This is a genomic window from Limnohabitans sp. MORI2 (assembly GCF_027925025.1).
Taxonomy (GTDB): Bacteria; Pseudomonadota; Gammaproteobacteria; order Burkholderiales; family Burkholderiaceae_C; genus Limnohabitans.
In genome coordinates this window covers 2,497,332-2,552,773 of the sequence record NZ_AP027058.1, presented here as the reverse complement: position 1 = coordinate 2,552,773, position 55,442 = coordinate 2,497,332, and the positions used below count along the sequence as shown (strand labels likewise).

The following is a 55,442-nucleotide window of genomic DNA, read 5'->3' as shown; positions in this document are numbered from 1 at the left end:
ACGTCCACATGGGTGTGGTGTACGTACACCACGAAACCAATCATGGTCACCCAGAAGAAGAAAGGCACCACAAAACCCATCAACAAGATGTAGCCAATGGTTTGGTCGGTTGCAATCGCAGCCCACACCATGACAGCCACCCAAGCGGCACCAAAAGCGGTGATGAGCAAGCAGTCTTTGGTGAAGATGGGGCGGCGTGTAGGCATGTTCTTCTCGTTGGGGAACACCATCTTGTTCCACCAGATTTCGATCATGTAGTACAGGCCAGGCGCCCAGCCGCTGCGGTACACGCGGTCTTTGAGTTGTTCCCACTTGCTCAGGGCGGCAAACTCTTCGGGGGTGTAAGGGGCCCACACGAAGTCGAAGTTTTTGAGGTTGGTGTAACCGTGGTGCACCACGTTGTGGCCGATGTCCCACAAGCTGTAGGCGGTTAACGAAGGCAAGAACGCAATGCGGCCCAACCACTTGTTGAGGGTGCGGTGGGGTGTGAGGCTTTGGTGGCAAGCATCGTGGCCGATGATGAACAAACGGCCAATCACGAAACCTGCTGCGCAGCCGCTCAAGAGCTTGGCCCACCAAGATTCAAACAAAACAGTACCGGCCATGAGAGCGCCCCACAGCACGAGGTCAACGACGAGCATCACGATGGCGCGCAGGGTGGTGCGCTCAGCCAAAGGGATTAGCCACTCGCGCATGACTTTGCGGTGAGGCATCGGTTCGCCGGGAAGAATGGGTTGGATATGTGTGGTCATAGGAAGTGAATCTTAGGTAGCCGGTGCAGATGTGCACTGATTTGCATCAATTACTCCCATGATTATCGCCGCAGAAGCCTAAATAATGGGTGTTTACCCGTTGTTAAGCAAAGGCTATGGCGCGTAAAGGAGACATAAAGGGTGCGTTTGCAAGGGTTTGTGTGCTGAAAACCAACGCGAATGTGGCTTTCAAACATGTAAGAATCAAGCAAACTAAAACCAACAGGAGACACGCACATGGCCCGTCACGCCACCAAAATTGTTGCCACTTTAGGCCCCGCCTCTAGCGACCCCGCTCTGTTAGAGGCGATGATTCGCGCTGGCGTGAACGTGGTGCGCCTGAACTTCAGCCACGGCAAAGCCCAAGACCACATTGACCGCGCCCGTTTGGTGCGCGAAGCCGCCGCCCGCGCGGGCCGCGAAGTGGCCATCATGGCCGACTTGCAGGGGCCCAAAATTCGCGTGGGTAAGTTTGTGGATGGCAAGGTCATGCTCGAGAACGGCGCCAAGTTTGTGCTCGACGCCTCTCGCACCGAACCCGGCGATTTGCAAGGCGTGGGCTTGGACTACAAAGAGCTGCCTCGCGATGTGAAGCCCGGCGACTTGTTGTTGCTCAACGACGGTTTGATTGTGTTGACGGTCGATGCAGTGCGTGGTGAGCAAGTCCACACCACCGTCAAGATTGGTGGCGAGTTGTCCAACAACAAAGGCATCAACAAACAAGGCGGTGGCTTGACCGCACCAGCCCTGACTGGCAAGGACATGGAAGACATCAAAACCGCGATGAGCTTCCAAGCCGACTACCTCGCCGTGAGCTTCCCCAAAAACGCGACGGACATGGAAATGGCGCGCCAACTCGCCAACGTGGCCGGTGCTGAGTACAAACACAAGCCGGGCCTGATTGCCAAGATTGAACGTGCCGAGGCGATTCCGCTGCTGGACGAAATTCTGAAGGCCAGCGACGGCATCATGGTGGCGCGTGGTGACTTGGCCGTGGAGGTGGGTCACGCGGCAGTGCCGGCTCTGCAAAAACGCATGATCAAACTCGCCCGCGAGCACGACAAAGTGGTGATCACCGCCACGCAAATGATGGAGAGCATGATCACCAACCCTGTGCCCACCCGCGCGGAAGTGAGTGACGTGGCCAACGCCGTGATTGACGGTACCGATGCTGTGATGCTCAGCGCCGAAACGGCCGCAGGCAAATACCCGCTCGAAACCGTGCAAGAAATGTCCAAAATTTGCGCCGCTGCCGAGGCCGCCGAAGACGTGGAGTTGGACGCGGACTTTCAAGGCCAAACCTTCACCCGCATTGACCAAACCATTGCGATGGGTGCTCTGTTTACCGCTCACCACTTGGGTTGCAAAGCCATCGTGGCTTTGACCGAATCGGGTTCGACCGCTTTGTGGATGAGCCGCCATCGCATTCACATCCCCATCTACGCGGTGACCACCAAAGTGGCGTCGCAACGGCGCATGGCTTTGTTCCGCAATGTGCGCCCCTTGTTGATGGACACCAGCGCCGACCGCGACACCGCGTTGGCGCAAGCCGAAGCGCATCTGAAGCTGCGTGAAATCGTGGACACGGGCGACGTGTACGCCATCACCTGCGGCGACCCGATGGGCACGCCCGGCGGTACCAACATGCTGCGTATTTGCGAAGTGCGCTGACACCCAAAATCATCGAGATGCAAAGCTGGCGGGCCTTCGCGCCTGTCAGCTGGGTGCGATGCTGCGGCCTTTAAAATTGCTAGCAGTTAGATCAGTTTTTAATTTTTGAGGATTCCCCCATGGCACTCGTATCGATGCGCGAACTTTTGGACCACGCTGCAGAGCACGGTTACGGCATTCCAGCTTTCAACGTCAACAACTTGGAGCAAGTGCAAGCCGTCATGGCCGCTGCTGACGCCGTGGGCGCACCGGTGATCTTGCAAGCCAGTGCTGGCGCACGCAAATACGCGGGCGAGCCCTTCATCAAGCATTTGATTCAAGCAGCCACCGAAGCCTACCCACACATTCCTTTGGTCATGCACCAAGACCACGGCACATCGCCTAAGGTTTGCCAAGGCGCGATTGACCTTGGCTTTGGCTCCGTCATGATGGACGGCTCGTTGATGGAAGACGGCAAAACGCCATCGAGCTTTGAGTACAACGTGCAAGTCACCCAACAAGTGGTGGCGATGGCGCACAAAGTGGGCGTGTCGGTCGAGGGCGAATTGGGTTGCTTGGGCAACTTGGAAACTGGCGAAGCCGGTGAAGAAGACGGCATCGGTGCAGAAGGCAAGCTCGACCACAGCCAAATGCTGACCGACCCAGAAGAAGCTGCACAGTTTGTGAAGGCCACGCAGCTCGATGCCTTGGCGATTGCCATCGGTACCAGCCACGGTGCATACAAGTTCACCCGCGAGCCCACCGGCGACATCTTGGCCATCAGCCGCGTCAAAGAAATTCACGCACGCATTCCCAACACCCACTTGGTCATGCACGGCTCTAGCAGCGTGCCGCAAGACCTGCTGGCCCTCATCAACCAATACGGCGGCAAGATGAAACAGACCTACGGCGTGCCTGTGTCTGAAATTCAAGAAGCCATCAAACACGGCGTGCGCAAGGTCAACATCGACACCGACATCCGCTTGGCCATGACGGCTGCGGCGCGCAAGTTCATGTTTGAGAACCCAGAAAAATTCGACGCCCGCGAATGGCTCAAGCCAGCCCGCGAAGCCGCGATGAACATTTGCAAGCAACGCTATTTGGAATTCGGTTGTGAAGGCCAAGGTGCAAAGGTCAAGGGCGATAGCCTCTCTGTGGTGGCAGCCAAGTACGCCAAGGGCGAACTCGCTCAGTTGGTGAAGTAATCCATGTCAGCACTGCACACCTCTGCGCTTACTTCTTTGCCTTTGCTCGCACGCGGCAAAGTGCGTGACAACTACGCGGTGGGCGACGACCGCATCTTGATGGTCGCGTCTGATCGCATCAGCGCGTTTGACGTCATCATGGGCGAGGCCATTCCCGGCAAGGGCGAATTGCTGACCAAGATGGCCTTGTTTTGGTTTGGCAAGCTCGGTCACATTTGCCCCAACCACCTCACAGGCGAAGCGCCCGAGAGCGTGGTGAGCGCAGACGAAGTGGCGCAGGTCAAAGGCCGCTCCATGCTGGTCAAACGCTTGAAGCCCATCCCTGTGGAAGCGGTGGTGCGTGGTTATTTGGCAGGCAGCGGCTGGGCCGAATACCAAGAAAACCAAGCGGTGTGCGGCGTCAAGTTGCCCAAAGGCTTGAAGAATGCCAGCAAGTTGCCAGAGCCCATCTTCACACCCGCTGCCAAAGCGGCCGTGGGTGATCACGACGAGAACATCACCTACGAACAAGTGGTCGAGATGATTGGTGGCGGCTTGGCCGAGAAAATCAAAACCGTCAGCATCGCCTTGTACGAAACCGCGCGTGACGTGGCGGCGGCCAAAGGCATCATCATTGCCGACACGAAGTTTGAGTTTGGTTTGGATGCCAACAACAACCTCGTGTTGATGGACGAGGTGCTCACACCCGATTCATCGCGCTACTGGCCCGCTGACAGTTACCAAGAAGGCGTGAACCCACCGAGTTACGACAAGCAGTTCTTGCGCGATTGGCTAGAAACCGCGCAAGTGCAAGGCAAGCCTTGGAGCAAATCGCCTCCCGCGCCGCATTTGCCGCAAGAGGTGATCGCCCAAACCGCCGCCAAGTACCAAGAGGCCTGGGAGCGGTTGAAGGATTAAGCCCCTTTTGCCGCGATCAGTTCAGCGCCATGCTGAGCTTGCGGCGGTAGCGAGAAATCATCTCCAACACGGGGTCTTCTTGGACCGCAGCTTTGCCCGTTAACTCGATGCCGCCTGCGGTTTTACCGACGGCGGCATTTTCTGTTTTGGGCTTGGGTGGCGTGAGCAATTCGAGGATGGCCACATAGGTTTTACGGGCCACTTCGTTGTTCCACGTTTTGTCGCGCATGATGATTTCAAGCAGTTCTTCCATCGCGTTTTCAAACAGCTCGGCGGCAATCAACACGCGGGCTTTGGCCAAGCGGGTGTCGAAGTCGCGTTTGTTTTGGGCGATGGCGGCATCGAATTGTTCAAACGTCCATTCGGCGCGTGGGTCGGTCGACACAAACTGCAAAGCCTGCAGCCAGTAGTTGAGCGCATCAAAGCGCAGTTGCAACGGAATTTCGCTGAGCTTCGGGTGCAGCGTGGCTTCGGCTTCTTCGAGTTCGCCCACCGAGATGAGCAACTTGACCAAGTTGTAACGGGTCTCATCGTCAGTCGTGTTGAGGCTCAAGGCCTCTTGCAGTTTGGCAATGGCGGCATGTGCGTCGCCTGCGTGGATGAGCTGCTCGGCTTCTTGCGCATCGGCTTGCGCGGCCAAGTCGCTGTCAGATGGCAAATGCTTGTCCAAGAATTCGCGCACTTTGCCCTCGGGCAAGGCGCCCATGAAGCCGTCCACAGGGCGGCCACCCATGAGCAAGATGCAAGTGGGCAGGCTCTTCACGCCAAACGCGCCAGCCAGTTGTTGCTCGGTGTCCGCGTTGATTTTGACCAGCGTGAAACGCCCTTGGTAGTCGGCTTCGAGTTTTTCCAGCACAGGGCCGAGCGATTTGCAGGGGCCGCACCAATCGGCCCAGAAGTCCACCAACACGGGGGTGGTTTGAGAGGCCGCGATCACATCGGTCTCGAAATTTGCCATCGTCACATCAATCATGGGGGTCCCGTCTTAAAATTCGTTTTTGCTCACACACAGCCACATCATGACCCAGTGCCAAGTCGGTGTCGTCATGGGTTCCAACTCTGATTGGGACACCATGCAACATGCAGCCCAGATTCTCCAAGAATTTGGCGTCTCTTTTGAAACCCGCGTCGTTTCTGCCCACCGCATGCCCGACGACATGTTTGCCTACGCTGAAGCTGCCCAAGGCCGTGGCCTGCGCGCCATCATCGCGGGTGCGGGCGGTGCAGCGCACTTGCCCGGCATGATCGCCGCCAAAACCATCGTGCCCGTGTTGGGCGTGCCCGTGGCCAGCAAACATTTGCAAGGCGTGGACTCGTTGCACAGCATTGTGCAAATGCCCAAAGGCATTCCCGTGGCCACCTTTGCCATTGGCAATGCAGGTGCGGCCAACGCAGCGTTGTTTGCGGTGGCCTTGCTGGCATCGACGGATGCCGCGCTGGCCGACAAACTGCAAGCCTTCCGCGCGGCCCAAACCGAAGTGGCCCGCAACATGGCCCTGCCACCCGTATGAGCGCCACGCTGAAACCTTTGCCACCCGGCTCAACTTTGGGCGTTTTGGGCGGTGGACAGTTGGGCCGCATGTGGGCGCACGAGGCGCAGCGCATGGGCTACAACACGGCGGTGCTCGACCCCGATGCACACAGCCCCGCAGGGCTGGTGAGCCATCACCACATTCACACCGATTACTTGGACGCAGCTGGTTTGAAGCAACTCGCGACCACTTGCCAAGCGGTGACCACCGAGTTTGAGAACGTGCCCGCTGACGCGCTGGCGCAACTTGCTGCTAGTTTGCCCGTGTCGCCCGCTGCATCCGCTGTGGCCGTGGCGCAAGACCGTGCGCGTGAGAAGGCGCACTTTGTGGCCTGCGGTGTGCCTGTAGCTCCGCATGCAGTGATCGACACAGCCGAGCAACTCGCGGCGCTGCTGACCGACACAGCCAAAGCAGACAACTTATTGCCCGGCATTTTGAAAACCTCGCGCATGGGCTACGACGGCAAAGGCCAGCTGCGCGTGACCACGCGTGACGAGCTCAACGCTGGTTGGGCCAAGCTCGGCCAAGTGCCTTGCGTGCTCGAAAAAATGCTGCCCTTGGCCAGCGAGTGTTCCGTCATCATCGCCCGTGGTCGCGATGGTGCGATGGTCAACTTGCCCGTGCAACGCAACCTGCACCGCGATGGCATCTTGGCCGTGACCGAAGTGTTTGCGGGCAACGTGCCCGAGGCGCTGGCGATCCAAGCCATCACCGCCGCCAAAGCGGTGGCGCAAGAGCTGAACTACGTGGGCGTGTTGTGCGTCGAATTTTTTGTGTTGGCCGATGGCCATTTGGTGGTCAACGAAATCGCCCCCCGCCCGCACAACAGCGGCCACTACAGCCAAGACGCTTGCGATGTGTCGCAGTTTGAACTGCAAGTGCGCACCATGGCCGACCTGCCCTTGACGCAACCGCGCCAACACAGCCCAGCCATCATGCTTAACCTGCTGGGCGACTTGTGGTTCACCCATGGCGACACACAAACCGAACCCGCATGGGCACAAGTGCTGGCGCTGCCCGGCACGCACCTGCATTTGTACGGCAAGCGTGAAGCGCGCAAGGCTCGCAAGATGGGTCATCTCAACATCACTGCCGCCACGCCCGAGGCTGCGCGTGCTGTGGCTTTGCAGGCGGCGGCCATTTTGGGTATCGCCGCGTTTTAAATGATCCTCGACGGCCAACTCCCTAGCTCTATCACCGCCGCTGCACAAGCCTTGCAGCGCGGTGAGTTGTTGGGCTTGCCCACCGAGACGGTCTACGGCCTAGCCGCTGACGCAGGCAACGACCAAGCCGTGGCCAAAATTTTTGAAGCCAAAGGCCGTCCTGCCAACCACCCACTCATCGTGCACGTGGCCAGCGCGCAAGAGGTGACGCGTTTCGCATCCAGCATCCCTGACTTTGCGCAGCGCTTAATGGATGCGTTTTGGCCCGGCCCCTTGACGCTCATCTTGCCCCGTCGCCCCGAAGTGGCCGCTGCTGCTGCGGGTGGTCAAAACTCAGTAGGCGTGCGCTGCCCATCGCACGCCACAGCCCGTGCCGTGCTGCAAGCCGCTCAAGCCTTGGGCGTGTATGGTGTGGCCGCGCCCAGCGCCAATCTGTTTGGCCGCGTCAGCCCCACCACCGCCGCGCATGTGGCGGGTGAATTTGGCGAGGGCTTGCTCATCATCGATGGCGGCGCGTGCGAGGTAGGCATCGAGTCCACCATCGTCGACTGCACGCGCGGTGTCCCTGTGTTGCTGCGTCCCGGTGTGCTCACGCCCCAGCAGCTCAGTGCTGCTTGTGGTGTTGCGGTTGTCACCCCCCACGCACCCGATGCGGATGCACCACGTGCCTCAGGCACACTTGAATCGCATTACGCACCCACAGCCAAAGTGCAACTCATGACCGCAACGGACCTGCAAAAAGCAGTGGATGCGTATGCACATGCGCAGACCCAGGGTGCAGTTGCCATCTGGTCTGGCAGTGCTGTGCGCATACCACCCGGCAGCGCCGGTCTGTTCAAATGCCAAGCGATGCCGGCATCGGCTCAAGACTGTGCACACCAACTGTTTGCCCAATTGCGAAGCTTTGATGCCCAAGGCGTCGCGCACATCTGGGTTGAAATTCCGCCCTTGACCCCGCCATGGGATGGGGTGCGAGACCGCCTCACGCGGGCAGCCGCGCCAACTCGTTAAACTAATGCAGTACTCAAAAGAGAGCCTGTGATGAACCCAATTTTTAGTCGAACCCTCAAAGCCTTTTGCTCCGTGTTGGCGGCCGCCCTGTTGTCAGCCTGCGGGGCCAGCCATACGGTCGATCCTTTTGTGCCGACACGCATCATTGGCCTTGGCGACGCGTACAACGACACCACAAGCAGCATCTACACCGTGCGAGGAACGGGCACGGTGGAATCCGTGGTGGCGCAAGTGGCAGTTTGGTTTGGCACAGCCTCTAGCAATGTCAGCAGCTATGCGGCCAGTGGCAGCAACATCAGTTCCTTGACGGCACAAATCAGCGCCGCCAAAAGCGCGGTGGGTGGTAGTTTTGCCGCGACAGACTTGATCGTGGTCACTGCAGGCACAGAAGACATCAAGGCCGCTTATGGCGCTGCCAACCCCACAGTTGCGGCTGAAGCTGCTGCAGATGCTTTCACGTTGCAAATCGAGCAGCTGATTGCGGATGGCGCAAAACACATCCTGATCATGCAGCCGCTGGAGTTCTCGTTGACACCGTATGCCGCGAGCTTGCGTGGTACCTATGCGCTGGATCTCACCACCTCACCCACAGCCAAATTCAACGCCAAAGTGGCTGGTGATTTGCAGAGGTATGTGAGCCGAGCTGGCTATAGCTACAACCCTGTTATTTTTGGTGGCGCTGGGCTGTCATCCACATTCAATGACTATGTGTCTCGCGGTGTGGTTGGCGTGTTTGCCAACTCTACTGCACCCATTTGTGGCTCGGCTTCCACTCTCACGGGTTGCGGCCCTCAGTCCAGCGACAGCAACTACTTGTTTGCCGATGGCGTGAACTTAACGCCCGCCGGCAACCGTTGGGTGGCGAGCTATATGTTCAATGCCACACGCCAAGGCTGGCGTTAATCCATGGCTGATGCCTTGCGCCCAAAGCGCAAGCGCATCACCAAAATGCTGGCCGCCAACACCAGCGTGATCACGTTGGCAATCACCACGGGCCAAGCTTCGATCAGCAAGCCGTAGGCCAACCACAGCGCAATGCCGAGGGTGAACGCGCTGTACATCCCCAATGAAATACCGCTCACGTCGCGTGTTTTGAACGTGAGCCATGCTTGTGGCACAAAGCTCGCGGTGGTGAGGCTGGCGGCGGCGTAGCCGATCCATTCGGTGTAGTTCATTCTTGTCTTTCAAAATCAGGGCTGCTTGCCGGCCCAGTCAATCATGGCGTCTAGTGCAGGGCGTGCGGCGTTGGCATTGGCGTGGTGCAGAACAGCGACTACCACCAAGCGTTTGCCGCTGGCCGTGTCTACATAGCCTGCTACACCCGCCACATCACGCAAGCTGCCGGTTTTCAAGTGGGCGCTGGCTTGTGCTTTGCTGCGTTTCATCGTGCCGTCTAAGCCCGTGACTGGCAGCGAGCTCATCAGTTCAGACATGGTGGGTGAGGCCCACGCCACCTGTAGTAAACGTGCCAAGGCTTGAGCACTGATGCGTTCTTCGCGGCTCAGGCCCGAGCCGTTGTCAAACGTGGGCACATCGCCACCCACGCGCTCGTGCCACCAACGTTGCATCAGTTCACGCGACGCGTCAAAGCTGCCCACGCCGCGCTGCTGTTGACTGAGTGTGAGAAACACATGCTGTGCCATCACGTTGTTGCTGTATTTGTTGATGTCGCGAATGGTCTCGGCCAAGCTGGCGGATTCCATTTGGAACGCGGGCTGCAAGTTGGCAGGCACGTTGCCATCGCGCACTTGGCCGCTCAGTTGGCCACCCACCTGCTGCCACATGCCTGCGATGGCGCGCTGCGCAAATTGTTGAGGTGCGGCGTAGGCGATGGGCCACATTTTTTCGCCGCACACCGCGGGGAAGTTGCCAGCAAAGCGGATGCGTGTGGGGTCGCTCCAATCGGCACGCAAAGCGCTGCGGTAGTCGCTGCAATCGCCATTGCTCAGTGGCACTGTGGCAGGGAATTGCACACCTGCCAAGGGCGGTTCAATCTGCACACGCGCCACATTGGCAGAGCGGTCGGGCACGAACTGAATGAGTAGCGATTTGAAGTTGAGCAGCAGCGCATCAGGTGCGGCGTTGTAGGGGCGCAGGGGCTCGCCATCAAAGCTGGCGGCATCACGCGCAGGCACATCAAACGCACTGCGGTCGAGCACGATGTCGCCTTGAATTTTTTGAATGCCCAAGCCTTGAATACGTCGCATCAACAGCCACAAGCGTTCCACCACAAAGCGCGGGTCGCCGCTGCCTTTGATGTAAACATTGCCTTGCAACACGCCGTCACGCACGGGGCCGTCCACGTACACTGGTGTGCGCCACACAAACGCGGGGCCAAGCGTATCGAGTGCCGCCGTGGTGGTGGCCAGCTTCATCAAGGACGCTGGGTTCACGCGCACTTGCGCTTGGTGGCTCAGGCGCGGCGTGCTGGTGGCTTGGGTGTCGACCACCATCACATGGAAGTTGTCGCTTGGCACTTTGGCGCGTTGCAGCGCGGCCATGACCTCGGGTGGCAATTGGCCGATGTCCCCTGCTGTGTGTTTGGGGGGCTCGCTGCGAATAGCTTTTGAGTGAGGTGCTGCGTGGGCTGTGAGCGCAGCGGTGCACATCACAACAGCCGCGAACGTACATACCAACGGTGCGCCCACATAACGCCACCGTGCAGGGCTGATGCGGGGTGTGAGTGAATGCAAAGAGGGCATGTGCAAGCAGGTCATGGCCAAATTATCACGGCTGGGATAATCAGCCCCATGCACACCAACCAGTGGCTGGCGTTAGAGACCAGCACCGACACCCTTTCGCTTGCCGTGTCACGCGGTACACAGATGTGGACGCACACCAGCGCAGGCGGTGCGCTCACGTCGACGCACATGATTCCGCAAACTTTGGCCTTGTTGAAAGAAGCGGGCTTGGCCTTAACGGATTTGCAATCCGTGGTGTTTGGCCGTGGCCCTGGCGCGTTCACGGGCTTGCGCACGGCGTGCTCGGTGGCGCAAGGTTTGGCCTTTGGCGCTGACTTGCCCGTGTTGCCGATTGATACTTTGTTGGCCGTGGCGGAAGAGGCGCGTGTGTCAGCCGAAACTGCGGGTGAAGCACCCGTGACTCGCGTGTTGGCCGTGATGGATGCGCGCATGGAGCAGGTGTATGTGGCGGCTTATGAATTCATGCCACAAGCATCCACACCGCCTGCAGACGCGCTGAATGATTCATCTAAACAGACGTCCAGCCAGCTGAGCGGCGCGTGGCGATGCGTTCAAGCCCCTGAGCTGCACGCCCCAGAGTCTTTGACTTGGCCCGCCGATTGGTCGCAAGACAGCTTCATCGCCGCAGGCAACGCATGGCCTGTGTACGCAGGCCGTTGGCCCGCTGCGCTCACGGCGACGCAGCGTATGGCCTTGCCCACTGCTGCTGCGCTGCTGCGCCTTGCGCCTGCTGCATGGGCCGCGGGTCAAGCCGTGCCACCAGAAGAAGCGCTGCCGCTGTACATCCGCGACAAAGTAGCGCAGACCACCGACGAGCGCATGCAAATCAAGGCAGCACAAATTGCGCAAGCAGCGGCAACAACACGTTAATTTTTCGTACATCGTTCGATGACCGCTGTTTCAAAACCTGAAGTTCGCTTAGAGCCGCTCACCGAAGCGCGTCTCGACGAGGTGATGCGCATCGAAAACAGCGCCTATGCCCATCCGTGGACTCGGGGTAATTTTTCGGATTGCATCAAGTCGGGTTACCAGTTGCTGGCGCTCGTGGGCGGCGACACCTTGATTGGCTACTTTGTGGCGATGGAGGGCGTGGAAGAAGCGCACTTGCTCAACATCACCGTTGCGCCCGAGTTTCAAGGCCAAGGCTACGGCGTGCTCATGCTCGACGCGCTCGCGCTTTGGGCACGCGGGCGCAACGCCCAATGCCTGTGGCTAGAAGTGCGCGTGAGCAATGCCCGCGCCATGCAGGTGTACGAGCGCTATGGCTATCGCCGCGTGGGCGAGCGCAAAAACTATTACCCCGCCGACCACGGCCAGCGCGAGCATGCGGTGGTCATGTCGATGACGTTGTAAGCTACACCCCCTATGGACACCTTGCACTTGGACAAACGCCAACGCGCGATGCTCGCCGAAATGGGCGTGCGCGTGTGGTCGCCCATGTCCGAGGCGGCGGTGATGGTTGCGCCTGCGGTGGAAACTTTGGCGGCTGACACGTCGGCATCTGTGCCCGCCGAGGCCGTGATGCAAGCCCATGCAGAAGAAGCGCAAAGCTTTGCTGCTGCCAGCGAGCTGACGACACAAGCCATCGCGAATGCAGCGGGCTATGACACCGCAGCGCGACACATGCCTGCGCCGGCGGCAAAGGCAGAGCCTGCACCCATCGTCATTCAACGCCCCGAAGGCATTGACCAAATGGATTGGTCAGCCTTGCACAACACAGTGTCGACGTGCCAAGCCTGCACCCTGTGCGGCTCGCGCCAAAACACGGTGTTTGGTGTGGGTGCCCCTGCTGCCGAGGGTCAAGCCCCTCAAGTGGATTGGCTCATCGTGGGCGAAGCCCCGGGTGAAAACGAAGACCTGCAAGGCGAGCCTTTCGTGGGCCAAGCGGGCAAGCTGCTCGACAACATGCTGGGTGCGATGAAACTGTCACGCACCGGCGAACGCACGGCAGAGGGCGGTGGCGTGTACATCGCCAACGTGCTCAAGTGCCGCCCCCCTGGCAACCGCAACCCCAAGCCCGAAGAAGTGGCGCAGTGCTTGCCCTACCTCGAGCGCCAAGTGGCCTTGCTCAAACCCAAAATGATTTTGGCCATGGGCCGCTTCGCTGTGCAGGCCTTGCTGCGTGATGCGCAACCCGACGTCGACACCACGCCGCTGGGCAAACTACGTGGCCGCGTGTACCAATATCAAAACGTGCCGGTGGTGGTGACGTATCACCCCGCGTACGTGTTGCGCAACTTGCCAGAGAAGGCCAAGGTGTGGGCGGACCTGTGTTTGGCGATGGCGCACCTTCGCGGGTCTGAATAAGTTTCTTTCGCTGGTTAAGACGACTTTGCCGGCCAAAGCACAGAAGCAATCGCCACCACCATCAGCACAACGGCGGTCCAGTCTTGCCAGTGCAGTACTTCACCTAGCCACCATGCACCGCTGAACACGCCCAACACCGGAATGAACATCACGCTCAAGGTGGAGGCCACAGGTGGTAAGCCACGCGCCAAGGTGAGCCACGCTGCCTGAGCAAACGCAAACACGCCCAAGGCGTTGTAAAGAATCGACCATTGCGTGCTTGGCGCAGGCACTTGCCAGCGGTCTTGCTCAAACACACAGGCCATCACCGTCAGTAGTACCGTGGTCATGGCAGTCATCCAAAACGCAATGGTCAGCGTGGGCACGGGCATCGGTGTGTGGCGCAGGCGCTGCGTGCCATAGGCCCATGTGGACGCAGCCACCAACACCATCAGCACACCCACAGGCTGGCCCGACAAGTGGCTTAGTTCATTCCACAGCAGCAGCAACACGCCAATACCTGCAGCTGCGACACCCAACCATTGCCGCGCACGCAAAGGCGCGTTGAACCAAATCACGCCCCAAATGGCCGAGAAGATGGGCATGGTGTAGCCCAAGATGGCCGCGCGTCCGCTCGACAGCATGGGCAACGCCAAGATCACCAGCACATGCCACACAAACATATTGAACAAAGCCAGCGTGAACAACTCGCGCCAGTGCTCGCGCGGAATGCGAAACGGAATTTTCATCAGCACCAACGCCAAGCCCAGCACAGGCAAGCCGATCAACATCGACAAACTGCGAAACGTGAGCGGTGGAAAACCTGTGACGCCAAACTTCATGATGGGCCAGTTCAAGCCCCACACCAAAGTGAGGGTGATGAGCGTCCAAAGCTGGCGGCGGGTGAGATGAGGCAGGGCTGACATGGCGTGCATGGTAAGCCTTCTAAAATCACCGCATGACCTTCCTTGACATGCTCAGCGCCGCAGAGCGCCAAAACAACTCCATGCTCTGCGTGGGCCTCGATCCCGAACCCACCAAGTTTCCCGATCACATCAAGGGCGATTCGAACAAGATTTACGACTTTTGCGCCGCCATCGTGGACGCCACGGCTGATTTGGTCAACAGCTTCAAACCGCAAATTGCCTACTTCGCCGCGCACCGCGCTGAAGGTCAGTTGGAGCGTTTGATGGAACACATGCGCCGCGTCGCGCCCCATGTGCCGATCATCTTGGATGCCAAACGTGGCGACATTGGCAGCACCGCCGAGCAATACGCCATTGAAGCCTTCGAGCGCTACGGTGCAGACGCGGTCACCCTCTCGCCCTTCATGGGCTGGGACTCGGTGCAGCCCTACTTGAAGTACCACGGCAAAGGCGCGTTCTTGCTGTGCCGCACGTCCAACCCCGGCGGGGACGACTTGCAAAACCAACACCTCGCCTCGGTTGACGGGCAGCCCCGTGTGTACGAGCACATTGCCAAATTGGCCCAAGGCCCGTGGAACCTTAACGGCCAATTGGGTTTGGTGGTGGGCGCAACCTACCCCAAAGAAATTGAGCGTGTGCGTGAACTTGCACCCACAGTGCCTTTGCTGATCCCAGGTGTGGGTGCACAAGGTGGTGATGCGGTGGCTACCGTCAAAGCTGGTTTGCGTGTGAGCGGCGACACGACCACCGGCCCCATCATCGTCAACTCATCGCGTGCGGTGCTCTATGCGTCCAAGGGCGCAGACTTCGCGCAAGCCGCTCGCCAAGTGGCCGAACAAACGCGCGCGACTTTGGAAGCGGCCAAGGCGGCCTAAGCTTTCCTTGTGCAGGTCGCTCACGCAGCCGCGTGAGGTGGCTTGCTCCACAACGCCAACCCCCGCTGCGCCTTGCTCAGGTCCGAGGGCGTGAGCGCTATCACCCCATTGGGCGTGTGGCGCAGCGCATCGGCCAAGGCGTTCAGCGCGGTGTCGGGGCCGCTGAGCAGCTCTAGCTCCAACTCCAAAATCGCTTCGCTCAAGTCCGTGCCCGGCACGGTGATGTGGCCTTGGTCGAGCGCCACTTCAATGCTCGCGCCTGCGTGGCTCACCACCCAGCTGTGGCGTTCAAAGTCGGTGCGAAACAACGGCTGCAACTCGGCGCGCAGCGCCATCAGCTGGGCGGCCAAGGCGCTGTCGGTCACCAGTGCCGCAAAGTCCAACGCGCCGGGCGTGGTGGGGCCTTCCCACTCTTGGCGGCGCGACACGCCGTGCGCGCTTTGTCCCGCCGTCTTGACCGTGAGCAACCACTGATCTCCCGCCAACCGCTCGCGCACCGCCATGCGCGCCGCTTTGAGCGCGAGGCTGGGCGTGTCGAAATACGTGTTGCGCAGCCACTGCACTTTAGGCGGCGTGGCCAGCAGCGGGTGCGCCAGCAGAGCGGGCACATCGTGGGCGAGCAGGGTGAGCTTGAGTTCGGTTTCGGTGGACATGGCTGGTTAAGTTATGACCTCAGCAAACGCTTCAAATACTTCCCCGTAAAGCTATCCGGATTAGCCGCCAACTCCTCCGGCGTGCCCACGCCCACCACCGTGCCGCCACCGCTACCGCCTTCGGGGCCCATGTCAATCAGCCAGTCTGCGGTTTTGATGACGTCTAGGTTGTGCTCGATGATGACGATGGTGTTGCCCGCGTCGCGCAGGTGTTGCAGCACTTTCAGCAGCAGAGCAATGTCGGCAAAGTGCAGGCCCGTGGTGGGCTCGTCCAAGATGTAAAGGGTGCGGCCGGTGTCGCGCTTGCTCAGCTCTAGCGCCAGCTTGACGCGCTGCGCCTCGCCGCCCGACAGCGTGGTGGCGGCTTGGCCGAGTTGAATGTAGGAGAGGCCCACATCCATCAAGGTTTGCAGCTTGCGCGCAATGTTGGGCACAGCGTTGAAGAACAGCAAAGCGTCTTCCACCGTGAGGTCCAAGATCTGCGCGATGTTTTTGCCTTTGTACAAAACCTCTAGCGTTTCGCGGTTGTAGCGCAGACCGTGGCACACGTCGCAGGGCACGTACACGTCAGGCAAGAAGTGCATTTCCACTTTCACCATGCCGTCGCCTTGGCAGGCTTCGCAGCGGCCACCGCCACTGCCCGCAGGCACGTTGAAGCTAAAGCGCCCTGGGCCGTAACCGCGTTCGCGGGCGGTGGGCACTTCGGCCATCAGCTCGCGAATGGGGGTGAACAGGCCCGTGTACGTGGCGGGGTTGCTGCGCGGTGTGCGGCCAATGGGCGACTGGTCGACGTTGATGACTTTGTCAAAGTAGTCGAGGCCGGTGATCTCGTCGTGCGCGGCAGGCTCGTCATGCGCGCGGTGAATGGTGTGCGCCGCCGCGGTGTACAGCGTGTCGTTGACGAGCGTGGATTTGCCCGAGCCCGACACACCGGTGACGCAGGTGAGCAAGCCCACGGGGAAATCAGCCGTGACGTTTTTGAGGTTGTTGCCCCGCGCCCCGCTGATGCGGATGACTTGGTGTGCAGGCGCTGTTTTGTCGAGCTTGCGTTGCAGGGCGAGTTCGTCAGGCGGCACAGGCAAAAACGGCTGGCGCGTTTTGGGCACGTCAATGCGCAGCACTTGAGCCAAGTATTTGCCTGTGGGCGAATTGGGGTTGGCTTCCACCTCGGCGGGGGTGCCTTGGGCCATCACGCGGCCGCCGTGCACGCCCGCGCCGGGGCCCATGTCTACGCAGTAGTCGGCGGCGCGAATCATGTCTTCGTCATGCTCCACCACGATGACGCTGTTGCCAATGTCACGCAGGTGTTTGAGGGTGTCGATGAGTCGGTCGTTGTCGCGCTGGTGCAGGCCAATGCTGGGTTCGTCCAACACATACATCACGCCGGTGAGGCCAGAGCCAATTTGACTGGCTAAGCGAATGCGTTGCGCTTCGCCGCCGCTCAGCGTGTCGGCGCTGCGGTCGAGGCTGAGGTAGTTCAAGCCCACGTCGTTGAGGAACTTCAAGCGTGAGGCAATTTCGCGCACCACTTTGTCGGCAATCTCGGCTTTTGCGCCGTGCAGCTGCAGCGTGTTGAAGTAGCCAAAGCATTCGCCCAGCGTGGTGTGGCTGATGTCGTAAATGCCGCGCATTTGGTCGCCTTCGCCCACGCGCACATGGCGTGCTTCGCGGCGCAGGCGCGTGCCTTCGCACGACGTGCAAGCGCGCACCCCGCGATAGCGCGAGAGGTCTTCGCGCACCACGGGGGAGTCGGTCTCGCGGTAGCGGCGCTCCATGTTGACCAAGATGCCCTCGAAAGGATGCTTCTTGGCCATCTTCTTGCCGCCATCTGCGCCGTAGTTGAATTTGATTTCTTCGTCGCCCGAGCCATACAGCAGCACTTGGCGTACCTCGGGGCTGAGGTCTTCAAACGGTTGGTCGAGGTCAAACTTGTAGTGCTTGGCCAAGCTCTCAATCAGGCTGAAGTAGTGGCCGTTGCGGCGGTCCCAGCCTTTGATGGCTCCGCTGCCCAGGCTCAGTGACGGAAACGCCACCACACGCGTGGGGTCGAAAAAGTCTTGATGGCCCAAGCCGTCGCACGCAGGGCAAGCGCCCACGGGCGAGTTGAACGAGAACAGGCGCGGCTCCAACTCGCTGATGGTGTAGCTGCACTGCGGACAGGCAAATTTGGCGTTGAAGGCGTGCTCTACGCCCGTGTCCATCTCCAGCGCAATGGCGCGGCCTTCGGCCAGGCGCAGCGCGGCTTCAAAGCTCTCGGCCAAGCGCTGGCGCAGGCCGGGTGTGGGCGGGGTGACGGCCACGTCGCCCACGCTAGGCGCGACTGGCGCTACGGGGGCGGTAGGCGCTTCGTGGCGCACTTTGATGCGGTCCACCACCACGTCAATGTCGTGCTTCTCGGTTTTCTTCAGCTCGGGCAGGTCGTCGTATTCGTACACCTGGCCACCAATGCGAAAGCGCACATAGCCTTGCGCTTGCAGCTGGTTAAACACCTCGCTGTATTCGCCCTTGCGGTCGCGCGCGATGGGCGCGAGCAGCATGAGCTTGGTGTCTTCGGGCAGGGCCATGACGGCGTCCACCATCTGCGTCACGCTTTGCGATTGCAGCGGTAGGTTGTGGTCGGGGCAATAGGGCGTGCCAGCGCGGGCAAACAGCAGGCGCAGGTAGTCGTGAATTTCGGTCACCGTGCCCACGGTGGAGCGCGGGTTGTGGCTGGTGGCTTTTTGCTCAATGCTGATGGCGGGCGACAGGCCTTCAATCAGGTCCACATCGGGCTTGTCCAAGCGGCCCAAAAACTGGCGGGCATAGGCCGAAAGACTTTCCACATAGCGGCGCTGGCCTTCGGCATACAGCGTGTCAAACGCGAGGCTCGATTTGCCCGAGCCCGACAAACCTGTGATGACCACCAGCTGGTTGCGCGGAATGTCGAGGTCGATGTTTTTCAGGTTGTGCGTGCGCGCCCCGCGAACGCTGATGTGTCGCAAAGCAGAAGGGTGGTGGCCTAAATAAGCGCCGTCGTTGGGGGATGTCACGGTTTTGGGTCCATCAAAGGGCAACCCGCCATGATAGTGGGCGGCAAGCGCGGACGCGAATGCGGGGCTAGATGTTTTGCGGCGAGGTGGGACACAAGCAAGCGTTCGCTAGTGGATGGAGAATGATTTTGTAATAAAAAGTAATGACATATCGAGTAGAGTGAGCCGGATGCTGTGAACAAAACAAAGAGCCCTTCATATGATTACCCTGCACACCTTCGGCCCCGCATTCGGCCAACCCGATCCCAGCCCTTTCGTGATGAAGGCGATGGCATTGCTCAAGCTGTCTGGCTTGCCTTACACCACAGACGTGTTTGCGGGCGGCCCCAACCTTGGCCCCAAAGGCAAGCGCCCGTTCATCGTGGATGACGGGGTGACGGTGGCTGACTCGACATTGATTCGCTTGCATCTGGAGCAAAAGTACGGGCTTGATTTAGACGCGCATTTGACCCCGCAGCAAAAGGGTGTGACGTGGGCGGTGGAGAAGATGTGCGAAGAGCACCTGTATTTCGCTGTGGTGTATTTCCGTTGGATGGTGGACGAGAACTTCAACAAAGGCCCAGCGACTTTCTTTAACAAAGTGCCTGCGCTGATTCGCCCCTTGGTTCGCACGGCCATGAGAAACAAAACTCGCAAGATGCTGCACGCCCAAGGCATGGGGCGACACAACGAGGCTGAAATTGCGCAGTTGGCTTGCCGCGACATTGACGCGCTGGCTCAAGTGCTGGGCGATGCCGATTGGTTGGGTGGCGCATCGCCTTGTGCGGCAGATGCCAGTGCGGGCGCTTTTGTGCTCGCATGTCTGTGCGAGCACTTTGACACGCCACTGTTGAGACAGGCTAAGTTGCACAAAAATCTTGTGTCGTATGCCCAGCGTGTCCAAAGCCGTTTCTTCGCGTAACGAAAAAAGAAATTTGATTTATCAAAAATTGTACATACAATGTAAATATGATTAAGTTCGAGTGGGACGCTGCCAAAGCGACTGCGAATCAAAAGAAGCACCAAGTTTCTTTCGATGAAGCGAAATCAGTTTTTTATGACGAATTTGCGGTGCAGTTTTTTGACGAAGAGCACTCCTCGGATGAGGCACGTTTTTTGATGCTGGGCATGAGCTCAGGCGCTAGATTGCTGCTCGTTTGTCATTGTGAGCGCCAAGGGGGTGAGGTGGTCCGCATCATCTCGGCGCGCCAAGCAACCAAACGCGAGCGTGTGTTTTACCAAGGTGGCTGACATGAAAGCTGAATACGATCTCTCCAAACTGAAGGCTCGCAAAAATCCATATGCGTCCAAGCTGAAAAAGCCCGTGACCATGCGACTTTCAGAGGATGTAGTGGATTACTTTAAAAGCATGGCCGAGGAGTCAAATATTCCTTACCAAAGCTTGATCAATTTGTACCTTCGTGATTGTTTGGCCAATCACCGCAAGTTAGAAATCAAATGGCCCCAAGCCGTTTAACGGCTGAGTAGACGACTGCTCCTTGTCTCGGGTGGCGGTTCAGAATGCGGGACAATCGCAGGCTGTGACGATGAATCTGACCCCCGACCCAACCCTAGACGACAGCCCCACGATGACGGCCACCGAGCGCCGTGCGAGTGGCACGCTCGCGTCCATCTTTGCCCTGCGCATGTTGGGTTTGTTTTTGGTGTTGCCCGTGTTTGCGCTGGAAGCGCGCAAGTACCCCGGTGGCGACGACCCCGCACTCATTGGCATGGCCATGGGCATTTATGGCCTGACGCAAGGCATTTTGCAAATTCCGTTTGGTGTGGCGTCTGACCGCTTGGGGCGCAAACGGGTGATTATTTTTGGTTTGCTGGTGTTTGCTTTGGGCAGCTTGATTGCTGGCAGTGCCGACACCTTGACGGGCTTGTTGGTTGGCCGTTCTGTGCAGGGTGCGGGCGCTGTGTCTGCGGCGGTCACGGCGTTGTTGGCTGACCTCACACGCGACAACGTGCGCACCAAGGCCATGGCGCTTGTGGGTGCCAGCATTGGCCTGATGTTTGCGCTGTCGTTGGTGGTGTCGCCGGTGATTGCAGCGCACATCGGGTTGTCTGGCTTATTCGTGCTGACGGCCGTGCTGGCGCTGCTTGGCACCGCCGTGGTGGTGTGGGGCGTACCGGCTGAGCCTGTAACGCACAAAGATGCCGCCCGTGGTGGCCTGCGCCAAGTGATGTTCAACACTGCGCTGCTGCGCCTGAACATTGGTGTGTTTGTGTTGCACGCGGTGCAGCTGGCCATGTGGGTGGCGATTCCTGCTTTCTTGGTGCAAGCCGGGTTGGCTAAAAACGACCACTGGCAAATTTATTTACCTGCCGTGTTGGGCTCATTTCTCTTGATGGGCGGCGTGTTTGCGTTAGAGCGCCGTGGCTTTTTGCGTGCTGTGTTTTTAAGCGCCATCGCTTTGATTGCTCTGGTGCAAGTGGCGCTGTTGTGGGTGTCGTCTGGCGCACCCAGCGTGACTTGCTTGGCGTGGTTGTTGTTTGCGTTTTTTTGCGGCTTCAACGTGCTTGAAGCCACGCAGCCCAGCTTGGTGTCGCGCATTGCGCCCGCCTCGTCGCGTGGCGCGGCGATGGGGGTGTACAACACGCTGCAATCGTTGGGCTTTTTTGCGGGTGGCGTGATGGGCGGGCAACTCGTCAAAAGCTACGGGACACAAGGCCTGTTTTTAACTTGCGCGGCACTCATGGTGCTGTGGCTGGTGGTAGCTTGGCCTATGGTGGCCCCCAAGCGTGTGGCCCATTCTGCAAAGACCCCATAATTAGCCCCTATCTGGAGGAATATACATATGGCATCCGTTAACAAAGTCATCCTCGTCGGCAACTGCGGCCGCGACCCCGAAGTGCGCTACCTGCCCAGCGGCCAAGCCGTGGCCAACGTGAGCGTGGCCACATCAAGCCGCCGCAAAGACAAAAACAGCGGCGAGATGATTGAAGACACACAGTGGCACCGCGTCACGTTCTATGACCGCTTGGCCGAAATCGCTGGCGAATACGTCAAAAAAGGCCGTCCCATTTACGTGGAAGGCCGCCTGAAATACGGCGTGTACACCGACAAAACCACAGGCGTGGAAAAAAACACCGTGGACATCATTGCCACTGAATTGCAACTCTTGGGCGGCCGTGAAGGCATGGGCGGCCCCAGCGGTGGTGGTGACGAAGGCGGCTACAGCCGCCCAGCAGCACCTCGTGCTGCTGCAGCGCCAGCAGCGCAACGCCCCGCAGCGCCTGCGCCAGCCAAAGGCGGCTTTGATGACATGGATGATGACATCCCCTTCTGACACGCAGCTAAGTTAAATTCATCAGTAAAGCCATGTCAGCGATGAGCTGACATGGCTTTTTTAGTGCAGCATTAACAATACTTAATTAAAAATAGTTACATATATTTACAATCTAAAGCTTTAAAAATAAGCCTTGAAGGATTGGTACATGTGGCTGGCTCAGATAAGAACACCTCTGAACTGGGGCTGTCACATTTGGCTTTGGTGTTTCATCACTGCTGCCTCTGTCTCCGCGCAAACGGCCCCTAAGGCAGAAGCTGCACCAGCTGTTAAAGCCGAAGCTAAAAAAGTGGTGAAAGAAAAAGCTGCTGTGGTGAAGACGGATGCCACTAAGAAAGCGGAAGCCAAAGTGCCAGCTGCTGCAGCTGTCATCAAGTAAAGCCAACGCGGCATCAAGGTCGCGGGCAACTCAGGCAGGGGTTGCGCTCAGCGCTGCAGCGCTGGCAATGACCCCGCCGCCCATACATACCTCTCCGTCATACAACACAGCCGATTGGCCGGGTGTGACGGCCCACTGAGGATCATCAAAGGCGAGCACCAGCTCGCCTTTGTCGTTGTAGCTCAGCTCGCAAGGCGCATCTGTTTGGCGATATCGGGTTTTGGCAGCGTAGCGGCCCGGCGCTGGCTGATGCGGTGCGCACCAGCTCAGGTCGTCGGCATGCAACGAGCTGTAAAGCAACCAAGGGTGATCGTGGCCTTGCACCACGTACAAGGTGTTGGTGGCCAAGTCTTTGCGGGCTACAAACCAAGGCTGGTGTTCACCGCCACCACGCTGAGCGCCTTTTTCTTTGAGGCCGCCAATACCCAAGCCCTGGCGTTGGCCGAGTGTGTAAAAACTCAAGCCCACATGCGTGCCAATCTTGCGACCGCGTTCGTCTTTGATAGGGCCGGGTTCGTTGGCAATGTAGCGGTTTAAAAACTCACGGAACGGACGCTCGCCAATGAAGCAGATGCCAGTGGAATCTTTTTTCTTGGCGTTGGGCAAACCAATGTCATCCGCGATGCGGCGCACTTCTGTTTTGTGTAACTCGCCGACGGGGAACAAAGTTTTAGACAGTTGCGCTTGGTTCAAGCGGTGCAAAAAGTAGCTTTGGTCTTTGCTGGGGTCCAAACCTTTGAGCAGCTGAAACTCACCATTCACTTCGCGCACGCGGCAGTAGTGGCCAGTGGCAATTTTTTCAGCGCCTAAGCGCATGGCGTGGTCTAAGAACGCTTTGAATTTGATTTCGGCGTTACACAAAATGTCGGGGTTAGGTGTGCGCCCGCCTTGGTACTCGCGCAAGAACTCGGCAAACACGCGGTCTTTGTATTCAGCGGCAAAGTTGACGTGTTCAATCTCAATGCCAATCACGTCGGCCACGGCAGCGGCGTCCACGAAGTCGATGTTGGACGAGCAGTATTCGCTGTCGTCATCGTCTTCCCAGTTTTTCATGAAGATGCCGACGACGTCGTAGCCTTGCTGCTTCAACAGGTAGGCGCTGACGGCAGAGTCCACGCCGCCGCTCAAGCCCACCACCACACGTTTGTTATTTGCCATGCGGCAATTATCCCTGTGCGGGATTCAACACACTGGGGTCGGTGTAGATCATGCTGAGTGGAAAGCGCTGGCCTGCCAAGTGGTCTTCCATGCAGCGCAACACCAACGGGCTTCGCAGGCGGTGCACATTGGCGCGAATTTCGTCGGGTGTCATCCACAGCGTTCGCACGATGCCTTTGTCAAGCTGTGCGCCTGGCACTTGCTCGCCCAGTTCGCCGCAAAACGCGAGGCGGAAGTAGGTCACGTCTTCTGCGGCACGGCCTTCACGTGCGGGGCGCTGCAACCGGGAAATGTAGATACCCACAAGCTCTGTGGGTTTAAAGGTGTGTGTGGTTTCTTCCAGTGCTTCGCGCGCACAGCCGTCTTCGGGGGACTCGCCTGGGTCTAGGTGGCCAGCAGGGTTGTTCAGGCGCAAGCCTTCAGGCGTGTGCTCTTCAATCAAGAGGTAACGACCCTCGCGTTCAATGATGGCGGCGACGGTGACACTGGGCTTCCAACGTTTGTTCATTTGCGCATTATCTTTCGGGTTAATCCGTCCCAGAATTTCTGTCAAAGTCGTGTAACCTTGCGCCACTCTGACAAGAACAAAGACATCCAAAGAGGGGCGACTATGAATTCCGCACAAAAACCATGGCTCAGCGCATACCCAGAGGGCGTGCCAGCAGAAATTGACACCAAGGCTTACAGCTCATTGGTGGACTTGATGCAGGAAAGTTTTCGTCAATACGGGCAACGCACAGCGTTCAGCTTTTTGGGCAAAGATCTGAGCTATGCCGAGCTCGATCGCTTGAGCCAAGTGTTTGCCGCGTATTTGCAAAGCTTGGGTTTGGTGTTTGGCGATCGTGTGGCCATCATGCTGCCGAATGTGTTGCAGTACCCCATTGCTGTCGCCGCTGTGTTGCGTGCAGGTTTCGTGGTGGTCAATATCAATCCGCTTTACACCTCTCGCGAACTTGAGGCGCAGCTCAAAGACTCTGACGCCAAGGCCATCGTTGTGCTTGAGAATTTTGGCGCCACGCTGCAAGAGTGCTTGGCGCGAACCCATGTCAGGCATGTGGTGCTGTGTGCCATGGGCGATCGGTTGGGGTGGCTCAAAGGCATGTTGGTCAACCATGTGGTGCGCAATGTCAAGAAAATGGTGCCCAATTTCCAATTGCCGACAGCCGTGAGGTTCAATGAGGCGTTGGCTTTGGGCGAGCGATGTGCGTTGACGCTGCCTGAAATTCATAGCGACGATCTGGCCGTGCTGCAGTACACAGGCGGAACCACTGGGGTGGCCAAAGGTGCAGAGCTGTTGCATCGCAACTTGATTGCCAATATGTTGCAAGCGTCTGAATGGTGCGGCCCTGCGCTCAAACGGATTCCTGCAGATGAAATTCCTACGTTCATTTGTGCCTTGCCGCTGTATCACATCTTCGCGTTCAACGTGAATTTACTGTCGTGCATGCGCATGGGTGGATGCTCGGTGCTTATTCCCAATCCGCGCGATTTGCCAGCCGTGCTCAAGGAGCTGACCAAGCACCGTTTTCATATCTTCCCAGCGGTCAATACCTTGTTCAATGCGTTGGCCAATCACCCAGATTTCAACAAAGTCGATTGGTCTCACTTGCAAGTGTCTTTGGGTGGCGGTATGGCCGTGCAAGGGCCGGTGGCAAAGTTGTGGCTTGAGAAAACAGGCTGCCCTATCTGCGAAGCTTATGGTTTGTCTGAAACCAGTCCTGCCGCTAGCAGCAACCCCGTGACGAGCAAGGTGTTCAACGGCGCAATTGGTGTGCCGTTGCCCAGCACAGACATGAAGATCATTGACGACGAGGGCAACGAAGTGCCGGTGGGCACGCCCGGTGAAATCGCCATTCGTGGCCCCCAAGTAATGGCTGGTTATTGGCAGCGTCCCGACGAAACCGCACGCGTGATGACGGCGGATGGTTTCTTCAAATCAGGCGATGTGGGCGTGATGGACGAACGCGGCTTCTTCCGCATCGTGGATCGCAAGAAAGACATGATTTTGGTTAGCGGCTTCAACGTCTACCCCAACGAGGTGGAAGAGGTGGTGGCTGGTATGCCTGGCGTGATGGAGTGCGCTGTCATTGGCATTCCAGATGAGCACTCCGGCGAAGCCGTCAAGTTGGTGGTGGTCAAAAAAGACCCTGCCCTGACAGAAGAACAAGTGATGGAACATTGCCGTCACAACCTGACCGGTTACAAGCGCCCCCGTGTGGTGGAGTTCCGTACAGAGTTGCCCAAGACTCCCGTGGGCAAAGTGCTGCGCCGCGAATTGCGCGACAAACCCGCAGCATGAGTCGCATCGCGCTGGTCAGCGCCATGCACGAAGAGCTGGCCGCCGTGTTGGCGCGCATGCCCGACGAGCAAAAGGTGGTGGTTGCCGGCCGCGAGTTTTGGGTGGGCCACTGGCATGGCCACGAGGTGGTGGCTGTGCTCAGCCGCATCGGCAAAGTGGCCGCAGCCACCACGGCCACGGTGCTGATTGAACGTTTTGGTGTGAACCGCATGGTGTTCACCGGCGTGGCGGGCGGCTTGGCCGCGCAAGCGCACGTGGGCGATGTGGTGTTGGCCACCGAGCTGATTCAACACGATATGGATGCCTCGCCTTTGTTCCCTCGCCACGAGGTGCCTCTGACTGGCATGACACGTTACCCCACCGACCCTACGCTCACAGCCGCTTTGCGCAGCGCAGTGCCCCAGGCTTTGCAAGATGTGGTGGCGCATTTGCCGCGCAGCGAATGGTTGGGGCTTGATTTAGACAAGGCCCGTGTGCATGAGGGCTTGGTCATCAGCGGCGACCGCTTTGTGGCGACCACGGCTGAGAGTACGGCGTTACAACGTGAGTTGCCCGATGCCTTGGCCGTGGAAATGGAATGCGCCGCGATGGCGCAGGTGTGCCACGATTATGGCGTGCCGCTGGCGGCGGTGCGCACCATTTCCGACCGCGCGGACGATGCCGCGCATGTGGACTTTCCCAAGTTCATTCAAACCATCGCCAGCCGTTACAGCGTGGCCGTGTTGGACCGGCTGCTGGCCCAACTTCCTGTTTGATTGCCAGTTTGAATTACTTGAGCCAGCCGCGTTTGCGGAAGTACCACATGGGCACCAAGGCGCTGGCAATCATCAGCCCCAGAGCCATTGGGTAACCCCACGTCTTGTCGAGCTCGGGCATGTGTTGGAAGTTCATACCGTAGATGCTGGCAATCAAGGTAGGCGGCAGCAAGGCGACGCTGGCCACCGAGAAGATCTTGATGATCTTGTTTTGGTTGATGTTGATGAAACCGACGGTCGCGTCCATCAAGAAGTTGATCTTGTCAAACAAGAAAGCCGTGTGGTTGTCGAGCGACTCAATATCACGCAAGATTTGACGGGCTTCTTCAAACTGGTCGGCGTTGAGCATGCGCGAGCGCATCATGAAGCTCACCGCGCGGCGGGTGTCCATCACGTTGCGGCGAATGCGGCCGTTCAAGTCTTCTTGGCGGGCGATGGCGCCCAGCACTTCACCGGCCAATTCGTCGGTCACGTCTTCAGAGAGCACCAACTTGCCAGCTTTTTCCAGCTGGTCGTAAATGTCTTCTAGGGTGTCGGCTGAATATTCGGCGTCGGCGTCAAACAGCTTGAGCAACACGTCTTTGGCGTCTTCAATCAGGCCAGGCGCACGTCGGGCGCGCATGCGCAGCAAGCGAAATACGGGCACGTCTTCATCGTGAATAGAGAACAGCACGCCTTGGCTTTTGAGGGCCGAGTTGTTTTGGTTCAAGATGAATGCGACGCGTTCGGTGCGGGGCTGGTCTTCGTGCGCGATCAAAAAGTCGCTGCGGATGTGCAGCTCGCCGTTGTCTTCTTCGTAAAAACGGGCGGATTCTTCGATGTCCTCGTCCATCGCGTCTTCGGGGATGGAGAGGCCGTAGTACTGCTTGATCCAGCGTTTTTCCTCAAGCGTTGGCGCTTCGAGGTCAACCCAGATGGGGCGGAATTTGGAGAGTTCTTCCAGCGACTCGATCTCTTCTTGGAAGAGACGACCGTTGGCCAGCGTGAAGATATTGAGCATGGCAGTCCTTGCGCGTGGGGCACAGAAATTCGAAGGGTGAAAAATGCAGCTTTCGAATTCGCGCAGCGCTTAAAGGGCCTGATGCGATCCGAAAGCTACCGACTAGGGTAGGTTTCCAAGGAGATAGCTCCGCTGTTGATGTGGATCAGATTATCGCACCGTAGCGGTGCCCTCTAGGGGTTTTCCGTAGTGGGTTTTTGATCGGTTTTTGAGTTCTACCCATTGCCTTTTCCCAAGGCTAGGGGCATAGTGAAAGCGCTAACTCACCAATGGAGGTTTTTATGAACTTGACGATCAGTGGTCACCATCTTGAAGTAACTCCCGCCTTGCGCACCTATGTGGAAGGCAAGTTAGACCGCATAACCCGACATTTCGATCAAGTGGTGGACGTGAAGGTGCTGCTTAGCATTGAGAACCAAACCGAGAAAGAGCGTCGTCAAAAGGCCGAATGCAATATCCACGTCAAAGGCAACGACATGTTTGCCGAAAGCGCGCATGAAGACATGTACGCCGCCGTGGACGAGCTGATGGACAAACTGGACCGACAGGTGGTCAAACACAAAGACCGTTTACAAAACCACCACCATGCCAGTCCGAAGCGCCTGATGTAAGCAGGTACAAACTTCTCAAAACCGCCGGAATCCGGCGGTTTTGTCGTTTTGGGGCTTGTTATTTTGTAGGTGCATAATCTGCGCTCAATCATGAACCGCCTAGCTTCCATTCTTCCTGCAGCACAAGTTCTTGTGCATGTTGAGGTCACCAGTAAAAAGCGCGCCTTTGAAGAGGCGGGCTTGCTATTTGAAGGCCTCCATGGCCTCAACCGCGCCTTGGTGGCCGAGAGCTTGTTTGCGCGAGAGCGCTTGGGCTCGACGGGCCTGGGGCATGGCGTGGCGATTCCACATGGCCGCATCAAGGGCTTGAAGTCTCCCATGGCCGCTGTGTTCCAGTTGGAGCAAGCCATTGGCTTTGACGCGCCCGATGAAAAACCAGTGAATCTGTTGATCTTTTTGTTGGTGCCTGAGGCGTCAACACAGAAGCATCTGGAAATCTTGTCTGAAATCGCCGAGCTGCTGAGCGACACGGGCTTGCGCGAAAAAATCAAAACCTGCGATGACGCGGCGGAACTCCACCGCATCATCTCCACCTGGAACGCGGTGCAGTCGTGAGGCCATCGGTCATCAGCGCGGATGTGCTGTTTGAAGCCTTCCGCGGTCGTTTGCGTTGGGAATGGATTGCCGGGTTAGGCGCGTCAGAGCGTCACTTTGACGAAGTTGCTGTACGAAGCGCCCGTTCAGGCGCTGATTTGGTGGGCTATCTCAACTACATCCATCCTTACCGTGTGCAGGTGATGGGTGAGCGTGAGGCCAATTACGTTAGCAAAGCCTCTCCTGAAGACAGCGCACGTCGTATTGCCCGGATCGTGACGCTTGAGCCGCCGATGTTGGTGTTGGCCGATGGGCAGCAGCCTTCAGAAGCGTTGGTGGCCATGTGCGAACGTGCACAAATTCCATTGTTTGCCACACATGAGTCGGCGGCGTTTGTCATCGATTTGTTGCGTGCCTATTTGTCCAAACACTTTGCCGATCGCACCACCATGCACGGTGTGTTCATGGATATTTTGGGCTTGGGCGTGATGATCACGGGCGAGTCTGGTTTGGGCAAGAGCGAGCTGGGCTTGGAGTTGATTTCTCGCGGCAACGGCTTGGTGGCTGACGATGCGGTGGATTTGTACCGCATCAACCAAACGACCGTAGAGGGCCGTTGCCCAGAGCTGCTTCAAAACTTGCTCGAAGTGCGTGGCATTGGCTTGTTGGACATTCGGGCCATTTTTGGCGAGACAGCTGTGCGCCGCAAAATGCGCCTCAAGCTCATCGTCCATTTGGTGCGCAAAGAGACCCTAGAGCGCGATTACGAGCGCTTGCCGCATGAGCCTTTGACCCAAGATGTGTTGGGTGTGCCGGTTCGCAAAGTGGTGATTCAAGTGGTGGCCGGTCGAAACATTGCGGTGTTGGTGGAGGCTGCGGTGCGCAACTCCATCTTGCAGTTGCGAGGTGTGGACACTTACCAAGAATTCATCGCCCGTCACCAACGCGCAATGCAACAAGGCTAAGCCTTATGACTACAGCGGCGCAGCCCCGCCGCTACAATGAACGCATCCTAGCCACAGCGCCTTTTTCGGCCTTTCACACCATGTTTGAATCTTGTCGAAATGCTTCGAAATTTTTGGGGCACCCACGTCGCATGGTCGCCTTGTCGTCCTTGCTGGTTTGCTTGGGGCTTGTCGCATGTTCGACCGAAGTGATTTACAAGCCAGAGGTTGTGCAGGGTAACTTTGTGTCACGCGAACAAGTGCAAGCTTTGCGTGCCGGCATGCCGCGCCAGGCTGTGCGCGATGTCTTGGGGACTCCCTTGGTTACCAGCTTGTTCCATGCCGATCGCTGGGACTACGCTTTCACCATTCGCCGTCAGGGTGCTGAGCCACAGCAGCGTCGTTTCAGTGTGTTTTTCAAGGGTGATCATTTAGACCGTGTGGAGGGTGATCCATTGCCAACTGAGGCAGAGTTTGCGGCACGGCTCGACACACGTCGCGCGCCCGTTAAGTTGCCCGAACTCAAAGCCAGTGAGGCTGATTTAGCCAAATTCCCGGCTAAAGCCACACCGAGTGCACCTCAGCCCGCAGCGCCTGCTGCCCCCGTTTCTTATCCGTCGCTCGAAGCGACCCGTTGAAGACTGAAAGAGCCTACCCATCATGGCCCCAACTCCTGAAATTTTGAAAATCGCCATCGCTGGCGCAAGTGGTCGCATGGGCCACATGTTGATTGAGGCGGTGCGCAACGATCCCACCTGTCAATTGGCGGGCGCTTTGGATGTGCCTTCAAGCCCCGGTATTGGCAATGACGCCACCGGATTTTTGGGTCAAGCCAGTGGCGTCAACATTGAGGCGGATGTGCGCAAGGGTTTGCAAAACAGCCAAGTACTGATTGATTTCACACGCCCTGAAGGTACGCTGGCGCATTTGAAAATTTGCCGCGAATTGGGCGTGAAGTTGGTGATTGGCACAACAGGTTTTACAGACGAACAAAAAGCAGAAATCGCCGACGCTGCCAAAGACATCGCCATCGTCATGGCCCCCAACATGAGCGTGGGTGTGAATGTGACTTTGAAGTTGTTGCAAATGGCTGCCCAAGCCATGCCCACAGGCTACGACATTGAAATCATCGAAGCCCACCACCGCCACAAGGTAGATGCCCCATCAGGCACTGCTTTGAAAATGGGCGAGGTGATTGCCGACGCCATTGGCCGCGACCTCAAAGATTGCGCCGTTTATGAGCGTTATGGTCACACCGGTGAACGCGACCCTTCGACCATCGGCTTTTCCACCATTCGTGGCGGTGACATCGTGGGTGATCACACCGTGTTGTTCGCCGGGATTGGTGAGCGCATTGAAATCACGCACAAATCATCCAGCCGCGCCACGTATGCGCAAGGCAGTTTGCGTGCGGCCAGTTTCTTGGCGAACAAGAAGACCGGTCTGTTTGACATGTTTGATGTATTGAATCTGCGTTAATCGGCATGGACTTTTTTTCTGCAGCCCTGCAAGGTGATGCGCTCAGTGCGACGTTGGCGTTGGCTTTGTTGGTCATGTCGGTGGCCAGCTGGACGGTTATTTTTTACAAAGCATGGCTGCTGCATCGCGTGAGCGCGGATGTTGTTCAGGCGAAAGCTGCTTTTTGGCAGGCGCGTGATGTGCAACAAGGGCTTCAAGCATTGGCATCTGTCGAGCGCATCGCCGTCTTGTTGCCTTTGGCGCAAGCCAATCAGCAACTCATGCCAGGCACCCTAGGCGCACAAGGCGATGTGTCGGCCCAACGCACCCGCGTGTTGCGCGATGCCTTGCATGGCGTGTTGCACCGTTTGCAGTCAGGGCAAGTGCTGTTGGCCACCGTTGGTTCTACTTCTCCGTTTGTGGGTTTGCTCGGCACGGTGTGGGGGATTTATCACGCACTGACAGGCATCGCCACGGCGGGTCAGCTCACCATCGAACGCGTGGCTGGTCCTGTGGGCGAAGCCTTGGTCATGACCGCCGCAGGTTTGGCTGTGGCTTTACCCGCTGTGCTTGCCTTTAATGTGATGGGTCGTGTCATCAACCGCTTGGAGCAAGAGCTAGAAGGCTTTGCCCACGATTTGCGAGCGCTCTGATGGCCTTTGGACGTTTTGAGCGCACGCCTGGGCAAACGCCCATGAGCGATATCAACGTCACCCCTTTGGTCGATGTGATGATGGTCTTGCTGGTCATCTTCATCATCACCGCGCCACTCATGGTCAGCGCCTTGAAGCTGGATTTGCCTAAGACTGAGGGCGCACAGGCCAGCAGTGCGCCGCCGCGATTCATCAAGCTCAGCATCGATGCCAAAGCCAAGGTGTATTTGGACGACACGGCGGTGACGCTGGACGAGCTCAAGCGCAACCTCAACGCCCAAGCCTCCAAGGCTTTGGCCATGGACCACGGCGAATTGCCTGAAGTTCAGCTGCGTGCCGACGAGCGCGTGCCCTACGGCAAAGTGGTCGAAGTCATGGGCTTGGCGCAACAAGCTGGCATGAGCCGCATTGGCTTTGTGATCGAGCGGAAGCAGCCCTCGGCCCAGCCCTGATTTGCCCCCGAACCAAGCCTAAAATCTAGGCTTGATGCGCCTTGGCTGTTTAAGGCGCCGCTCCCCGCACAAGACGGGGTTCTCTGACTGATTCCATGCAAGACAAATACAACCACACCGAGGTCGAACGCGCCGTTCAAGCCGCTTGGGCCCAAGCCGACGCTTACCGCGTGACCGAAGACGCGTCCAAGAAAAAGTTTTACGCCTGCTCCATGCTGCCTTACCCCAGCGGCAAGCTGCACATGGGCCATGTGCGCAACTACACCATCAACGACATGCTCACGCGCAACCTGCGCATGAAGGGCTACAACGTGTTGATGCCTATGGGCTGGGACGCCTTTGGCTTGCCCGCCGAAAACGCCGCCCTCAAAAACGGCGTGCCACCTGCCAAGTGGACCTACGAAAACATCGCCTACATGAAGAAGCAAATGCAGGCGATGGGTTTGGCCATCGACTGGTCACGCGAAGTGGCTACCTGCGATGCGACGTATTACAAGTGGAACCAGTGGCTCTTCTTGAAGATGCTCGAAAAAGGCATCGCCTATCGCAAGACCCAAGTGGTGAACTGGGACCCGGTCGACCAAACTGTATTGGCCAACGAGCAAGTGATTGACGGCCGTGGCTGGCGTACCGGCGCGTTGGTGGAAAAGCGCGAGATTCCTGGCTACTACCTCGACATCACACGCTACGCACAAGAGTTGCTTGACCACGTACAAATGGGCAACGACAAAGCCACCTTGAACGGCTGGCCCGACAAAGTGCGCTTGATGCAAGAGAACTGGATTGGCAAGAGCGAGGGTGTGCGCTTTGCGTTCACGCACGACATTGCGGGCGCAGACGGTGCGCTCATTGGTGACGGCAAGATGTATGTGTTCACCACACGTGCTGACACCATCATGGGTGTCACTTTTTGTGCGGTGGCTGCCGAGCATCCACTCGCGTTGCACGCCGCGGCAAGTAATCCCGCCTTGGCTGCCTTCCTCGAAGAATGCAAGAGCGGTGGCACGACCGAAGCCGAGTTGGCCACGCAAGAGAAGAAGGGCATGCCCACGGGCTTGTTCGTCACGCATCCACTGACTGGCGCGAAGGTCGAAGTGTGGGTGGGCAACTATGTGCTCATGTCGTACGGCGACGGCGCGGTCATGGGCGTGCCTGCGCATGACGAACGTGACTTTGCGTTTGCTTTGAAATACGACTTGCCGATCCAACAAGTGGTGTCGGTCAAAGACCAAGCCTTCAACAACAAAGAATGGCAAGAGTGGTACGGCGACAAGCAAAGCTGCGTGTGCATCAACTCTGGCGAACTCGATGGCCTGAACCAAAAAGCTGCCGTCAACAAAGTGGCCGAGCTGCTCGCCGCCAAAGGCTTGGGCGAGAAGAAAACGACATGGCGTTTGCGCGACTGGGGCATCAGCCGTCAACGCTACTGGGGCACCCCAATCCCAATCATCCATTGCGACGAACACGGTGCTGTGCCTGTGCCTGAAAAAGACCTGCCCGTGGTGCTGCCGCAAGACTGCATCCCCGATGGCTCTGGCAATCCGTTACACAAACACGAAGGCTTTCACGCCGGTGTGACTTGTCCCGTGTGCGGCAAACCCGCCCGCCGCGAAACCGACACGATGGACACCTTCGTGGACTCGTCGTGGTACTTCATGCGCTATTGCGACCCCACCAACACCGACGCGATGGTGGCCGAGGGTGCGCAGTACTGGGCGCCGATGGACCAATACATTGGCGGCATTGAGCACGCGATTTTGCATTTGCTCTACGCACGCTTCTGGACCAAGGTCATGCGCGACATGGGCTTGGTCAAAGTGGATGAACCCTTTACCAAGCTGCTCACGCAAGGCATGGTGCTCAACCACATTTACTCACGTCGTACTGCCAAAGGCGGCAAAGACTATTTCTGGCCACACGATGTCGAGCACGTGCTCGACGACGCAGGTAAGGTGGTGGGCGCTAAGCTCAAAAACGCCGCTGAGAGCAGCGACGGCTTGCTACCTGTGGGCACTGCCATCGACTACGAAGGCGTGGGCACCATGTCGAAGTCGAAGAACAACGGCGTGGATCCGCAAGACTTGATTGAGCGCTATGGCGCAGACACTGCGCGTCTGTACACCATGTTCACCGCGCCGCCCGAAGCCACGCTGGAGTGGAACGATGCAGCGGTGGAAGGTAGCTACCGCTTCTTGCGCCGTGTGTGGAATTTTGCACATAAGCACGAAGTAACACTTAAAGCTGCCACCGCTGGCGACTTGAGTGCCGCCAAAGCACGCAAAGAAGCCGCCGATTTGCGTCGCGAAATGCACATGGTGTTGAAACAAGTCAGCTACGACTACGACCGCATGCAATACAACACCGTGGTGTCGGGTTGCATGAAGTTGCTCAACGCCTTGGAAGACTTCAAAGCCGATGGCAGCGAAGGCGACAACGCTGTGTTGTGTGAAGGTGTGTCTGTTTTGCTGCGCATGCTCTATCCCGCATGTCCGCATATCACCGCCAACTTGTGGGTCGAGTTGGGCTACGCTGCCCGATTGGGTGATTTGTTGGACACGGCATGGCCTGAAGTGGATGAGAGCGCCTTGCAACGCGATGAGTTGGAATTGATGCTGCAAATCAACGGCAAGCTTCGAGGTTCCGTCATGGTTAGCGCAACGGCCAGCAAAGAGCAAATCGAGCAAGCGGCTTTGGCTACCGACGCTTTCATCAAGCAAGCCAATGGCGCTGCGCCTAAAAAGGTCATCGTTGTGCCAGGCCGCTTGGTCAACATCGTTGTTTAAAGGCTGATATGCAAACCACACGCCGATCTTGGTTGACGTTCACTGCGCTTGCTGCGGGGCTGGCGGGGTGTGGTTTTGAGTTGCGTAAGCCACCTCGTTATGCCTTTGAGACGCTCTACAACTCAATTCCAATCGTTTCGCCGTTTGGTGTGAAACTGACGCGCGCCCTAGAGGGTTCAGGACAGGTGGAGGTCATCACTGATCCCCGACAGATCGAACGCGCACAAGTGATCTTCGATCAATTGTTTGAGTTAAGAGAAAAAGTCGTTGTAGGTCGCACAGCAACCGGTGCGATTCGCGAATTTCAATTGCGTTTGCGCTACCGTTTCCGAGTTCGCTCACGCAATGGCATTGAACTGATTCCCGATACGGAAATTTTGCTGACTCGCGACATCAACTTCAACGAAACAGGCGCCTTGTCTAAAGAGTCAGAAGAGGCACTGTTGTACCGCGACATGGAAAACGATTTGGTGTTGCAAATCCAGCGACGCTTGGCCTCGATCCGAAAAATCTAATCATGCAAGTCGCCAGCGCTCAATTTGCCAACCATTTGCAAGCGCAGGCGAGCAAGGGTTTGCGCAGCCTGTACACCTTTCATGGTGATGAGCCACTGCTGCAGCAAGAAGCGTTAGACGCACTGCGTCACACCGCACGCGCACAGGGCTACACCGAGCGCAGTGTGTACACCGTGGCAGGTGCCCACTTTGATTGGGGCGAGGTGTTGGCTGCAGGCGGCTCAATGAGTTTGTTTGCCGACAAGCAGCTCATTGAAATTCGTATTCCCTCGGGCAAGCCCGGCAAAGAAGGCAGCGCTGCATTGCAACAAATTGCAGAGTTGGCGGTTGGCAATGACAGCACGCTGACCGTGGTGCTGCTGCCGCGTCTGGATAAAGCGACCAAAAGCTCAGCGTGGTTCAGCGCGTTAGAGAACAACGGCATCAGCGTGCAGATTGACCCGATCGAACGCCATGCACTACCCACTTGGATTGCGCAGCGACTAGGCGCACAACAACAACGTGTGGCAGCTGGCGAAGCGGGGCAACACACCTTGCAGTTTTTTGCTGAGCGTGTGGAAGGTAACTTGCTGGCTGCACACCAAGAAATTCAAAAGCTCGCGCTCTTGTACCCAGAGGGCGAATTGAGCTTTGAACAAGTGGAGCGCGCGGTGTTGAATGTGGCGCGTTACGACGTGTTCAAGCTCTCAGAGGCTGTGCTCAGTGGGCAGCCCCTGCGCGTGCAGCGCATGCTCGATGGTTTGAAGGCCGAAGGCGAAGCCGAGGTGCTGGTGCACTACACACTGGCCGAAGAGATCCGCGCCTTGAAGCGTGTGAAAGATGCTGTGGCATCTGGCAAAGCTTTACCGATGGCCTTGCGCGAGCAGCGCATTTGGGGTCCGCGCGAGCGCTTGTTTGAACGCGTGTTGCCGCGCTTGAGCGTGGGCATGCTCGAAAAATTGTTGCAGTCGGCCCATCAGGTTGACGGCATTGTCAAAGGTTTGAAAACGCCAGAATGGCCCGCAGATAACTGGCAGGCCTTGCACCGTTTGGCCATGCGTTTGTGCCGCGCTTGTATGCCGCGCAATGCTTAACTAGGAAACACACATGACAACTCTCAATGTTGCTGAACACATGCACGCGATGGGCGCACAAGCCAAAGCTGCGTCTGCGCAAATGGCCAAAGCCTCTGCTGCCGTCAAGAACGCCGCGTTGCGCAAACTCGCTGCCTTGCTGCGCGAGAACATCGATTCGCTTCAAGTTGACAATGCCAAAGACATAGAACGCGCCATCGCTGCGGGCCTTGATGCGCCGATGGTGGACCGTTTGAAGCTCACGCCCAAAGTGTTGGAAACCTGCGCACAAGGCTGCGAGCAGCTCGCCGCCATGCCTGACGTGATTGGTGAAATCATTGGCATGAAGCAGCAACCCAGCGGCATTCGCGTTGGACAAATGCGTGTGCCCTTGGGCGTGTTCGGCATGATTTTCGAAAGCCGTCCTAATGTGACGATTGAAGCGGCATCTTTGTCCATCAAGAGCGGCAACGCGTGCATTTTGCGCGGCGGCTCAGAAGCGATTGATTCCAACAAGGCATTGGCCAAGTTGGTGCAGCAAGCATTGAGCGAAAGCGGCTTACCCACCGATGCCGTGCAACTGGTACAGACCACCGACCGCGAAGCTGTGGGTCACCTCATTGCTATGCCTGAGTTTGTGGATGTCATCATTCCGCGCGGTGGCAAAGGCTTGATCGAGCGCATCAGCCGTGAAGCCAAGGTGCCTGTCATCAAACACTTGGATGGCAATTGCCACACTTATGTGGACGACCCTTGCGACATCGATATGGCCGTTGTTGTGGCTGACAACGCCAAGACGCAAAAGTACAGCCCTTGCAACGCCAGCGAAAGCTTGGTGGTGGCGCGTGGTGTGGCGGCAGAATTTTTGCCAAAGATTGGTGCGATCTACGCTGCCAAAGGTGTGGAGATGCGTTGCTGCCCAGAAGCCAAAGCCATCCTCACGCACGTCAAAGGCGCGAACCTCAAAGACGCAACCGAGCAAGATTGGTTTGAAGAATATTTAGGTCCCATCATCAGCGTGAAAGTGGTGGATGGTTTGGATGCAGCCATTGCGCACATCAACCATTACTCCAGCCATCACACCGAGTCCATCCTCACGCGTGATCACATGCATGCCCAGCGCTTTTTGCGTGAGGTCGATTCGTCGAGCGTGATGGTCAATGCCAGCACCCGCTTTGCAGATGGTTTTGAATACGGTTTGGGGGCTGAAATAGGCATTTCAACCGACAAATTCCACGCGCGCGGCCCCGTGGGCATTGAAGGCCTGACTTCGTTGAAATACGTGGTGTTGGGTCAAGGCGAAATTCGCGTTTAAACCACATTTATTCAAGGGGCCGCCCTCTAATGAGGGCATCAAACAACGGTCCTAAAATGACCTCCAACTTCTAGAGACACCATGGTCCCACACCTCATCACCGCCCTCACAGGCCCCATCAACGAGCTTGAGCAGCGCATCCTCGATTCCATGCCCGCCATTGAGCGTTGGTTTCGTTTGGAATGGATGGAGCACACGCCCCCGTTCTATACCTCGGTTGACATCCGAAACGCAGGTTTCAAACTCGCGCCGGTAGACACCAACCTTTACCCAGGTGGATGGAACAACCTCACGCCCGAGATGCTTCCGCTGGCGGTGCAAGCGGCGATGGCCGCGATTGAAAAAATCTGCCCCGAGGCGCGCAACCTGCTGTTGATTCCTGAGAACCACACACGCAACACGTTTTATTTGAGCAACGTGGCGCAGCTACAGCGCATCTTTCAGATGGCGGGTTTGAACGTGCGTGTGGGCTCGATCAACCCAGAAATCAAAGAGAACACCACCTTTGAATTGCCCAATGGTGGCAGCGTCACGCTTGAGCCAGTAATCCGTGGCAAATACCGTCTGGGTTTGAAAGACTTTGACCCTTGCACCATCTTGCTCAACAACGATTTGAGTGCAGGCATCCCCGGCATTTTGGAAGATTTGCACGAGCAGCATTTGTTGCCACCGTTGCACGCGGGTTGGAGTGTGCGCCGCAAGAGCAAACACTTTGAATGCTACGAAGAGGTGAGCAAACGTTTCGGCAAATTGCTCGGCATCGACCCTTGGCTCATCAACCCGATGTTTAACCAATGCGGTGAAGTGAACTTTGCCGAAGGCACGGGGATGGAGTGCTTGCAGTCCAACGTGGATGCCTTGCTCACCAAAATCAAACGCAAGTACAAAGAGTACGGCATCAACGAAAAACCATTCGTCATCGTCAAGGCCGACAACGGCACGTATGGCATGGGCATCATGACGGTGCGCGATGTCAAAGACCTTGAAGCCCTCAACCGCCGCACGCGCAACAAAATGAGCGTGGTCAAAGACGGTCAGTCGGTCAACCAAGTCATCATCCAAGAAGGCGTGTTGACACACGAGCAGTTGAACGACGCTGTGGCCGAGCCCGTGGTCTACATGATGGACCGCTATGTGGTGGGCGGCTTCTACCGCGTGCACGCCGACCGTGGTATTGATGAAAACTTGAACGCGCCAGGGGCCAGCTTTATTCCGCTGGCGTTTGAGCAAAGCGCGCACACGCCTCAGCCCGGCATGAAGCCTGGGGCAAGCACACCAAACCGCTTTTATATGTACGGCGTCATTGGCCGCTTGGCCATGTTGGCTGCGAGTTATGAACTCGAAGCCACCGACCCTGAAGCAGAAAACTACGACTGAGGTTCACGATGGATCAACACGGCAAATCGTCGCTTGCGGCACTCACCCTAGGCGCGATTGGCGTCGTTTACGGCGATATCGGCACCAGCGTGCTGTATGCGATGAAAGAGGTGTTTGGATCTGGGCACGTGGAGTTCACACCCGACAACATCTACGGCATCTTGTCCATCTTCTTTTGGACGTTGACAGTCATCGTCTCCATCAAATACGTGGCTTTGGTGCTGCGTGCCGACAACCACGGCGAAGGCGGCTTGGTGGCCATGCTGGCTTTGGCATCGATGGCGGTCAAAGACCGTCCGGTGCTGCGCCACCGCATGCTGATCGTCGGTATCTTTGGCACGTGTTTGTTTTATGGTGACGGTGTCATCACGCCCGCGATTTCGGTGTTGTCTGCGGTGGAAGGTTTAGAGGTGGTGTCGCCTGCCTTTAAGAAATATGTGATTCCACTCACACTCATCATTTTGTTCGGCTTGTTCGCGGTGCAAAAGAAAGGCACCAGCGGCATTGGTAAATTTTTTGGCCCCATCACCGTGGTGTGGTTTGCTGCCATTGCTGCATTGGGCGTCTATCACATCGCGTCACACCCTGAAATTTTGTGGGCCATCAGCCCGCACTATGCATTGCGCTTCATCTTCACTGAACCTGAAGTGACGTTCTTGATTTTGGGCGCGGTGGTGTTGTGTGTGACGGGCGGTGAAGCCTTGTACGCCGACATGGGCCACTTCGGTAAAAAGCCCATTCGTTTGGCTTGGTTCAGCATCGTCATGCCTGCGCTCACTTTGAACTACTTTGGTCAAGGTGCCTTGTTGCTCAACGAGCCAGAAGCAGTGGCGAACCCCTTCTTCAACATGGCGCCTGAGTGGTTGTTGATTCCCTTGGTTGGCTTGGCGACAGCGGCCACAGTGATTGCTTCACAAGCTTTGATTTCTGGTGCTTTCAGCGTGACCAAGCAAGTGGTGCAGCTGGGCTTTTTGCCTCGCTTGCAAGTGCTGCACACCAGCGTGACGGACACGGGTCAGATCTACATCCCGTTTGTGAACTGGGGTCTGTTTGGTGTCATCGTGTTGGCGGTGATGATGTTCAAGTCATCGAGCAATTTGGCTGCGGCTTATGGCATCGCGGTGTGTACCGACATGCTCATCACCACAGTGCTCACTTTCTTCGTGATTCACTACGGTTGGAAATATCCTTTCTGGTGGTGTTTGGCTGCGACGAGTTTTTTCTTCACGGTCGACTTTGTGTTCTGGGCTTCGAACCTCTTGAAGTTGTTCGAAGGCGGTTGGTTCCCCTTGTTGATCGCATCGGTCATCATGATGCTCATGCTCACATGGCGTGAAGGACGCGGCATCTTGTATGAAAAACGCAAAGAAGATGCCTTGGATTTGGAGAGCTTCTTAGAGGCCGTGTTCATGGCTCCTCCCACACGTGTTGAAGGCACGGCCGTGTTCTTGACATCAGGCAAAGGTGCTGTGCCCAACGCCATGTTGCACAACCTCAAACACAACAAAGTGTTGCACCAGCAAAACTTGTTTGTGAACGTGCAAAACCATGAAGTGCCATGGATTGATGAAGAAGAGCGTTTGCAAATCAAAGCCTTGGGTAACAACTGCTGGCAAATCGAAATTCATTACGGTTTCAAAGACGACCCCGATGTGCCTGGCGCATTGAAACACTTGCATGGTTTGGGTTGCGAAGCTAACCCGATGACCACCAGCTACTTCTTGTCGCGCGACAGCATCGTGCCTACCGTGGGTAGCGGCATGTCGGCGTGGCGCGAAAAACTGTTTGCCCAAATGCACCTCAACGCCAGCTCGGCTGCGGACTTCTTGAATCTGCCTAGCAACTCGGTGGTCGAGTTGGGCAGCAAGATCGAAATCTAAGCCATGCAGATCCTCTTCGTTGCAGACCCGCTGTCGTCCTTCAAGATTTACAAGGACACCACCTTTGCGATGATGCGAGAGGCGCAACGTCGCGGCCATCAAGTGTTGGCCTGTGAGCCGCAAGATATGGTGTGGCAAAGTGGTCAGCAGGTATCGGCACGCGTGCAGCAAGTGCGTTTGACCGGCGACGCTGAGCATTGGTTTGAAGTGCAAAGCGTAGAGGAGCACTTCGCGCTCAAAGACGCTGATGCCATCGTCATGCGCAAAGACCCACCGTTTGACAGCGAGTACTTCTACGCCACGCACTTGCTAGAACAAGCCGAGCGCGAAGGCGCCAAGGTGTTCAACAAGCCTGCCGCTTTGCGGGACCATCCCGAGAAATTGGCCATCTTAGAGTTCGCGCAATTCATCAGCCCTACGCTGGTCACGCGCAGCGCTGATGCCATTCGTGCCTTTCATGCGCAACACCGCGACATCATCTTGAAGCCACTCGATGGCATGGGTGGCATGGGCATCTTCCGTGTGAAAGACGATGGTTTGAATTTAGGTGCCATCATCGAAACGCTGAACCGTGATGGTGCACAAACTGTGATGGTGCAAAAGTTCATTCCTGCGATTGACAAAGGCGACAAGCGCGTGCTCGTCATTGGCGGCAAGGTGGTGCCCTATTGCTTGGCGCGTATTCCGCAAGGTGGCGAAGTGCGGGGCAATTTGGCAGCAGGTGGCAAAGGCGTGGCGCAAGCCATTTCTGCACGCGATCAAGAAATCGCCGAAGCCCTTGGCCCTATCCTCGTCAAGCGTGGTTTGCTGTTGGTCGGCTTGGATGTGATTGGGGACTGTCTCACCGAGGTGAATGTGACCAGCCCTACATGTTTCCAAGAAATTTTCGATCAAACCGGATTCGATGTAGCTGCTATGTTCATTGACGCGCTTGAGCAAGCCACGGCGAATGCTGGCTGATGCGTGGCGTGCGAGTGAAAAGCAACTAGCCCCGCAACTCCCCATCCACAAACACCTTCAACTCCCCCGGCGCAAACGGCGTCCACACCTCGTTGGTTGTCAAAGGCGCAGTGACCACCACAGCCACACGGTCATCGGGTGATGCGTGCTCCGCAAAGTTGATGCTCATGTCTTGGTCACTCAAGGTGGCCTTTGAAAACGGATGCTTGCGTTCGATGTAGCAAAGGTGGGTGGAGGCATGGGCCCACAGTGCCTGACCATTCGACAGCAAAAAGTTGAACGTGCCGTGCTTGGCAATTTGCGGCACCAGCTCTTTCAACGTGAGCGTGAGTTCATCAATTGATGGCACCGTGGCGTGTGACTTGGCCATCTCTTGCATCAACCAACAAAATGCCAACTCACTGTCGGTGTGCCCCACGGGTCTGAAGCTGCCGTGCAAACGAGGCGTGTAGTTTTCTAAATTGCCATTGTGCGCAAACACCCAGTAACGCCCCCACAACTCACGTACGAATGGGTGGCAGTTTTCGAGCGACACCACGCCTTGCGTGGCTTTGCGAATGTGCGAAATCACGTTGCGGCTTTTGATGGGGTACTTGCGAATCAACTCGGCCACGGGGGAAGTGCTGGCGGGTAAGTGGTCGATGAAGTGACGTAGGCCACGGTCTTGTTCGGAGCCTTCAAAAAACGCAATGCCCCAACCATCGGCATGATGGTCGGTCACGCCTGCGCGTTGCGCGAATCCGCTGAAGCTGAAGGTAGCGTCTGTTGGGTTTTTGCAGTTCAGACCGAGCAGTTGGCACATGGCGATTCAATCAAACAATCAGAGGACTTGTGGGCGTGGTTGGCGAATGCGCCAAGCCGCTAACAGCGCCAGCATACACACGCATGCCAGCACCAAAAATACTTCGTCAAACGCTGCCAATCGGGTGGCTGAGGTTGCGGTGTTTTTCAAGGAGTCGCCGTGTGCAGCCAGTCGCCATTCCAGCAAGATGCCACACAGGCTCACACCTGCAGCACCACCGAGCATGCGTAAAAAGTTGATCACACTCGCACCTTGCGGAATCAAGCTGCCATCCATGCCGCGCATGGCACCGATGTTGAGTGAGGGCAAGATGAAGCCTAGGCCGACGCGCCCCAAAATGGCGAAGACCACCAGCACCCACAAACCCGTTTGTAAATTCACGGTGAGCATGAGGGCAAAAGAAAGTGCCAACAACACCAAGCCAAAGCTCACCATCAAGTGTGTGGGGTGTGTGCTCGAGTAGCGACCCACAATGGCAATCGTCAAAGCCAACAACAAACCCGATGGCAACAACAAAGTGCCCACGTAGCTCGGTGACAAACCAAGTCCAAGCTGCAAATACAAGGGTAATAAGTAGGTAGAGCCAAACATTGCAATACCGTAAATAAACGCCACAGTGGTTCCCATGGCAAATGGGCGGTGGGTGAACAACGCTAAGTTCATCAGTGGCTTGCCATCATGGCGCGTTTGCACACGTTGCCACATCACAAAGCCTACCGTGCACAACACGGCTGCGCCAATCAAAGTGAGTGAGCCCGTCAGATTGCCGCCGTGCAACATCACCAAGCCATTGAGCAAGCACAACGTGCCCACGGTGGCGAGTGCAAGGCCACCTAAATCAAGCGAAGGTTTGCCGTGGTTGGCGCTCACGCCACCAGGTGCTGTGGTGGGCACATAGCGCATCGCCATCCACAGAGAAATCGTGCAAAACGGCACGACCATGAAGAACAAAGAGCGCCAACTCATCCAGTCCACCAGCAAGCCACCTATGCTGGGGCCTAGAGCGGGTGCCAACACCACGCCCATGCCAAAAAAGCTATTGGCTCGGCCTTGCTCAGAGGTGTCAAACGCACGCAAGATGATGATGGCGGGAATGGGTTGCACCACGCCCGCTGCCAAGCCTTCAATCACACGCGCGGCCAGCACCAAGTTGTAGTCTGCTGACAGCCCGCCTGCGATGCCCGCGCTGAGCAGCACCAACATGCAGCCCATGTAGGTGCTGCGGTAGCCAAAGCGTGCTAACAGCCACGGGGTGGTCAGCATCGAAACAGTCATGGCCACCATGAAGCTAGAGCTCACCCACTGCGCAGACTCTTGACCAATACCAAACTGCAAGCTCATATCGGGAATGCCCACGTTCATGATGGTGGACGACATGATGGCAGCCATCGAGCCAATCATCACGGTGGTCAGCATCAACCAACGGTGACGCGAGCCGTAGCGGCTTTGCAGGTCAGCCAGTGAACCGCGTTCAGCCATGGGCTTCTTTCGTGGCACAGGCTTGGCAAATGCAAGCTTTGTTTTGCGCAGCGGCGGGTACTTTTGCCAACAGCTCGGGCGAAAACGACACGTTCACACACCAGCACTTGGCCACAGGTTGGCCCGTGTTTTTGGCGACTTCCATGGCGCATTGATTGGGTTGGCCGCACAAAGGGCAGGCGCAAGCATCAACAGGGGCCGGTAGGGTTTTTGGCATATCTCAAAGTGTAGCGAAGCGAACAAGGCACAATCACAAACGCCTATGTACGAATTCCCGCCCACGCCAGAGGCCGCCCAGTTGCGGCTTGATCATGTCAGCCCCAAAGACTATGCGCACACGCGCAATGCGCTGGATGGTGCGGTCACGCATTTGTCACCCTACCTCACGCACGGGTTTTTGAGCGTGCCCGATGTGGCCAGTGCCATGTACCACCAGTACCGTGTGGGCGTGCAACACAAGCTCATTTACGAGTTGGGTTGGCGCGAATACTTTCAACACATGCATCACCATTTGGGCGATGGCATTGGGCAGTCATTGCGCGAAGGCGTGTTGCCTGATGCTGAATACAGCACCGAGTTGCCCGAAGACGTGCGCCACGCTTGCACCCGCGTGCCCGTGATCGACAACGCCATTCGCATGCTCTACACCACGGGCTATTTGCACAACCATGCGCGCTTGTGGGTGGCCAGCTACATCGTGCATTTGCGCAAAGTGCATTGGCGCGTGGCTGCCGATTGGATGTACAGCCATTTGCTAGACGGTGACATCGCCAGCAACTACCTCAGCTGGCAATGGGTCGCAGCGACGGGTAGTCACAAGCCATATTTGTTCAATGCGGATACGGTTGAAAAATTCGCCCCCGAAATTTGGCACAGCCGCGGCACATCGATTGATGTGAGTTACGAGCTGATGGAGATCTTGGCGACCAGCCAGGCCACCGTGGCGCAAGTGCGCAAGAACGAATTGGCTTGGGATGAGCCAGCGGTGTTGGCAGAGCCACCCGCTGAGTTGGGTTTTGCAAAACCTGTCGCCGCGGATGTGGCTGGCAAGCATGTATGGCTTGTTCATCCTTGGGCGCTGGCTAATTTGCCAACTGATTTGCCTGAGGATGTGGTGTGTGTCGCGGTCGCGTTTACAGAGCATGCGACGGCGCATCCATGGAATGCCTTGCGCTGGAACTTCGTAGGCGAACGTATGGCGGCACTCACGCCACACCGTTGGTTCGCATCAGCTGAAGAAGTGATGCAGGCGTTGGCTGCTGCACAGAGTGCGCAAACCGTGGCGCATTTGTGCTTGCCAGAATTCACCGAAAGCCAAGTGCAACTGCGACCTGCGCCACGCTTGTTCCGTCACATCGACAAACCGATGGACTCATTCAGCAAATGGTGGGTGCAGGTGAACAAGAATGTGCGGCATTTGCAGCAACTCGTCTATCCCATGCCTACTCGTGGGCCAACGCCCTCAGCGAGCTGAGAGGTGTTTTATTCGCCAGGCGCTGGCGTGACCTTGGTGATGAAGTGCTCTGTTTCGCCAAAGCAAGTGGGCAAGCCACGGTGCTGTTCGTACTCCAACACCACTTTTTGACCAATGTGGGCATTGATTTGATCTGCCACGGCGGTGTCGCGCACGGTGAATTCAAACTTCTCTGGAATGGCAGGCATGACGGCCAAAGCGCGGACTTGCTCGCCCTCCCATGATTTGCAAACCCAGCCTTTGTAAGAGAGCTTTTGCACGTAGCCCACACTTTCGCCTTTGGAGTAGGTGAAGTTGTAGGCAAACAGCAAATAAGCACCCGCTGCAATGACCACGGTTAAAACCAAACCGACGACCGTGCGCAGTGCAAAGCGAATGAGGGTGCTGATGACGTTGGATGACATGGTGTTTGCCTGATAGGAAAAGCTAAATCATAGTGCGCCACGCCCACAAAAAACGGCTCCCGTGGGAGCCGTTTTTTCTTAAAGCCATTCCTTACTAGGCGGTGCCTGCTTTGACTCTCAGGCGCCATGCGTGCAACAAAGGCTCGGTGTAGCCGCTAGGCTGCTCTTTGCCTTTGAATACCAAGTCGAGGGCGGCTTGGTAAGCCGCACCTTTGGCATAGCGACCAGCCATGTTTTGGTACAGCTTGTCGCCTGCGTTTTGCTTGTCTACCACCGACGCCATGCGTTTGAAAGTTTCTTTGACTTCAGCGGGTGTCACCACGCCGTGGTGCAACCAGTTGGCGATGTGTTGGCTAGAAATGCGCAAGGTCGCGCGGTCTTCCATCAAGCCGACGTTGTGGATGTCTGGCACTTTGGAGCAGCCCACGCCTTGGTCTACCCAGCGCACCACGTAGCCCAAGATGCCTTGCACGTTGTTGTCCAACTCTTGTTGTTTCTCAGCAGCTTTCCAGTTGGCCTTGGCGACTACAGGCACTTGCAGCAAATCGTTCAAGAGGCTGTCGCGTACTTTGTTGTAGTCGACCTTCTCCAACTCTTTTTGCACATCGACCACTTTGACTTGGTGGTAGTGCATGGCGTGCAACACAGCCGCTGTGGGGCTGGGCACCCATGCGGTGTTGGCACCTGCTTTGGGGTGACCAATTTTTTGCTTCAGCATCTCGGCCATCATGTCAGGCATGGCCCACATGCCCTTGCCGATCTGCGCCTTGCCACGCAAGCCGCATGACAAGCCAGCCAACACGTTGTTCTTTTCGTAGGCTTGAATCCATGCGCTGGTTTTCATATCGCCTTTGCGCAACATGGGGCCAGCCAACATGGCGGTGTGCATTTCGTCGCCGGTGCGGTCCAAAAAGCCGGTGTTGATGAACGCGACGCGGCTGGCAGCAGCCGCGATACAGGCTTTCAAGTTCACGCTGGTGCGACGCTCTTCGTCCATGATGCCCAGCTTGACGGTGCTGTCAGCTAAGCCCAAAACTCTCTCAACACGGCCAAACAATTCGCAGGCAAACGCCACTTCGGTGGGGCCGTGCATTTTGGGCTTGACGATATACACAGAACCTGTGCGTGAGTTGCGAATGCCTTTTTTGCCGTGGCCTTGCAAGTCGTGCAAAGCGATGGTGGTGGTGATGACCGCGTCCATGATGCCTTCTGGAATTTCGTGCATCGCGCCGTCTTTGCCTTTGTAAAGAATGGCGGGGTTGGTCATCAAGTGACCCACGTTACGAAGGAACAGCAATGAGCGGCCATGCAATTTGACGGGTTGGCCGTCTTTGCCTTTGTACTCGCGGTCGGCGTTCAAGCCGCGTGTGAAGGTCTTGCCACCTTTTTCAACCGTCTCGGTCAAGGTGCCTTTGACGATGCCCAACCAGTTGCCATAAGCCAGCACTTTGTCGTCCGCATCCACCACGGCCACGGAGTCTTCCAAGTCTAGGATGGTGGACAAGGCAGCTTCCACAATCAGGTCGCTCACGCCGGCGGGGTCAGTCGCGCCGATGGCGGTGTTGCGGTTGATTTGCAAGTCGAGGTGCAAGCCATTGTGCACAAATAGCACAGAAGAAGGCTCAGCCATCTTGCCTTGGAAGCCCACGAATTGAGCGGCCTTGGCCAGCTTGGTGGTTTTGCCGCCTTTCAAGGTGACGACCAATTCGCCGTTCACCACAGCGTAGCCAGTGGAGTCGATGTGTGAACCGCTTTTCAATGGCACGGTACGGTCGAGCACAAAGCGTGCGTATTGAATGACCTTCGCGCCGCGCTTGGGGTTGTAAGCGCTGCCTTTTTCACAGCCATGTGTTTCAGGCAAAGCATCCGTGCCGTACAACGCGTCATACAAAGAACCCCAACGTGCGTTGGCTGCGTTCAAGGCGTAGCGTGCATTGAGCACGGGCACCACGAGTTGTGGGCCAGCTTGCAAGGCCAATTCGGCGTCGACGTTCTTCGTTGTCGCTTTGACCTTCTCGGGTTGTGGCACGAGGTAGCCAATCTTTTCCAAGAACTTGCGATAGGCCTTCATGTTTTTGATGGGGCCTGGGTTGGCGGTGTGCCAAGCGTCCATTTCGGTTTGCAGGCGGTCACGCTCAGCCAACAAAGCGATGTTTTTGGGTGCCAAGTCTTGCACGATGGCATCGAAACCTTTCCAGAATTTCTCGCTGCTCACGCCGGTGTCGGGCAACACTTTGGTCTCGATGAATTTGTACAAGTTGGTGGCAACTTGCAAGCTACGTACTTGCGTGCGTTTCGTGGTGTCTTGGCTCATGGTGAGTTCTCTCTGGATAAATCAAAAAGGGGAAATCAGGACGAATCTTATTGGATTGCGCTGTGTGGATTGCATCGCCAGCTTTTGGGCTGTCGTGACAAATTGGTAGGTAATCGGTGTTGTGCGTGCTTTTATTTTTCAGGCGCTAACAAGTGGCCGTGACGCAAACCGCGCCAAGTGCTGAGTGTCAAACCCAAAATCAACAACGATGTGATGGCCAGCAGCAAGGTGGCGGGCATTTGCAGCCAAGCACCGCCGGGGGCATGTGTCATGCGCAAAGTGAGTGAGGTGAAGGCAGCCAAAGGAAAGCTCATGCCCCAGTTGGCCATGCTGAAGGCTTGTTCACGAATGGTGCTGATTTGAGTGATGGCCAGCATCAAGAAGAATGCGCCAACGCCCCACAACATCCACACCAAGGTCAACGGGGCGTCCAGTTGCAACAAACTCAAACCACCAATGGAGGGAGGCACCAAGGTGATGAACCAACTCGGTGCCAAACGTGCAGGCAATGGGCCGGCTTGCGCCAGACGCACAAACATCAAGGTTTGCAGAACCGTCCATAAAAACATGCCGATGCCAAACTGCGCGGTAGCCCAAGTCTCTAAACCAATGCTCACGCCACCCAAGGGGGCAAGGACATTGCCCACCACAGGAATGAAAAACACAGGCGTGAAGGTGGCCCACTGCAGACCACCGTTTTCTGCGTTGTTAAGCCAACGTTCAATGACCCAAACAGTGGCTGCAATTTCCAAGATAGAGCCAACGCACCAGAGGAACGTCAGCGCTGTGTCGAGGTTGCGGTTGGTGCCCCAAAACAAATTGATGCCCAAGCTGGCCAGCAACAAAATAGAAATAGGCAAGGTCGCCATGAATGCATGACGCACGGGGTGGCGCATGTCGGCGACCACGGCATTCGGGTGTGCTTGCAAACGCACGATGCAGGCCAAGCACAACAGCACAAAAATAAATTGCGCAACGATGGCGGCGACCAAGCCCAATCCAAGTGCGGTGTCGCCAAACACATCGGTGGCACGCAGCCAGGCTTGCGACAAACCACACCAACCCATCACCATGGCAAACCAAGCCGGTGCAAGGTACTCAAGAAGCGCAACGGCGCGTGTGATTCGGCTGGGGCGATGCGTAGATGCTTGGGTGTTCATGGCTTGATTTTAGGCGGTGGGGGTGTTTTCGCGCCCGTGGATAATCGATGCATGGACAAACTCAAAGCCTTTGAGTCTTTTGTGTCAGTGGCGTCTAAAGGTAGCTTGACCGCTGCCGCCAAAGCCGAGGGCGTTGCACCCGCCATCATGGGGCGCCGCTTGGACAGCTTGGAAGCCCATTTGGGCGTCAAGCTCTTGGTGCGCACCACGCGGCGCATCACGCTCACACACGAAGGCACGGCATTCCTTGAAGACTGTCAACGCTTGCTGGCCGAGGTGGCCAATGCCGAAGCGAGCGTGAGTGCGGGCGGTCTCAAAGCCAGTGGGCATTTGCGTGTGACAGCACCAGCGGGCTTTGGTCGCCGTCATGTGGCGCCCTTGGTGCCAAAGTTTCACAGCATGCACCCAGATGTGACCGTGTCACTCAATCTGAGCGACCGCGTGGTCGATTTGGCTGCCGAAGGTTTTGACTGCGCAGTGCGCGTGGGTGATTTGCCCGACTCATCACTGGTGAGTGTGCGCATGGCTGACAACCGCCGCTTATGTGTAGCCACCCCCGAATTCATCAAACGCTATGGCACGCCTAAGGTGCCGAGCGATTTGATGCGCTTCAAATGTTTGACCTTGTCGAGTGATGCATCGCAAACCCGTGGCTGGGCATTTCGTGTGCCCGTCAGTGGGAAAGGTCATGAAGGCCCAACCCATGAAGTGATTCACTTGCGCCCCAGTGGCCCCATGGATTGCTCAGATGGACAAGTCCTGCACGATTGGTGCTTGGCAGGCCATGGCATTGCATGGCGCAGCACATGGGAAGTGGAATCGGAAATTCAAAAAGGGCTTTTGGTCCCTGTCTTGGAGGACTTCGCTGCGCCACCCAACGGCATTTACGCCGTGTTTTCGCAACGCAAACACTTGCCGTTGCGTTTGCGTTTGTGGATTGATTTCTTGAAAGACCACTACGGACATGCCAACTACTGGGGTGCTGCAGCATGAGGACACTCTCTGTTTGAGAAATGGTGGCTTTGCGTGATATGCGCACTACATACAAAGCTTACGCTTATTGTTTGATCTGTAGCGGATAAACTCTTTTGCAAACCAAAGTTGCAACATTTGGTGTGACTATTTCAAAGTCTTGCAAATGCGAAAAATTCTTACTCTTCCCTTTTTTCTATTAACAGCCAATTTATGTATTGCAGCGACTTTGAGCTTTGAATGCAAGTTCAATCTTGAGGCCACATCCAGTGGATTGAATAAACAATCCCCGCTTTTCGAGTTGCGATTCATTAGCGATGATGAAAAGAAGTCCGCTTATTTGATGGGTAACAACGGGTCTGCAGAGGTGAAGGCCATTCAAAACGCTGGTGGTATCAGCTTTGTTGAAATCACTACTTCGGGCAACGTCATGGTGACGACGATCGCGAAATCTGGCGAGGCTGTACACAGTAGAAATGCTGTGATGCAGTCTCAGTTGGTTTCATCTCAGTATTACGGTAAATGTGTTGCTAAGTAATAAGCAATGAATGGCCCTGTCGATGAGTATTTAGGCGAAGAGACGCCAAAAGCAAAATTAAGAACAGCACAAGCAGTATTGGGGCTGGCATTCAGATTAAATGTTGAAGTCCAACATGACCGTATTTCACGTGAGTTATTTGACAGAGACGTCGAGATCTTGACAGGAGAGAGAGGAGTTCGATTACCTGCCTACCCTGAAGGCACTAAGCATGACTTGATTCTGGGTATGCACAACCTTGTCTTAATAGCAATTGGTTCAAGTGCATTGACTGCTGATGAGGTCTTAGAGCAGGTTTTTGGCAAGCAAGATAAAGAAGTTAGCCGCCAAGGTCTTCGTGCCGTTGTAAATCAAGTTAGGAATGCTTTTGCGCATTCTCCGTGGCGTCCGAAGTGGCTAATCAAGGAGCACCTTCGTAAGAAATACGAAGTTTATTTGGGTGATCCAGAAGGGATTACTTTTGATGCAACAACGCTTCATGGCAAAGGGTTACAGCCAGAAGACTTTGGTGGTTTAGAGGCTTGGGTCAATATCCTGCGATATTGCGAACAGATCGTGCCAGATGAGCATTGTGTATGAGTGGTAGCTTGCCGCCCCGTAAAATCTAGCCATGCTCCAAGTTAAACAAGAATTGCTGGCCGCCCTGAGCCAAGCCCTCGACGGTTTGTTGCCCGGTTCTGGCAACAAAGCCGCGTTTGAATCCCCCAAGGTCGCCGCGCATGGCGACTACGCCATTACGGCCGCCATGCAGTTGGCCAAGCCCCTCAAGCTCAACCCCCGTCAGTTGGGTGAACAGTTGCGTGATGCCTTGCTGGCCGCGCCCGCCTATCAACAGTGGGTGCAAGACATTGAGATTGCAGGCCCCGGCTTTATCAACATCCGTTTGAAGCCAGCCGCCAAACAACAAATCGTGCGCGAGGTGTTGGCTGCCAAAGAGCAATTCGGTTTTCAAGCTGAAAACGGCCAACGCGTGTTGGTCGAGTTTGTGTCGGCCAATCCCACCGGCCCATTGCATGTGGGTCACGGTCGCCAAGCGGCGTTGGGCGATGCGATTTGCAATTTGTTTGAAACCCAAGGCTGGAACGTCTACCGCGAGTTTTATTACAACGACGCGGGCGTGCAAATCAACACCTTGGCTAAGAGCACACACTTCCGCGCCCAAGGCTTCAAGCCCGGCGACGATTGCTGGCCTGTGGACCCTGAAAACCCAGAGAGCAAAGCGTTTTACAACGGCGACTACATCCAAGACATCGCCACCGATTTCTTGGCGGGCAAAACCGTCAAGTCCGACGACCGCGAATTCACCGCCAGCGGCGATGTGAACGATGTGGACGGCATGCGCGAGTTCGCCGTGGCTTACCTGCGCCACGAGCAAGACCTTGACTTGAAAGCCTTTGACGTCAAGTTCGACAACTACTACCTCGAGAGCAGTCTGTACACCAGCGGCAAAGTGGCCGACGCGGTGAGCCGCTTGCAAGCGGCTGGCAAAACGTACGAGCAAGACGGCGCGCTGTGGCTCAAGTCCACCGACTATGGCGACGACAAAGACCGTGTGATGAAAAAGACAGACGGCACCTACACCTACTTTGTGCCAGACGTGGCGTACCACATCACCAAGTGGGAGCGGGGCTTCACCAAGGTGGTGAACATTCAAGGCACAGACCATCACGGCACGATTGCCCGTGTGCGCGCTGGCTTGCAAGCCGCCAATGTGGGCATTCCCGAGGGCTACCCCGACTACGTGCTGCACACCATGGTGCGCGTGATGCGCGGCGGCGAAGAAGTGAAGATTTCCAAACGCGCGGGCAGCTACGTGACCTTGCGTGACTTGATTGAGTGGACCAGCAAAGACGCCGTGCGCTTCTTCTTGCTGAGCCGCAAGCCCGACACCGAGTACACCTTCGACGTGGACTTGGCCGTGCAAAAGAACAACGACAACCCCGTGTACTACGTGCAATATGCGCACGCGCGCATCTGCTCGGTGCTGCGTGCGTGGGCTGAAAAAGACGGTGGCGATGTGGCTGCGCTCAAAGACGTGGACTTGTCTGCGCTCGAAAGCCCCCAAGCGCAAGCCCTCATGTTGCAACTGGCCAAGTACCCAGCGATGTTGACTGCCGCATCGGCAGACTTTGCGCCGCACGACGTGACTTTCTACTTGCGCGATCTCGCGGCTAGCTACCACAGCTACTACGATGCCGAGCGCATCTTGGTCGACGATGAAGCGGTGAAAAAGGCGCGCTTGGCGCTGGTGGCTGCGACAGCGCAAGTGCTGCACAATGGCTTGGCTGTGTTGGGTGTGTCAGCGCCCGCCAGCATGTAACGAGTGGAGAATTCGCGCATGAATCAGCAGCGTGGCAGCACTTTGATTGGCTTCATCCTAGGTCTTGTGGTCGGACTTGGCGTGGCGCTGGGCGTGGCCATCTACGTCACCAAAATGCCCATTCCTTTCATGACCAAAGGGCAAACACGCACGGCAGACTCTGATGCCGCGGAGGCTGAGAAAAATAAAGACTGGGACCCTAATGCACCGCTGTATGGCAAGAAAGGCGCCAAGTCTGATGAGAGTAAAACCGAGGTCAAGGCAGATCCTAAGCCTGATGCTGCGACCAAGGTGGATGCCAAGAGTGCTGACCCCTTAGGCGATTTGGTGAAAAAGACAGCAGAGCCTAAGCCGGAACCCAAACCGAAATCTGAGCCGAAGCCTGTTGAGGCCAAAGTGCTTGAACCGAAAGCCGCAGAGCCCGGGGCGGAGAATAAATCTGCGAATGCAGACCCGTTTATTTATTTTGTGCAAGCTGGCGCATACCGAACCAATGAAGAGGCGCAAGCGCAACGTGCCAAGACCGCTTTGTTGGGCTTAGACACCAAAATCAGCGAGCGTGACCAAGGCGGGCGTACGGTTTACCGTGTGCGCGTAGGTCCGCTCGACAAAGCCGAAGCCGAACGGGTGCGTGCCAAGCTGGATGCTGCGCACATTGATTCCGCCATGGTGCGGGTACAACGTTAAACACCAAGAGGTAACTTATGAAGCGTCGTGATTTTTCTTTCGCTGCGATCAGCGCTGCTGCCGTGACGAACTTGCCCGTCGTTGTTCACGCACAAGGGCCCGCCCCTGCGAAGAAGCCAGTGGAAGGCACAGATTACTTGCCGCTGGACAAGCGTGTGCCGACCGATGTGGGTGTCGGCAAGATTGAAGTGATCGAATTCTTTTGGTACAGCTGCCCACATTGCAATGCGTTTGAGCCTCAGTTTACCGCTTGGAAAAAAGCTGCCCCGAAAGATGTGGTGATTCAACGTGTGCCCGTGCGTTTTCGCGATGATTTTGAACCTCAACAACGCACGTATTACGTGTTTGAGGCGCTCAACATGGTGGATGCTTTGCATGGCAAGTTGTTCCATGCCATCCATACCGAGCGCCAACAACTCAACACGCCTCAGGCTTTGGCAGCTTGGGCTGACAAGAATGGCTTGCCAGAAAAGAAGTTCATGGAGGCCTACAACAGCTTCGGTGTTGCCAGCAAAGCGCGCCGTGCCACGCAGTTGCAAGAAGCCTTTAAGGTGCAAGGCGTGCCGTCCTTGGGCGTGGCGGGGCGTTTCTACACCGATGGCTCTTTGACGCAAACCATGGATCGTGCGCTGCAGGTGGCCGAGTACTTGATCGGTGAAGTTCGTCGCGGCCGCTAAGTCTTTGTCCGCCTTGCATGGCGGGGTCAGCACGAAAATTGCTTTATTGATGGTTAGAATGCTTTAACTCAACGAGCAATATCCGTGCCTTGACCTCATTTGCTTCTTTCTCACTTGCTTTGCTGATGGCCATTGTGCCGGTAGCGGCGTCGGCGGAAAAAGCAGATCGTGACAAACCCACGCACATTGAAGCCGATAACTTGGTGCACGACGAGCTTAAGCAAGTCAGTATCTTTACGGGACGTGCGGTCATGACGCGAGGCACCATGATCATGCGAGGTGCACGCATCGAGATGCGTGAAGATGCGGATGGCTACCAGTTTGGTGTCATCCTTCCTGAACCGGGCAAACGTGCTTTTTTTCGACAAAAGCGTGAAGGTAACGATGACTTCATGGAAGGCGAAGCCTTGCGCATCGAGTTTGATGGGAAGGCAGATCGGATCACGCTCATTGATCAGGCTGAAGTGCGCCGTTATCGTGGCGCGACGCTCAATGACACCATGCTTGGCAAGCTAATCATTTACGAAAATTTGA

The 55,442-nt window shown here is 56.8% G+C and carries 57 protein-coding genes (2 of these 57 cut by a window edge); 41 read left to right on the top strand and 16 right to left on the bottom strand.

Annotated elements, in window-relative coordinates; all coding sequences use genetic code 11:
- Positions 1-752: the 5' portion of a fatty acid desaturase gene (locus QMG27_RS12245; protein ID WP_281811711.1), read on the bottom strand. It extends 334 nt beyond the left edge of the window; only the first 752 of its 1,086 coding nucleotides appear in the window; it begins with the start codon at positions 750-752; the stop codon falls past the left edge of the window.
- A 237-nt stretch (positions 753-989) separates the two neighbouring features.
- On the opposite strand from QMG27_RS12245, the gene pyk reads away from it, so the two are divergent.
- From pyk to QMG27_RS12230, 3 genes are all read left to right on the top strand, one after another.
- Positions 990-2,423, top strand: coding sequence for a pyruvate kinase (gene pyk, locus QMG27_RS12240; protein WP_281811709.1), 1,434 nt, complete (start codon positions 990-992; stop codon positions 2,421-2,423).
- A gap of 119 nt (positions 2,424-2,542) precedes the next feature.
- On the top strand, positions 2,543-3,607 hold the full coding sequence (gene fba, locus QMG27_RS12235; protein ID WP_281811707.1) for a class II fructose-bisphosphate aldolase: 1,065 nt from the start codon (positions 2,543-2,545) through the stop codon (positions 3,605-3,607).
- Positions 3,608-3,610: 3 nt separating this feature from the next.
- Complete coding sequence (locus QMG27_RS12230; protein WP_281811705.1) at positions 3,611-4,504, top strand: phosphoribosylaminoimidazolesuccinocarboxamide synthase; 894 nt, start codon at positions 3,611-3,613, stop codon at positions 4,502-4,504.
- Positions 4,505-4,520: 16 nt separating this feature from the next.
- On the opposite strand, the gene trxA is transcribed toward QMG27_RS12230, so the two are convergent.
- Complete coding sequence (trxA, locus tag QMG27_RS12225; RefSeq protein ID WP_281811703.1) at positions 4,521-5,477, bottom strand: thioredoxin; 957 nt, start codon at positions 5,475-5,477, stop codon at positions 4,521-4,523.
- A 46-nt stretch (positions 5,478-5,523) separates the two neighbouring features.
- Between trxA and purE the strand changes: the two genes are divergently transcribed.
- From purE to QMG27_RS12205, 4 genes are read left to right on the top strand one after another with little or no spacing between them, the layout of a single operon-like run.
- A complete protein-coding gene (purE, locus tag QMG27_RS12220) occupies positions 5,524-6,015 on the top strand; it encodes a 5-(carboxyamino)imidazole ribonucleotide mutase (protein ID WP_281811701.1) in 492 nt (163 codons plus the stop codon).
- Positions 6,012-7,199: a 5-(carboxyamino)imidazole ribonucleotide synthase gene (locus tag QMG27_RS12215; protein ID WP_281811699.1), complete on the top strand. Its 1,188-nt coding sequence runs from the start codon at positions 6,012-6,014 to the stop codon at positions 7,197-7,199. Before purE ends, QMG27_RS12215 begins: the two co-directional genes overlap by 4 nt.
- A complete protein-coding gene (locus QMG27_RS12210) occupies positions 7,200-8,210 on the top strand; it encodes an L-threonylcarbamoyladenylate synthase (RefSeq protein ID WP_281811697.1) in 1,011 nt (336 codons plus the stop codon).
- Between the two features lie 30 nt (positions 8,211-8,240).
- On the top strand, positions 8,241-9,113 hold the full coding sequence (locus tag QMG27_RS12205) for an SGNH/GDSL hydrolase family protein (protein ID WP_281811695.1): 873 nt from the start codon (positions 8,241-8,243) through the stop codon (positions 9,111-9,113).
- On the opposite strand, the gene QMG27_RS12200 is transcribed toward QMG27_RS12205, so the two are convergent.
- Together QMG27_RS12200 and dacB are read right to left on the bottom strand one after the other, a co-directional pair.
- Positions 9,110-9,385, bottom strand: coding sequence for a SemiSWEET transporter (locus tag QMG27_RS12200; RefSeq protein ID WP_281811693.1), 276 nt, complete (start codon positions 9,383-9,385; stop codon positions 9,110-9,112). The genes QMG27_RS12205 and QMG27_RS12200 overlap by 4 nt on opposite strands.
- A gap of 15 nt (positions 9,386-9,400) precedes the next feature.
- Entirely contained in the window at positions 9,401-10,927 is a 1,527-nt protein-coding gene (dacB, locus tag QMG27_RS12195; protein WP_281811691.1) for a D-alanyl-D-alanine carboxypeptidase/D-alanyl-D-alanine-endopeptidase, read from the bottom strand.
- Positions 10,928-10,960: 33 nt separating this feature from the next.
- Here dacB and tsaB point away from each other — a divergent pair, with 33 nt between their 5' ends.
- Genes tsaB through QMG27_RS12180 form a run of 3 tightly spaced genes read left to right on the top strand, consistent with a single transcriptional unit; the run spans position 10,961 to position 13,219 of the window.
- Positions 10,961-11,782 (top strand): tRNA (adenosine(37)-N6)-threonylcarbamoyltransferase complex dimerization subunit type 1 TsaB, encoded by an 822-nt coding sequence (gene tsaB / locus QMG27_RS12190; RefSeq protein WP_281811689.1) that lies wholly within the window; start codon positions 10,961-10,963, stop codon positions 11,780-11,782.
- Between the two features lie 18 nt (positions 11,783-11,800).
- Positions 11,801-12,265 (top strand): ribosomal protein S18-alanine N-acetyltransferase, encoded by a 465-nt coding sequence (rimI, locus tag QMG27_RS12185; RefSeq protein WP_281811687.1) that lies wholly within the window; start codon positions 11,801-11,803, stop codon positions 12,263-12,265.
- 12 nt (positions 12,266-12,277) lie between these two features.
- Positions 12,278-13,219 (top strand): uracil-DNA glycosylase, encoded by a 942-nt coding sequence (locus QMG27_RS12180; protein ID WP_281811685.1) that lies wholly within the window; start codon positions 12,278-12,280, stop codon positions 13,217-13,219.
- A 14-nt stretch (positions 13,220-13,233) separates the two neighbouring features.
- Here the strand turns inward: QMG27_RS12180 and QMG27_RS12175 are convergent, their stop codons facing one another.
- Positions 13,234-14,133, bottom strand: a complete 900-nt coding sequence (locus tag QMG27_RS12175; RefSeq protein WP_281811683.1) for an EamA family transporter — start codon at positions 14,131-14,133, stop codon at positions 13,234-13,236.
- Between the two features lie 23 nt (positions 14,134-14,156).
- Here QMG27_RS12175 and pyrF point away from each other — a divergent pair, with 23 nt between their 5' ends.
- A complete protein-coding gene (gene pyrF, locus QMG27_RS12170) occupies positions 14,157-14,999 on the top strand; it encodes an orotidine-5'-phosphate decarboxylase (protein WP_281811682.1) in 843 nt (280 codons plus the stop codon).
- A 20-nt stretch (positions 15,000-15,019) separates the two neighbouring features.
- On the opposite strand, the gene QMG27_RS12165 is transcribed toward pyrF, so the two are convergent.
- Together QMG27_RS12165 and uvrA are read right to left on the bottom strand one after the other, a co-directional pair.
- Positions 15,020-15,652, bottom strand: a complete 633-nt coding sequence (locus tag QMG27_RS12165) for a CYTH domain-containing protein (protein ID WP_281811680.1) — start codon at positions 15,650-15,652, stop codon at positions 15,020-15,022.
- 11 nt (positions 15,653-15,663) lie between these two features.
- Positions 15,664-18,633, bottom strand: a complete 2,970-nt coding sequence (gene uvrA / locus QMG27_RS12160) for an excinuclease ABC subunit UvrA (RefSeq protein WP_281814663.1) — start codon at positions 18,631-18,633, stop codon at positions 15,664-15,666.
- Between the two features lie 247 nt (positions 18,634-18,880).
- Here uvrA and QMG27_RS12155 point away from each other — a divergent pair, with 247 nt between their 5' ends.
- The 6 genes from QMG27_RS12155 (at position 18,881) to QMG27_RS12130 (ending at position 22,335) form a co-directional block, all read left to right on the top strand.
- Positions 18,881-19,582: a glutathione S-transferase family protein gene (locus QMG27_RS12155; protein ID WP_281811678.1), complete on the top strand. Its 702-nt coding sequence runs from the start codon at positions 18,881-18,883 to the stop codon at positions 19,580-19,582.
- Between the two features lie 47 nt (positions 19,583-19,629).
- Positions 19,630-19,911 carry a BrnT family toxin gene (locus QMG27_RS12150; protein ID WP_281811676.1) on the top strand — a complete coding sequence of 94 codons (282 nt, stop codon included), beginning with the start codon at positions 19,630-19,632 and terminating at the stop codon, positions 19,909-19,911.
- A 1-nt stretch (position 19,912) separates the two neighbouring features.
- Complete coding sequence (locus tag QMG27_RS12145; RefSeq protein ID WP_281811674.1) at positions 19,913-20,137, top strand: BrnA antitoxin family protein; 225 nt, start codon at positions 19,913-19,915, stop codon at positions 20,135-20,137.
- 112 nt (positions 20,138-20,249) lie between these two features.
- A complete protein-coding gene (locus QMG27_RS12140; RefSeq protein WP_281814661.1) occupies positions 20,250-21,437 on the top strand; it encodes an MFS transporter in 1,188 nt (395 codons plus the stop codon).
- 27 nt (positions 21,438-21,464) lie between these two features.
- Positions 21,465-21,956, top strand: a complete 492-nt coding sequence (gene ssb, locus QMG27_RS12135) for a single-stranded DNA-binding protein (protein ID WP_281811672.1) — start codon at positions 21,465-21,467, stop codon at positions 21,954-21,956.
- A 133-nt stretch (positions 21,957-22,089) separates the two neighbouring features.
- Entirely contained in the window at positions 22,090-22,335 is a 246-nt protein-coding gene (locus tag QMG27_RS12130) for a hypothetical protein (protein ID WP_281811670.1), read from the top strand.
- Positions 22,336-22,365: 30 nt separating this feature from the next.
- Here the strand turns inward: QMG27_RS12130 and mnmA are convergent, their stop codons facing one another.
- Both mnmA and QMG27_RS12120 read right to left on the bottom strand, forming a co-directional pair.
- Positions 22,366-23,493: a tRNA 2-thiouridine(34) synthase MnmA gene (gene mnmA, locus QMG27_RS12125; RefSeq protein ID WP_281811668.1), complete on the bottom strand. Its 1,128-nt coding sequence runs from the start codon at positions 23,491-23,493 to the stop codon at positions 22,366-22,368.
- Between the two features lie 7 nt (positions 23,494-23,500).
- Positions 23,501-24,001 (bottom strand): NUDIX hydrolase, encoded by a 501-nt coding sequence (locus QMG27_RS12120; RefSeq protein WP_281811666.1) that lies wholly within the window; start codon positions 23,999-24,001, stop codon positions 23,501-23,503.
- A gap of 102 nt (positions 24,002-24,103) precedes the next feature.
- Between QMG27_RS12120 and QMG27_RS12115 the strand changes: the two genes are divergently transcribed.
- Both QMG27_RS12115 and QMG27_RS12110 read left to right on the top strand, forming a co-directional pair.
- Complete coding sequence (locus QMG27_RS12115; RefSeq protein WP_281811664.1) at positions 24,104-25,792, top strand: long-chain-fatty-acid--CoA ligase; 1,689 nt, start codon at positions 24,104-24,106, stop codon at positions 25,790-25,792.
- Positions 25,789-26,547 (top strand): 5'-methylthioadenosine/adenosylhomocysteine nucleosidase, encoded by a 759-nt coding sequence (locus QMG27_RS12110; protein ID WP_281811662.1) that lies wholly within the window; start codon positions 25,789-25,791, stop codon positions 26,545-26,547. The genes QMG27_RS12115 and QMG27_RS12110 overlap by 4 nt, the downstream gene beginning before the upstream one ends.
- Positions 26,548-26,560: 13 nt before the next feature.
- Here the strand turns inward: QMG27_RS12110 and corA are convergent, their stop codons facing one another.
- Positions 26,561-27,547 carry a magnesium/cobalt transporter CorA gene (corA, locus tag QMG27_RS12105; RefSeq protein WP_281811660.1) on the bottom strand — a complete coding sequence of 329 codons (987 nt, stop codon included), beginning with the start codon at positions 27,545-27,547 and terminating at the stop codon, positions 26,561-26,563.
- A gap of 281 nt (positions 27,548-27,828) precedes the next feature.
- On the opposite strand from corA, the gene raiA reads away from it, so the two are divergent.
- The 14 genes from raiA to gshB all read left to right on the top strand — a co-directional run bounded on the left by raiA (position 27,829) and on the right by gshB (position 42,081).
- Positions 27,829-28,158: a ribosome-associated translation inhibitor RaiA gene (gene raiA, locus QMG27_RS12100; RefSeq protein WP_281811658.1), complete on the top strand. Its 330-nt coding sequence runs from the start codon at positions 27,829-27,831 to the stop codon at positions 28,156-28,158.
- Between the two features lie 90 nt (positions 28,159-28,248).
- Complete coding sequence (locus QMG27_RS12095; RefSeq protein ID WP_281811656.1) at positions 28,249-28,713, top strand: PTS sugar transporter subunit IIA; 465 nt, start codon at positions 28,249-28,251, stop codon at positions 28,711-28,713.
- On the top strand, positions 28,710-29,657 hold the full coding sequence (gene hprK, locus QMG27_RS12090) for an HPr(Ser) kinase/phosphatase (protein ID WP_281811654.1): 948 nt from the start codon (positions 28,710-28,712) through the stop codon (positions 29,655-29,657). Before QMG27_RS12095 ends, hprK begins: the two co-directional genes overlap by 4 nt.
- 80 nt (positions 29,658-29,737) lie before the next feature.
- The gene (locus QMG27_RS12085) at positions 29,738-30,274 is read left to right on the top strand and encodes an outer membrane protein assembly factor BamE (RefSeq protein ID WP_281811652.1); all 537 of its coding nucleotides are present in this window, start codon (positions 29,738-29,740) and stop codon (positions 30,272-30,274) included.
- 22 nt (positions 30,275-30,296) lie between these two features.
- Positions 30,297-31,115: a 4-hydroxy-tetrahydrodipicolinate reductase gene (gene dapB, locus QMG27_RS12080; RefSeq protein WP_281811650.1), complete on the top strand. Its 819-nt coding sequence runs from the start codon at positions 30,297-30,299 to the stop codon at positions 31,113-31,115.
- 5 nt (positions 31,116-31,120) lie between these two features.
- Positions 31,121-31,747 (top strand): MotA/TolQ/ExbB proton channel family protein, encoded by a 627-nt coding sequence (locus tag QMG27_RS12075; protein WP_281811648.1) that lies wholly within the window; start codon positions 31,121-31,123, stop codon positions 31,745-31,747.
- Positions 31,747-32,199: a biopolymer transporter ExbD gene (locus tag QMG27_RS12070; protein ID WP_281811646.1), complete on the top strand. Its 453-nt coding sequence runs from the start codon at positions 31,747-31,749 to the stop codon at positions 32,197-32,199. The genes QMG27_RS12075 and QMG27_RS12070 overlap by 1 nt, the downstream gene beginning before the upstream one ends.
- Before the next feature lie 95 nt (positions 32,200-32,294).
- On the top strand, positions 32,295-34,982 hold the full coding sequence (leuS, locus tag QMG27_RS12065) for a leucine--tRNA ligase (RefSeq protein WP_281811644.1): 2,688 nt from the start codon (positions 32,295-32,297) through the stop codon (positions 34,980-34,982).
- Positions 34,983-34,990: 8 nt separating this feature from the next.
- Positions 34,991-35,497, top strand: a complete 507-nt coding sequence (gene lptE, locus QMG27_RS12060; RefSeq protein WP_281811642.1) for an LPS assembly lipoprotein LptE — start codon at positions 34,991-34,993, stop codon at positions 35,495-35,497.
- A gap of 2 nt (positions 35,498-35,499) precedes the next feature.
- On the top strand, positions 35,500-36,570 hold the full coding sequence (holA, locus tag QMG27_RS12055; RefSeq protein WP_281811640.1) for a DNA polymerase III subunit delta: 1,071 nt from the start codon (positions 35,500-35,502) through the stop codon (positions 36,568-36,570).
- A gap of 13 nt (positions 36,571-36,583) precedes the next feature.
- Positions 36,584-37,864, top strand: a complete 1,281-nt coding sequence (locus tag QMG27_RS12050) for a glutamate-5-semialdehyde dehydrogenase (RefSeq protein WP_281811638.1) — start codon at positions 36,584-36,586, stop codon at positions 37,862-37,864.
- An 81-nt stretch (positions 37,865-37,945) separates the two neighbouring features.
- Positions 37,946-39,241, top strand: a complete 1,296-nt coding sequence (gshA, locus tag QMG27_RS12045) for a glutamate--cysteine ligase (protein ID WP_281811636.1) — start codon at positions 37,946-37,948, stop codon at positions 39,239-39,241.
- An 8-nt stretch (positions 39,242-39,249) separates the two neighbouring features.
- Positions 39,250-41,121 carry a potassium transporter Kup gene (locus QMG27_RS12040; RefSeq protein WP_281811634.1) on the top strand — a complete coding sequence of 624 codons (1,872 nt, stop codon included), beginning with the start codon at positions 39,250-39,252 and terminating at the stop codon, positions 41,119-41,121.
- 3 nt (positions 41,122-41,124) lie between these two features.
- Positions 41,125-42,081, top strand: coding sequence for a glutathione synthase (gene gshB / locus QMG27_RS12035; RefSeq protein WP_281811632.1), 957 nt, complete (start codon positions 41,125-41,127; stop codon positions 42,079-42,081).
- A 25-nt stretch (positions 42,082-42,106) separates the two neighbouring features.
- On the opposite strand, the gene QMG27_RS12030 is transcribed toward gshB, so the two are convergent.
- From QMG27_RS12030 to QMG27_RS12020, 3 genes are read right to left on the bottom strand one after another with little or no spacing between them, the layout of a single operon-like run.
- Complete coding sequence (locus QMG27_RS12030) at positions 42,107-42,883, bottom strand: class II glutamine amidotransferase (RefSeq protein WP_281811629.1); 777 nt, start codon at positions 42,881-42,883, stop codon at positions 42,107-42,109.
- Positions 42,884-42,901: 18 nt separating this feature from the next.
- Positions 42,902-44,362, bottom strand: a complete 1,461-nt coding sequence (locus QMG27_RS12025; RefSeq protein WP_281811627.1) for an MFS transporter — start codon at positions 44,360-44,362, stop codon at positions 42,902-42,904.
- Positions 44,355-44,507: a cysteine-rich CWC family protein gene (locus QMG27_RS12020; protein WP_281811626.1), complete on the bottom strand. Its 153-nt coding sequence runs from the start codon at positions 44,505-44,507 to the stop codon at positions 44,355-44,357. The genes QMG27_RS12025 and QMG27_RS12020 overlap by 8 nt, the downstream gene beginning before the upstream one ends.
- 117 nt (positions 44,508-44,624) lie before the next feature.
- Here QMG27_RS12020 and QMG27_RS12015 point away from each other — a divergent pair, with 117 nt between their 5' ends.
- A complete protein-coding gene (locus QMG27_RS12015) occupies positions 44,625-45,836 on the top strand; it encodes an FAD-binding domain-containing protein (protein WP_281811624.1) in 1,212 nt (403 codons plus the stop codon).
- A gap of 8 nt (positions 45,837-45,844) precedes the next feature.
- Here the strand turns inward: QMG27_RS12015 and QMG27_RS12010 are convergent, their stop codons facing one another.
- The 3 genes from QMG27_RS12010 to QMG27_RS12000 all read right to left on the bottom strand — a co-directional run bounded on the left by QMG27_RS12010 (position 45,845) and on the right by QMG27_RS12000 (position 49,714).
- Positions 45,845-46,240 (bottom strand): hypothetical protein, encoded by a 396-nt coding sequence (locus tag QMG27_RS12010; protein WP_281811622.1) that lies wholly within the window; start codon positions 46,238-46,240, stop codon positions 45,845-45,847.
- Between the two features lie 94 nt (positions 46,241-46,334).
- The gene (locus tag QMG27_RS12005; protein ID WP_281811620.1) at positions 46,335-48,554 is read right to left on the bottom strand and encodes a malate synthase G; all 2,220 of its coding nucleotides are present in this window, start codon (positions 48,552-48,554) and stop codon (positions 46,335-46,337) included.
- A gap of 131 nt (positions 48,555-48,685) precedes the next feature.
- Positions 48,686-49,714 carry an SLAC1 anion channel family protein gene (locus QMG27_RS12000; RefSeq protein ID WP_281811618.1) on the bottom strand — a complete coding sequence of 343 codons (1,029 nt, stop codon included), beginning with the start codon at positions 49,712-49,714 and terminating at the stop codon, positions 48,686-48,688.
- A gap of 51 nt (positions 49,715-49,765) precedes the next feature.
- Here QMG27_RS12000 and QMG27_RS11995 point away from each other — a divergent pair, with 51 nt between their 5' ends.
- The 7 genes from QMG27_RS11995 to lptA all read left to right on the top strand — a co-directional run.
- Complete coding sequence (locus tag QMG27_RS11995; protein ID WP_281811616.1) at positions 49,766-50,707, top strand: LysR family transcriptional regulator; 942 nt, start codon at positions 49,766-49,768, stop codon at positions 50,705-50,707.
- A 145-nt stretch (positions 50,708-50,852) separates the two neighbouring features.
- Entirely contained in the window at positions 50,853-51,224 is a 372-nt protein-coding gene (locus QMG27_RS11990; RefSeq protein WP_281811614.1) for a hypothetical protein, read from the top strand.
- Between the two features lie 6 nt (positions 51,225-51,230).
- A complete protein-coding gene (locus QMG27_RS11985) occupies positions 51,231-51,803 on the top strand; it encodes a hypothetical protein (RefSeq protein WP_281811612.1) in 573 nt (190 codons plus the stop codon).
- Positions 51,804-51,834: 31 nt separating this feature from the next.
- Positions 51,835-53,544, top strand: coding sequence for an arginine--tRNA ligase (argS, locus tag QMG27_RS11980; protein ID WP_281811610.1), 1,710 nt, complete (start codon positions 51,835-51,837; stop codon positions 53,542-53,544).
- Between the two features lie 18 nt (positions 53,545-53,562).
- On the top strand, positions 53,563-54,231 hold the full coding sequence (locus QMG27_RS11975; protein ID WP_281811608.1) for an SPOR domain-containing protein: 669 nt from the start codon (positions 53,563-53,565) through the stop codon (positions 54,229-54,231).
- A gap of 17 nt (positions 54,232-54,248) precedes the next feature.
- The gene (locus tag QMG27_RS11970) at positions 54,249-54,908 is read left to right on the top strand and encodes a thiol:disulfide interchange protein DsbA/DsbL (RefSeq protein ID WP_281811606.1); all 660 of its coding nucleotides are present in this window, start codon (positions 54,249-54,251) and stop codon (positions 54,906-54,908) included.
- Positions 54,909-55,033: 125 nt separating this feature from the next.
- Positions 55,034-55,442, top strand: the 5' portion of a protein-coding gene (gene lptA / locus QMG27_RS11965) for a lipopolysaccharide transport periplasmic protein LptA (RefSeq protein ID WP_281814658.1). 110 nt of this gene lie beyond the right edge of the window; only the first 409 of its 519 coding nucleotides appear in the window; it begins with the start codon at positions 55,034-55,036; its stop codon lies off the right edge, out of view.

Excerpts from the sequence above, each read along its gene's own strand:
- QMG27_RS12210 (WP_281811697.1), top strand. The coding sequence starts at position 7,200 with ATGATCCTCGACGGCCAACTCCCTAGCTCTATCACCGCCGCTGCACAA.
- QMG27_RS12155 (WP_281811678.1), top strand. The coding sequence starts at position 18,881 with ATGATTACCCTGCACACCTTCGGCCCCGCATTCGGCCAACCCGATCCC.
- gshB (WP_281811632.1), top strand. The coding sequence starts at position 41,125 with ATGCAGATCCTCTTCGTTGCAGACCCGCTGTCGTCCTTCAAGATTTAC.
- QMG27_RS12005 (WP_281811620.1), bottom strand. The coding sequence starts at position 48,554 with ATGAGCCAAGACACCACGAAACGCACGCAAGTACGTAGCTTGCAAGTT.
- tsaB (WP_281811689.1), top strand. The coding sequence starts at position 10,961 with ATGCACACCAACCAGTGGCTGGCGTTAGAGACCAGCACCGACACCCTT.
- QMG27_RS11985 (WP_281811612.1), top strand. The coding sequence starts at position 51,231 with ATGAATGGCCCTGTCGATGAGTATTTAGGCGAAGAGACGCCAAAAGCA.
- QMG27_RS12140 (WP_281814661.1), top strand. The coding sequence starts at position 20,250 with ATGACGGCCACCGAGCGCCGTGCGAGTGGCACGCTCGCGTCCATCTTT.
- QMG27_RS12110 (WP_281811662.1), top strand. The coding sequence starts at position 25,789 with ATGAGTCGCATCGCGCTGGTCAGCGCCATGCACGAAGAGCTGGCCGCC.
- QMG27_RS12115 (WP_281811664.1), top strand. The coding sequence starts at position 24,104 with ATGAATTCCGCACAAAAACCATGGCTCAGCGCATACCCAGAGGGCGTG.
- purE (WP_281811701.1), top strand. The coding sequence starts at position 5,524 with ATGACCCAGTGCCAAGTCGGTGTCGTCATGGGTTCCAACTCTGATTGG.
- gshA (WP_281811636.1), top strand. The coding sequence starts at position 37,946 with ATGGTCCCACACCTCATCACCGCCCTCACAGGCCCCATCAACGAGCTT.
- QMG27_RS11995 (WP_281811616.1), top strand. The coding sequence starts at position 49,766 with ATGGACAAACTCAAAGCCTTTGAGTCTTTTGTGTCAGTGGCGTCTAAA.
- QMG27_RS12165 (WP_281811680.1), bottom strand. The coding sequence starts at position 15,652 with ATGTCCACCGAAACCGAACTCAAGCTCACCCTGCTCGCCCACGATGTG.
- raiA (WP_281811658.1), top strand. The coding sequence starts at position 27,829 with ATGAACTTGACGATCAGTGGTCACCATCTTGAAGTAACTCCCGCCTTG.
- mnmA (WP_281811668.1), bottom strand. The coding sequence starts at position 23,493 with ATGGCAAATAACAAACGTGTGGTGGTGGGCTTGAGCGGCGGCGTGGAC.
- QMG27_RS12120 (WP_281811666.1), bottom strand. The coding sequence starts at position 24,001 with ATGAACAAACGTTGGAAGCCCAGTGTCACCGTCGCCGCCATCATTGAA.
- QMG27_RS12145 (WP_281811674.1), top strand. The coding sequence starts at position 19,913 with ATGAAAGCTGAATACGATCTCTCCAAACTGAAGGCTCGCAAAAATCCA.
- QMG27_RS12075 (WP_281811648.1), top strand. The coding sequence starts at position 31,121 with ATGGACTTTTTTTCTGCAGCCCTGCAAGGTGATGCGCTCAGTGCGACG.
- QMG27_RS11970 (WP_281811606.1), top strand. The coding sequence starts at position 54,249 with ATGAAGCGTCGTGATTTTTCTTTCGCTGCGATCAGCGCTGCTGCCGTG.
- QMG27_RS11990 (WP_281811614.1), top strand. The coding sequence starts at position 50,853 with ATGCGAAAAATTCTTACTCTTCCCTTTTTTCTATTAACAGCCAATTTA.
- rimI (WP_281811687.1), top strand. The coding sequence starts at position 11,801 with ATGACCGCTGTTTCAAAACCTGAAGTTCGCTTAGAGCCGCTCACCGAA.
- QMG27_RS12095 (WP_281811656.1), top strand. The coding sequence starts at position 28,249 with ATGAACCGCCTAGCTTCCATTCTTCCTGCAGCACAAGTTCTTGTGCAT.
- QMG27_RS12025 (WP_281811627.1), bottom strand. The coding sequence starts at position 44,362 with ATGGCTGAACGCGGTTCACTGGCTGACCTGCAAAGCCGCTACGGCTCG.
- pyk (WP_281811709.1), top strand. The coding sequence starts at position 990 with ATGGCCCGTCACGCCACCAAAATTGTTGCCACTTTAGGCCCCGCCTCT.
- leuS (WP_281811644.1), top strand. The coding sequence starts at position 32,295 with ATGCAAGACAAATACAACCACACCGAGGTCGAACGCGCCGTTCAAGCC.
- fba (WP_281811707.1), top strand. The coding sequence starts at position 2,543 with ATGGCACTCGTATCGATGCGCGAACTTTTGGACCACGCTGCAGAGCAC.
- argS (WP_281811610.1), top strand. The coding sequence starts at position 51,835 with ATGCTCCAAGTTAAACAAGAATTGCTGGCCGCCCTGAGCCAAGCCCTC.
- corA (WP_281811660.1), bottom strand. The coding sequence starts at position 27,547 with ATGCTCAATATCTTCACGCTGGCCAACGGTCGTCTCTTCCAAGAAGAG.
- trxA (WP_281811703.1), bottom strand. The coding sequence starts at position 5,477 with ATGATTGATGTGACGATGGCAAATTTCGAGACCGATGTGATCGCGGCC.
- QMG27_RS12150 (WP_281811676.1), top strand. The coding sequence starts at position 19,630 with ATGATTAAGTTCGAGTGGGACGCTGCCAAAGCGACTGCGAATCAAAAG.
- QMG27_RS12015 (WP_281811624.1), top strand. The coding sequence starts at position 44,625 with ATGTACGAATTCCCGCCCACGCCAGAGGCCGCCCAGTTGCGGCTTGAT.
- lptE (WP_281811642.1), top strand. The coding sequence starts at position 34,991 with ATGCAAACCACACGCCGATCTTGGTTGACGTTCACTGCGCTTGCTGCG.
- QMG27_RS12085 (WP_281811652.1), top strand. The coding sequence starts at position 29,738 with ATGTTTGAATCTTGTCGAAATGCTTCGAAATTTTTGGGGCACCCACGT.
- QMG27_RS12030 (WP_281811629.1), bottom strand. The coding sequence starts at position 42,883 with ATGTGCCAACTGCTCGGTCTGAACTGCAAAAACCCAACAGACGCTACC.
- QMG27_RS12180 (WP_281811685.1), top strand. The coding sequence starts at position 12,278 with ATGGACACCTTGCACTTGGACAAACGCCAACGCGCGATGCTCGCCGAA.
- dapB (WP_281811650.1), top strand. The coding sequence starts at position 30,297 with ATGGCCCCAACTCCTGAAATTTTGAAAATCGCCATCGCTGGCGCAAGT.
- QMG27_RS12230 (WP_281811705.1), top strand. The coding sequence starts at position 3,611 with ATGTCAGCACTGCACACCTCTGCGCTTACTTCTTTGCCTTTGCTCGCA.
- QMG27_RS12200 (WP_281811693.1), bottom strand. The coding sequence starts at position 9,385 with ATGAACTACACCGAATGGATCGGCTACGCCGCCGCCAGCCTCACCACC.
- QMG27_RS12040 (WP_281811634.1), top strand. The coding sequence starts at position 39,250 with ATGGATCAACACGGCAAATCGTCGCTTGCGGCACTCACCCTAGGCGCG.
- QMG27_RS12050 (WP_281811638.1), top strand. The coding sequence starts at position 36,584 with ATGACAACTCTCAATGTTGCTGAACACATGCACGCGATGGGCGCACAA.
- QMG27_RS12020 (WP_281811626.1), bottom strand. The coding sequence starts at position 44,507 with ATGGAAGTCGCCAAAAACACGGGCCAACCTGTGGCCAAGTGCTGGTGT.
- QMG27_RS12010 (WP_281811622.1), bottom strand. The coding sequence starts at position 46,240 with ATGTCATCCAACGTCATCAGCACCCTCATTCGCTTTGCACTGCGCACG.
- QMG27_RS11975 (WP_281811608.1), top strand. The coding sequence starts at position 53,563 with ATGAATCAGCAGCGTGGCAGCACTTTGATTGGCTTCATCCTAGGTCTT.
- pyrF (WP_281811682.1), top strand. The coding sequence starts at position 14,157 with ATGACCTTCCTTGACATGCTCAGCGCCGCAGAGCGCCAAAACAACTCC.
- ssb (WP_281811672.1), top strand. The coding sequence starts at position 21,465 with ATGGCATCCGTTAACAAAGTCATCCTCGTCGGCAACTGCGGCCGCGAC.
- holA (WP_281811640.1), top strand. The coding sequence starts at position 35,500 with ATGCAAGTCGCCAGCGCTCAATTTGCCAACCATTTGCAAGCGCAGGCG.
- QMG27_RS12205 (WP_281811695.1), top strand. The coding sequence starts at position 8,241 with ATGAACCCAATTTTTAGTCGAACCCTCAAAGCCTTTTGCTCCGTGTTG.
- dacB (WP_281811691.1), bottom strand. The coding sequence starts at position 10,927 with ATGACCTGCTTGCACATGCCCTCTTTGCATTCACTCACACCCCGCATC.
- QMG27_RS12215 (WP_281811699.1), top strand. The coding sequence starts at position 6,012 with ATGAGCGCCACGCTGAAACCTTTGCCACCCGGCTCAACTTTGGGCGTT.
- QMG27_RS12070 (WP_281811646.1), top strand. The coding sequence starts at position 31,747 with ATGGCCTTTGGACGTTTTGAGCGCACGCCTGGGCAAACGCCCATGAGC.
- QMG27_RS12175 (WP_281811683.1), bottom strand. The coding sequence starts at position 14,133 with ATGCACGCCATGTCAGCCCTGCCTCATCTCACCCGCCGCCAGCTTTGG.
- QMG27_RS12000 (WP_281811618.1), bottom strand. The coding sequence starts at position 49,714 with ATGAACACCCAAGCATCTACGCATCGCCCCAGCCGAATCACACGCGCC.